The sequence below is a fragment of the Cohnella algarum genome, assembly GCF_016937515.1.
GTDB classification, from domain to species: Bacteria; Bacillota; Bacilli; order Paenibacillales; family Paenibacillaceae; genus Cohnella; species Cohnella algarum.
Window position 1 is genome coordinate 5,414,324 of sequence record NZ_JAFHKM010000002.1, and the last position, 55,499, is coordinate 5,469,822.

The following is a 55,499-nucleotide window of genomic DNA, read 5'->3' on the forward strand; positions in this document are numbered from 1 at the left end:
TGACGGGGACGACTTCCGAACCGAGCAACTGCATCCGGAATACGTTGAGCTGCTGGCGCTTCGTGTCTTCCTCGCCCATGAACACCTTGCACTCGAGACCGAGCAGCGCCGCGACGGTCGCAGAAGCGACTCCGTGCTGGCCGGCTCCGGTTTCGGCGATGATTTTTTTCTTGCCCATCCGTTTGGCCAGCAGCGCCTGTCCGATCGTATTGTTGATCTTATGGGCTCCGGTGTGGTTCAAATCCTCGCGTTTCAAATACACCTTCGCTCCGCCGAGATGCTGCGTCAGCCGTTCCGCATAATAGAGCGGGGTCGGGCGCCCGGAATACTGCTTCAGCAAATACCGAAGCTCCTCGAGAAACTCCGGATCGTCCTTGTAGCGATGATAGGCCTCTTCAAGCTCGAACAGCGCGTTCATCAGCGTTTCCGGCACGTAGCGTCCGCCGAACGAACCGAAACGTCCGGCGCTGTCCGGCACCTGCGTTTGCGTCATGATCTAAAGTTTCACCCTTTCCGCGAATGCGGCGATTTTGTCGTTGTCCTTCGCGCCGTCCGTCTCCACGCCGCTGGAAATATCCACGCCGTCGGGCAGACCGGCCGCAAGCAAATTCTTCACGTTATCGGGCGTGAGTCCGCCCGCGACAAACAGCTTCAGGCCGTTATCGGCCGCCTTCTTCCGATAGGCGGGAATAAGATCCCAACGGAACGGCCGCCCCGTGCCTCCTCCCGCCGTGTCGAGCAATACCGCGGATACGGCTCCGCGATAGGCGTCGAGCCGGTCCGGCCCCGCCGGCTCCGCGCCGCCGCGCCAGGCCTCGCCGGAGGCGGGAGCGGGAGCTCGGGCCGAGGCGCTTTCCTGGCCGCCGCCGGCACCCGCTTCCGCGCCGTCGCCCGGCTCGTCGACCGGGAGCGCGCGCCACACCTCGACGCCGAACCGCTCCGCCACCTCGCGGCACAGCTCGGGCGACTCCGAGCCGTGCAGCTGCACGACGTCGAGCCGCACTTCCGCCATGACGGCCGCGATTTCCTCCGGCGACGGATCGACGAACACGCCGGCGATTCGCGGCGGTTGACCTCCGGCCATGCGCGTGCGGCGGGCTTCCGCGGCGAGGCGCGCCGCCTGCGCGGCGGTCACCCGCCGCCGGCTCGGGCGAAGACGAACCCGATGTAATCGACGGGAAGTCCGTTCATCCCGCGCAGCGTCGCTTCTTCCCGGATGCCGCATATTTTGACGAGGGGCGCCGCCGCGGAAACGTCTTCGCGAACCGGGCCGCTCACTTGGCCGCGCCCCCGTTCGTCACGGGTCCCAGCAAGGCGAGCACGCCTTCGCCCGGATCTTCCTGCCTCATGAAATGCTCGCCGACAAGCACGGCCTGGGCGCCCGCCCCGCGAACGAACGCGATATCGTCCGGCGTTGAAATGGCGCTTTCGCTAACCGCGACGACGTTCGGCGGGAGCAGCGCGATGAGCCTCTCCGTCACGGCAAGATCCGTCTTGAACGTGCGCAAATCGCGGTTGTTCACGCCGATGAGCGTCGCCTTGCCGATGTCCAGCACCGTCTCCAGCTCTTCCCGGTCGTGCACTTCCACGAGCACGTCCAACCCGAGAGCGCGGGCGAGGTCGTGAAAATCGGCAAGCTGGCGTTTCGTCAATATTGCCGCGATCAGCAAAATCGCGTCGGCGCCAACGAGGCGCGCTTCGTATATTTGCCTCTCGTCGATCGTAAAGTCCTTGCGCAGCAGCGGCACGCTTACCGCTTCGCGCACCTGCGCCAAATAATCGTTCGAGCCTTGAAAATACTCGACGTCGGTAAGCACGGAGATGCAATCCGTCCCGGCCGTCTCGTACATGCGGGCCAGCTTCGCCGGATCGAAATCGGGGCGAATGAGCCCTTTGGAAGGACTTGCCTTCTTTACCTCGGCAATGAGGCCGACGGAACGGCGCCGATTCTCCGATCTTAACGCTTTTTCAAAGCCGCGGCAAGCGGGAAGTTCCGAAATGGCGCGTTCCGCGTCCGCCAGCGCGAGCGTTTCGCGCAGCCGTTCGACCTCGTTTTTTTTCGTTTCGACTATTCGATCAAGAAACATGGCTCACTTCTCCCGTCGTCGCAATCCATTGCTCCAGTTTCGCTTGGGCTTTGCCCGAATCGATCGTTTCCGCCGCCGCCCGAACGCCGTCCGCAAGCGTATCGGCGCGCCCCGCCACATAGATGCAGGCCCCCGCGTTGAGCAGCACGACATCGCGGTAGGCGCTTCGTTCCCCGCCGAGCACCCGGCGGATGATCGCGGCGTTTTCCCTCGCGTCTCCGCCCTTCACTTCGCTGAGCGGCACCGTCTTCAGACCCAGCTGCTCGGGGTAATATCGTACGTGGTCACGGTTCCGTCCTTCAGCTCGGATACTTGCGTCGGCGCCGAAATGCTGATTTCGTCGAGTCCGTCATGGCTTCCGACGACGAGCGCCCGAACGAGTCCGAGACGCTCCAGCACGCGGGCGACCGTTTCCGTGCGCGAGCGGTCGTACAAGCCCATCAGCTGCCGGTCCGCGCCGGCCGGATTGGCCAGCGGGCCGAGCATGTTGAAAATCGTCCGCACGCCCAGCTCCTTTCGCGGAACCGCGGCATGCTTGAGCGCCGGGTGGAACGCCTGCGCGAACATAAAGCAAATCCCCGTCCGTTCGAGGCACTCGGCGGCCTGCTCCGGCGTCAATCCGATCTGAACGCCGAGCGCCTCCAGCACGTCGGCGCTGCCGGCTTTGCCGGACATGGCGCGGTTGCCGTGCTTCGCCACGCGGACGCCGGCCGCCGCCGCAATGACGGCGGACGACGTGGAAATGTTGAATTTATGAATGCCGGAACCTCCCGTTCCGCACGTATCGAGCAAATCGCGGCTTTCCGCGCGGACCCGGCTGGCGAATGTGCGCATCGCTTCGGCAAAACCGGTAATTTCGTCGACCGTTTCGCCTTTCATCCTCAGCGCGACGACCAGACCGGCGATTTGAGCCGGCGTCGCTTCGCCTTTCATGATGAGGCTCATCACCTCGCGCGCTTCGCCAAGCGCCAAATCCCCGCCGCCCACGACCCGGGCGAGCGCGAGCGGCATCGAAATCGCTTGCGTGTTCGTCTCCATCTTTTCGCCCTCCAAGATTCAATCGTAGTCGAGATTGGTGCGGCGGTCGTACGCCGCGGCAGCCAGCTTCCGGGCCGGAGCCGGCGCGAACACCGCCTCCGCCGCGCGAATCGCCTTGAGCATGCCTTTCGCCTTGTTGACCGTCTCTTCGTATTCCTTCTCCGGCACGGAATCCCACACGATGCCCGCCCCGGCTTGGACGTAAGCTTTGCCATGCTTGAAAATGATCGTCCGGATCGTGATGCAGGTGTCGAGATTGCCCGAAAAGCCCAGGTAGCCGATCGCGCCGGCATAGGCTCCTCGCGCCTCGTTTTCCAGTTCGGCGATAATTTCCATCGCCCTCAGCTTCGGGGCGCCGGATACGGTACCGGCCGGCAGGCACGACAGGAAGGCGTCGAAAAAATCTTTATCCTTGGCAAGCTTGCCGGTCACGTTGGACACGATGTGCATGACATGGGAGTATCGCTCGATTTCCATGTAGGCGTCGCATTTGACGCTGCCGAATTCGGATACGCGGCCCAAATCGTTGCGGCCCAGATCGACGAGCATGACGTGTTCGGCCCGCTCCTTCTCGTCCGCGAGAAGCTCCCGCTCCAGCGCCTCGTCTTCCTCCGGCGTTTTGCCCCGCGGTCTCGTTCCGGCGATCGGGCGCGTCTCCACGCGGCCGCCGTCGACTTTGACGAGCAGCTCCGGCGACGTGCCGACGATGACCTCTTCGCCCAGCTTCAGCACGTACATGTACGGAGAAGGGTTCATCGTCCGCAGCATCCGGTATACCTGGAGCGGATCGACCACGGTTTCGATATGGAACCGCTGGGAGAGCACCGTCTGGAAAATATCGCCCGCGCGGATGTATTCCTTCGCTTTCTCGACGTTTGCGATAAACTGCTCCCGGGTCAAATTGGAGCGGATGTCGCCAAGCTCCGGATCGGACGGAGGCGTCCCGGTCGGGGCCGGCGACGAAAGCGCCGGCTGCCTTAAACGAGCGATCATCTCGTCGAGTCCCGCGCAAGCGTCGTCGTAAGCCGCCTCGATTTGCGCATCCGACGCCCCTTGGGGAACATGCACGTTGCCGATGACGAGCACCTGCTGCTTGAAATGATCGAACACGACGATCCGGTCGCAGAACATGAAGTGCATGTCGTCCATCTCCAGGTCGTCCACGCGATGCGAAGGCAGCCTGCGTTCGTAATACTGCAGCAAATCGTAGCCGAAGAAGCCGATCGCGCCTCCCGTAAACGGAGGCAGTTCGGGCAGCGCGGGAGAGCGGTACGCCCGCAGTCTCTCTCGCAGCAGCTGCAGCGGGTTATCGGTCGCAAACGATTCGGTCCGGCCGCCCTCCTCCAACGTAACCTTGTTTTTTTTCAGCTTCAGCGTCAAAAAAGGATCGGTTCCGATAAACGAATACCTCGCCCATTTAATGCCGCCCTCCACGCTTTCGAGCAAAAAAGCTCTGCGGTCCCGGCTCAATTGCTGAAAAACGCGAATCGGCGTTTCGGTATCGGCCAACAGGCGTCTGGCGACCGGAATGACGTTGTACTCGCTTGCGAGGCGAATGACCTGCTTCAGTTCCTGCGCGCGCTGCTCCATTTCTTTTCTCCCCTTTCCAAGCTTTCGTCCGGCAAAGCCGGCCGAAGCTCGCTAATGGCCGTTCGTCAAAGCGAGCATGAAAAAAGCATCTCCGCTTCGCAGAGATGCATCCGTAGACAAGGGTATATGAGGGCTTAAAATCCGCCATGCCCGGTTCCGGACATACGGCCGCCGCTCCTTGCCGACTACGAAGCGAAAATCGTTCGATTCCCGTTCGCCGGCAACTCCGCTCATCTCGTCTCTGCTCGTCGTTCATGGACTTTCGCGTAAGTTTTCGTCCCTGCGGCCGAAGGTTCCGCGCCAAGTCATACCATCACTATAGCATTGCGCGCCGCTTGCGTCAACGGATCAGCCCTTCGATTCGGCCAGATCCGGCCTGAGCGCCTGCGCCCTTCCCAAATAAACATGATGAATTTCCGACTGCGGAACGTCCGTATTGACGTGAACCATCAGCCGGATGCATTTTTCCAGGCCGCCCTTGACCGGAATTTCCACCGAGCACATGAGCGGAACGTATTCCCAGCCTTCCAGCATGCGGATCGCCTTCGCCGGAAACGCCGTATCCAAATCCTGCGTCACGGTGACGAAAATGCTGCAAATATCCTCGGGAGCCGTCCCGTTCGCCTCGACGATCGCTCTCAGCAGCTCAAGCGTGGCGTCCAAAATCGGCTGCGTTTCGTTCGTTTCGACCGTAATCGCGCCTCTGATTCCCCTTACGCTCATCTTCGTACGGATTCTCCTTTCAAGCTTTCCACGATTTCGCGGACCCAGACGGCCGGGACGTCGTTGCGGATTTCGACCGTTCCGATCGCCGTCGGCACGACGAACACCATGTTTCCTTCGCTGAACTTTTTGTCGTGCATCATCGCCGCCATGATCGCGTCGGTGTCGTAAGCTTCCGGAATCCGCACCGGCAGGCCGAACTTGCGCATGAGCGATTCCGTCTCCGTCTCGATGCTCGCCTCATATCCGAACTTTGCGGCAAGGCGGGCGGAACCGACCATGCCGATCGCGATCGCCTCGCCGTGCAGCAGCTCGCCATAACCCGCTACCGCTTCGAGCGCATGGCCGATCGTATGGCCGAGATTGAGAATGGCGCGCAAATCGTTTTCCCGCTCGTCCTTCGACACGACAATCGATTTGACGCGGCAGCCTTCGTAAAGCGCGCGTCCGAGCGCGTCCGGCTCCAGCCTCATCAAACGCTCGGCGTTGTCGCCGCACCAGCGCGCGAACTCCGCGTCCCAGATCAGCCCGTGCTTGACGACTTCCGCATAGCCGGCGCTCACTTCCCGCGCCGGAAGGCTGACGAGCGTGTCCAGATCGTACAGGACGAAATCCGGCTGATGGAAGGCTCCGATAATATTTTTCGCCAGGCGGTGATTGACCGCCACTTTTCCGCCGACGCTGCTGTCGTGCGCCAGAATCGTCGTCGGCATTTGCACGAAGCGGACCCCTCTCATATACGAGGCCGCAACGAACCCGGCAAGATCGCCGACGACCCCGCCCCCGAGCGCGACGACCGTCGACTTGCGGTCGAGTCCCGCTTCGAGAGCCGCCGTAATCAGATCGTCGAAAGCCGTCAGCGATTTGGACTTCTCGCCCGAAGGCACGACGGCTCTAGCGACCGCATACCCCGACTCGCGCAGCGATTGTTCCACCGTGCCGGCGTACAAATGTTCCACCGCGGCGTCGGTCACGAGCAAAATCGGCGATTTCGCCGGAAAGCCCCGCTCCTTGAACAACGTTCCGCATTGCCGGAGAAGCCCGCTTCCGATCAGGATCGGATACGATCTGTCGCCAAGCTCCACCTTCAGCTCCCGAATTCCCGTCTCCGCCATCAGTACTCCGCCACCTGTTCCAAGTAGCGGTCGTAATTCGCCCGGATTTCATCCATTGAATCGCCGCCGAATTTCTCGAGGAACGCTTTGGCGACTTCCCAGGCGACGACGCTTTCCATGACGACGCTCGCCGCCGGAACCGCGCACGCGTCCGAACGCTCGACCTGGGCCGTAAACGGTTCCTTCGTGTCGATATCGACGCTTTGCAGCGGCTTGTACAGCGTCGGAATCGGCTTCATGACGCCGCGCACGACGATCGGCTCCCCGTTCGTCATCCCGCCCTCGAAGCCGCCGAGCCGGTTGGAAGCCCGGTAATAGCCGCGCTCCGGCGAATACATGATTTCATCGTGCACCTGCGAGCCCGGAAGATTGGCTGCTTCGAAGCCGATGCCGAACTCCACGCCCTTGAACGCGTTGATGGAGACGACCGCTTGCGCGATCCGCCCGTCCAGCTTGCGGTCCCATTGCACGTGGCTGCCCAGGCCGACCGGAAGTCCCGCCACGATGCATTCGACGACGCCGCCGATCGAATCGCCGTCGGCCTTCGTTTTGTCGATAAGCTCGATCATCCGCTGCTCGGAATCCGCGTCCGCGACGCGAACCGGCGATTGCTCCGTCCGCTCGATCAGCTCGTCGATCGGCATTTCCGGCAGCGGGGCGCGGATGCCGCCGATGGAAACGACGCGGCCGGCGACCTTGATGCCGAATTGCGCGAGCAGCTGGCGCGCCACCGCGCCGACCGCGACGCGGGCCGCCGTCTCGCGCGCACTGGACCGCTCCAGCACGTTGCGCAGGTCTTTCAGATTGTATTTCAAACCGCCGTTCAAATCCGCATGCCCCGGACGCGGACGGTGAACCCGGCGCTTCGTTTCGTCGCTGCCTTCGATCGGCTCGATGTTCATGACAGCCGTCCAATGCTTCCAGTCGTTGTTCGCAACGACAAGCGCGACCGGCGCTCCGGTCGTTTTGCCGTGGCGGACGCCTCCTACGATTTGAGCTTCGTCCTTTTCGATTTGCATTCTCCGCCCGCGGCCGTGGCCCTTCTGCCGGCGCTGCAGTTGAAAATTAAGCGCTTCGAAATCCAGTTCCAAATTGCTGGGCAATCCTTCGATAATGGCGGTAAGCTGCGGACCGTGCGTTTCCCCCGCGGTCAAATAACGTAAACTCAACTGTAGTGACCTCCTAAAATTCAATCGAGCCGCACCCCGGTTCCTTGCACCGCCGGCAATCGCTCGTCAATGGCGTCCTGTAAACGTCTTTGCTCATTATAGTACAGCCCCGAAGAATTTGACAAGAAAACAGCCCGTCACGTGCGGACGGGCTGCTGCTTGGCGATATCGGGACGGCTCTGCGGCGTCTCGCGCAAAAAACCGATCAATGCCACGTTGTCGAGGCCGAGAATTTGCGCGCATTCCTGCGAAGATATCAAGCGGCGGCGATAAGCTTCGATCACTTTGCGCTTGTCCATGAATCCCTCCGGGACGTTAGGTTATCCATAGTATCGCGCGCCGCCCCCAAGCTCATACGGAACGGCGGTAGAAAAACGTCTCCGACGTTTCGAGCCCGTACTGCCCCGGGGAAAAAATTTGCTCGGTGCTCCCGACGAACAGCAGTCCTCCGGGCTTGAGCGCCTGAGCGAACCTCCTGTACAAATCCTGCTTCGCCTCTTCCGTAAAATAAATCATGACGTTGCGGCAGACGATCAGATCGTAATTGTCGCCGAACCGGTCGAGCAGCAGGTTCTGCTTCTGAAAGCGGACCGCCTTTTTCAGGCGGTCGCTCACGTGATAAGCCCCGTCCGCCTCCCGGAAATAGTTCCGGACGAATTCCGGAGGCACGTCCCTTAGCGACCGTTCCAAATAAACGCCGGCCTTCGCCTTCGCCAGCACCCCGTCGTCGATGTCCGTCGCCAGCACGCTGGACGCATCCAGCGCGCGAAGCGAATCGAGAATCATGGCGATCGTATACGGCTCTTCGCCGGTCGAACAAGCCGCGCTCCAAATACTCAAACGGGGATTGTTCTTCAGTATGGCCGGCAAAAACTTGTCCTTCAGCACCTGCCAGCGATTCGGATTGCGCCAAAACTCGGAAACGTTGATCGTCATCCGGTCCAAAAACTCGTTGTGAAGCCTGTTGTCGCTCATGAGCGCCTTGAAATAGGAAGCGAAGTCAAGAAAGCCGTGCTTGAGCCGCAGCGTCGTCAATCTCCTGCGCATTTGCGTCTCTTTGTATTGAGACAAATCGATCGATGTCGCTTTCCGGATGTCGGCCACAAAGCGGGCAAAATCTTCGTCCTCCGCAGACCGAGGCGCCTTGCTTGTCCCCCATTCAGTCATGCCCGTTTATACTCTCCCCGCGTGGATGCCGTCAAATCCAGATTTGAACGGCTTTCTCGTATGTAGCAAGCTCGCTTTCGGCGAAAAAAATGCCGATTTCCCGTTCCGCGCTCGCAACCGAATCGGAGCCGTGAACGAGATTGTAATTCGTATGTAAGGCAAAGTCCCCCCGAATCGTCCCCGGGGCCGCTTCCAGCCCGTTCGTCTTGCCGATCAGCTGCCTGGCGGCCGATACCGCCTGATCGCCTTCCCATACCATGGCGAACACCGGTCCCGAGGTGATAAACTCGATAAGCCGCGCGTAAAAATCTTTGCCCACGTGCTCCGCGTAATGGCGGGCCGCCAGCTCCGGCGTCACCTGCATCAGCTTGGCTCCGACGAGCTTCAATCCCTTTCTCTCCAAACGTCCGACGATTTCGCCGATGAGTCCTCGCTGCACGCCGTCGGGCTTGACCATCACATATGTCCGTTCCATGACGCTATTTCCCTCCCCGGAATCCGTCTTGAAAAGAGTTTACCATATTTTCAATATTTTCGCTCGGCCGCGAACTTCGCGATATCGGCCAGATTTTTTTTGGCCGGGATGTCCGGAATCGCCTCCAGCGCTTTTAACGCTTTGGCGATAAAGCGATCCGCAAGCCGCTCCGCTTCCCGGATGCCGCCGCTTGCGCGGACGAGCTTCACCGCTTGCTTCGAGTCGGCTTCGTTCTCGCTTTGCCGGATCCGTTCGATTTCCCGAAGCAAGGCCGGGCGGATGTCCGGTTCCTGCAGCGCGTACATGACCGGCAGCGTGATGTTTCCCTGACGCAAATCGCTTCCCGGCGGCTTGCCGATCGTTTTTTCCGTACCGCACAAATCCAGCAAATCGTCCGTAATCTGGTAAGCCATCCCCACCTGGTACCCGAAACGGTACAGGGCGCCGCTCACTTCCTTCGAAGCGCCCGCCGCGATCGCCCCCAACTGGCAGCTGATCGCGATGAGCAGCGCCGTCTTGCGGCGAATGCGGAGCAAGTAGTTGCGGACGGTTTGCTCCGTGTTGAAAAAATCGCGGATTTGCTCCATTTCCCCGATGCACATCTGCACGATCGCCGAAGATAAAATCTGGTGAATCCGCGGGTCGTTCAATTCGCTTGCCACGACGAGCGCCTTGCCGTTAATGTAATCGCCCGTGTACATCGCGATCCGGTTGTCCCATTTCGCTTTGACGGTCGGCTGCCCCCGCCTTGTCTCGGCGTCGTCGATGACATCGTCGTGCACGAGCGACGCCATATGGATCAATTCCAGCGAAGCCGCCACGTATTTCAGCCGGTCTAGCGAATAGTCGCCGAACTTCCCCCCGAGCAGGACGAAAACCGGACGCAGCCGCTTGCCGCCGGCCTTCAGCAGATGCTGGGCCGATTCGTTCAGAAGCGGCATCTCCGAGGCGACGCTTTGGGCGAGCGTGTCTTCGATCGCGTTCAGGTCTTTTCTCATCGCTGCGTACAGCTGCATTAATTTCATAAATTCACCCTTGGTATCGGATACCGGCCGCGTCGGCCGAAACGGATTCGGACCATTCGGACAGCGTCACCGCCTTGTCCATCAGGCCGAGCTCCTTCGCGTAACGAAAATAGAGCTGAAGTCCCGCCCGCTGCGAAGCGGAGAAATCATGGCTCAATCCGTCGAAATAACCTTTCCAGTACGTTTCGTCTCCGCCGATGCGGCGGACGGCCTCTGCGATCAGCGGCTCCGGCCGCCGCGCCGCGAGCTCCTTCGCACGAACGAATTCGCGGTAGATATCGCGAACGGCTTCCGGGTTGGCCGCCGCGGCATCCCGGCGGACCGCCCAAACCGCATACGTCATCCAATGGCCGGTCCGCTCCCGCCACTTTTCCCCCAAATCCATGACCTGGTAGCCATGGTTCTGCCACGAGGCGCGGATCGCGTGATCGCCGATGAGCAGCGCGGCGTCCGCCTTTTTCATCATTTCCTCAAGCGAAGGCTCCGCCGTTTCGTATGTCGGTCGGCCTCCGTAAAATTTCTCGACGATGATTTTCAACAAATTTACGGTCGTCGCCGAAGTCGTCGTCAGCGCGATCCTTCCGTTCAGCGCCTGGGCGAGAGGTTTCTTCAGGAACAACAGCAGCGATTGCACCCGGCCCAGGGAACTGACGGACAGATCGGGCAGCAGCCAGTAATCGTCGGCGGACAAGCCGAACGCGAACGAGGAAACGGCGGAAATATCGATCTCGCCCTCGCGCAGCTTCCGGTTCAGCTCCGCCGGCATGGCGCGCACCGTTTCGATTTCGCCATTCAGCCGCGCCGGATCGAAATAATGAAACACGGGCCACACGTTGGCGTAATCGATGCGGCCTACGCGAAGCGGGCGGCGGGCGTTATTCATCGGCCTCTCCCCACCTTTTGAACAGATGGTGCGGAATCCCCATGCCGTCCAGCACCTTGCCCACCATGAACCTGACCGCGTCCTCGAGCGTTTGCGGCCCGTAATAGAACGCCGGCATCGCCGGCACGATCCGCACCCCGAGACGCGCAAGCTTCAGCATGTTTTCCAGATGGATCGCGTGCAAAGGCGTCTCGCGGGGCACCAGGTGAAGCGGCCGCCCTTCCTTGAGCATGACGTCGGCGGCGCGAGCCAGCAAATTGTCCGACGACCCGTGCGCGATCGCCGACAGCGTCCCCATCGAGCACGGCACGACGACCATGCCTTCGACGCGGAACGAGCCGCTTGCGATCGAAGCCCCGATATCGGACGGGGGATGGAACGTCAGCCGCGGGTCGCCTTCTTCGACTCCGAGTCCCCGATATAGCGATTCTTTGCGCTTCGTCGCGTTCCAGCCGAGCTCTTCCTTGAGCACCCGCCACCCCGCCTCGGAAATGACGACGTGCAAATGATAGCCCGAAGCGAGAAGCTCGCGGCAAAGCGTCACCGCGTAAATCGCCCCGCTCGCTCCGGTAATCCCGACGACCCAGCGACGCGCGCCTTCCCCGCGTTCGGCCCTTACCATGCGCGCACCAATACGAGATCGACGAAGGTAAAGGCGAACATCACCATGCTGAGGACGCTGTTCATCGTGAAGAACGCCTTGTTAAGCTTGCTCAGGTCGTTCGGGCTGACGATGCGGTGCTCGTAGACGAGCAGCGCGCCGGCGACGACGATTCCGGCCAAGTACCACCAGCTCAAATCCGTCAGCGCGATCAGCGCCGCGAAGCCCGCGAACGTCAGAAGATGCAAAAAACGCGCGAACCGCAGCCCGCCGGCGATGCCGAAACGGGCGGGAATGGAGTGGAGCTTTTCCTTGCGGTCGAACTCCATGTCCTGGCAGGCGTAAATGATATCGAACCCCGCCGTCCAGCACGCCACGGACAAATACAGCACGATAGCCGGCAGCGAAATCGTTCCGGTCACCGCCACCCATCCGCCGAGCGGAGCCAGGCCGAGCGTCAAGCCGAGAAATAAATGGCAAGCCCAGGTGAATCGCTTCGTATAGGAGTAAAAAACGGTCATGAAGACGGCGATCGGCATAAGCTTGACCGCGAGGCTGTTGAGCTGGGAAGCGGCCCAGAACAGCAAGACGAACGAAATGACGATGAAAACGAGGACTTCGGCCGATTTCAGCAAGCCGGCCGGAATCGCCCGATTGGCCGTTCGCGGATTGCGCGCGTCGATCGCTTTGTCGATGACGCGGTTCAGCCCCATGGCGGCCGAACGAGCCCCCACCATCGCGAGCAGTATCCATCCGCATTGGGCCCACGTCGGCAGCGCGCCGTTTTCGGTGACGGCGCCGAGAATCGTTCCGATGTAAGCGAACGGAAGCACGAACAGCGTATGCTCGATTTTGATCATTTCAAGGAAGATGCGAATTTTGCGGATCATGGATGGTCGTTCCCTTTCGTGCCGATATGAAGCGCCGCGATGCCGAAGGTCAGCGGGTAAACGCGCACGTTGCGCGTGCCGGCTTCGCGGAACATCTCGGCAAGCGCCTGCATATCGGGAAATGTCGCGAGCGACTCGGGCAGCCAACGGTACTGCTCGTAGCGTTTCGCGATCCACTTGCCAAGCAGCGGAAGCAGCTTTTCGAAGTAGAAAAAATAAATGCCTTTGAACGGTTGCTTTTCGGGCTTCGACAGCTCCAGGCAGACGATTTTCCCGCCCGGCTTCACGACCCGCCTCATCTCTTTCAGGACTTGCATGTAATCGGGCACGTTCCGGAGGCCGAAGCCGATTGTCACGTAATCGAACGAATCGTCGGGAAAAGGAAGCGACATCGCGTTGCCCTGGATCAGCTCGATCTGCTTGTCCAGCCCGAGCTTCTTCACCTTCGCCCGCCCGATTTCCAGCATGTTGTTGCTGAAGTCGAGCCCGACGGTGCGGCCGGTGCCGCTCGCTTGCGCCAGCGCGATCGTCCAGTCGCACGTGCCGCAGCACAGATCGAGCGACGTCTCGCCGGGCTTCAGCGCGAGTTTGCGCATCGTGAACTTGCGCCACGATTTGTGCCTGCGGAAGCTCAATATATCGTTCATTCTATCGTACTGAGGCGCGATGCTCTCGAATACGGAATGGACATGGTTTTGTTTGGACTCGGCATCCATTCGGTTCACCCCAATTCGGTAGCTGCTGCGGATACGGGCGCCGCCGCCCGGAAAAACGGGGCGACCAGCGGAGCCAATTCCTGCGCGAGTTTGTCGGAAGGCATCCGCGCCAGCAGGCTCTGCAATTGCATCGCCGTTTGATGCAGCATGCCGGAAAGCTTTTCGGATACCGAATATTTGACCATGAGCTGGCGGAGAAGGCCGGCGTCCTCCCGCTTCTCCTCGAGCGCCCGTCTATCCTCGTCGGCGCCTTCCTCCAGCACGTGCCAAAACCCCCAGCTGCCGCTCAGGTCGGTCGGTTTCTCCAGCTTGCCAAGCTCCTGCAGAAGCAGCTCGCAGCGGCTGAACCGGTCCATGATTTCCGGCCACAGCCGTTCGTACAGGCCGGTCATCAGATGGTTAAACGACAAAAACAAGCCGGATTTCAATTCCGCCCCGTGAGTCAAATACTCTTCCGCGTTCAGCTTCATCTGTCTCATCTTCGCGTAGAACCCGATTTTGATCCGGTTCAGCTCGCAAATCGCATCCCCGATCCGGCGAATCATATCGACCTGGCCGGCCTGGGCGAGCAAATGGTAAAAGCGGCCGCTGAAATAATCGCCCGCAAGCACCTTAAGCTGCCTCGCGCGCATAACAAGCAATCCGCCGCGTTCCGCGGCGGATTCGTTCTCCACCAGATCGTGCGTGTCGAGTCCCATCTGCGCGAGCGAGGTGACGATCGCGAGCAGTTCCCTGTGCTGCGCGCTCTCCGCTTGGTACGCAAGCATCGCATGGAGCAAACGGATCCGCGCTTCCGGAAATTCCGGCAGCTCGGTATGGATCTGGATCATATCGTATTCCATATATTTCCCGGCCATTTGTGCCAATCGGTTACGTGTCATCGTTTATGCCTCCGAGCATCCGCAGCAAACCATTCGTTCTCTTAAATTTCATCTATTATAACATACCTGCCGTTCCCCCGCATAACTGCATGGCAGGTTTCATTCATTTGTAATATTTCCAGCCCAGCGTTTTCCATCCGTCGTCCAGGAAAGCCTCAGCTTCTCCGTCCAGGCGGGCGCGCGTTCCCCTGCCGCCTCGCGGTCCAGCCCGGCAAGATCCGAAGCGGTCCAGTCGCCGGCGCGCGAATCGGCGGATACGAGCAGCGTTCGGCCGCGTTCGTCTTCCCGGAAAAACCGGAGCAGCACCTGGCGAACATTCGGCATGCGCTCGAAAGACAAGCCGACGATTTGCCGGACGTCGTTCCACAGCCGCTCCGGCCGATCCGACTCCGGCGAAAGCGTCAAATCGACGGAAAGGATGCCGTTCTCCCAGATGACCCGAGTCAAACGGTTGGCAAACGGAAGCTTGATAAACGCATCCACGATCGTATCGTCCGACATTTTCGAGACGCGAATCGGCGTAAACACGGCCGCGCTTTCCCCGGCGTCCCGGGCCAAAGGCTCCCGCGCCGCGAATTGTCCAAGCGCGACCGCCAAAACGAATCCAAACGCGGCAAGTCCAAGCCACGCTCGCAGAAAGCTCAACGCCATCCCTCCCCTTGCCGCGATGTTGTCCCATTCTCATTGTACATCGCGAAAGGAGAAGCTATGACAGAGAGATCTGTCAAACGTCGGTTTCGACCACTCCGTACTTGGTCATGACCGTCGCTTTGCCGCGAATTTTGATCGCGGACGTATGATCGGTAAATTGCGCGATCAGCACTTCGCCGCGGTCCAGCTTTTCCGTATGATGGAACCGGGTATCCTGGCCTCGGGTAAGGCCGATCACGTTGACGCCGTTTTCCTTGGCTTTGACTACGATGTATTCTCCTTGAGCGGGAACAGACTCCATCTTCCCTTCCCCTCCCTCTTCTTTAGCTATTCTTTATCTTTCTATCATGTCCCATGATGAGGGATGCGTTTCTCTCTGTCAAACAAAAACTGCCTTTCCGCGAAGCCCGCGAAAAAGCAGTTCTGTGTAAGTATGTCATGGTCGGAGTAGCGGGATTTGAACCCACGACCTCACCCACCCCAAGGGTGCGCGCTACCAGTCTGCGCTATACCCCGAAAGAATACGAGAGTGATTATAGCACAGGACATCGGCTTTTCGCAACCCTGAAACCATCACAAAACTAAGCAAAAGCCGAATTTTTATTTGATGCCTTCTTTGAGCGCTTTCCCCGGCTTGAATGCGGGAATTTTTCCTGCCGGAATTTCGATTTCTACGCCGGTCTGCGGATTGCGCCCCTTGCGGGCGGAACGTTCGCGCACCTCAAAATTGCCAAAGCCGACGAGCTGGACCTTGTCTCCCTTTTGGAGCGCTTCCGAGATGACATCGAATACGGCGTCAACCGCTTGGGTTGCATCCTTCTTGGACAGATCGGCCAGTTCGGATACTTTGGCGATCAGTTCGGTTTTGTTCATGCTTTCACCTCCCCGGGCGGATACTGGCCTGTTAACTGTTTATCCGTTTCATCAGAAATTATACACACAACGGCGGCGAAGTTTCAAGCGGGACGCGAAGTTCGGCGTTCGGCGGCGTCGCGCCCCTTGCGCGGATCAGGATTTTCGCCGGGTCAGGTGAATGAAGGTGACGGCAAGCGCCAGCACGAGCACGCCGCCCTTGACGATGTCCGTCGCGTAATATTGCACGTTCAGCATCGTCAGGCCGTTGATCAAAATGCCGGTCAGCACCGCCCCGACAAACGTGCCGATGATATTGGGCCGGCCCGCGCCGAAAACGGAATAACCGACGAACACGGCGGCGACCGCCTCCATCAGCAGCGGGGCTCCGGCGTCGATCTGGCCGCTGCCGACGCGGGAGGCGAACAGGATGCCGCCGATCGCGGCGAACACGCCGGAGGCGACGTATGCCCACATCCGCACGCGTTTCACCTTGAGGCCGGACAGGCGCGCCGCCTCTTCGTTTCCGCCCGTCATGATCAGCTGCCTGCCCCAGCGGGTATATTTGAAAAACAGGTGCGCCGCCGCGACGGCAACGATCATGAGAATGACCGGAAACGGGACGCCGAGCAGCTTGCCTTGCCCGATCCACAAAAACGAGTCGTACATTTTGCCCGGGGCTTTCGAGCCGTCGGTCAACTGCATGTTGTTGTAAATGGAGTAGCCCTTCGTATACGTCCGGTGAAGACCGCTGATGATGTACATGACCGCGAGCGTCGCAAGCAAATCCGGAATCCGGATTTTGACGATGAGCAGCGAATTGAGCAGACCGACGGCCGCGCCGACGAGCAGCGGAATCACGATGACGAGCACGAGCGGCATTTCGTACCAGATCATGAGCGTGGCGGTGACGACCGTAGAAAGCGACACCGTCGAACCGACGGACAGGTCGAAGCCGTCCACCATAAGCGAAATCGTCACCCCGATGGCGACGAACGTGACGATCGAGATCGACCGGAGAATGTCGGTCAAATTCGAATAGGTGAAGAAATATTGATTGTAAAGCGAGAAAAACAGCAAAATGACGCCGATGAAAATAAGCGCCCCGTATTTGAACGAAAAATCCAGCACCTTGTTTTTCACTTTCATTCCTCCTGGCCGCCGCTGGCATAATAAAGCAAGTCTTCCTGAGTCGCCTCTCCGCGGGCGAATTGTTTCGCGATGCGCCCGTCGCACATGACGAGTATGCGGTCGGCAAGGCCGAGCGCTTCGGCAAATTCGCAGGTCAAGTACAGCACCCCTTTGCCCTGAAGAGCCAAATCGCCGATGATATTGAAAATGTCCCGCTTCGCGCCGACGTCCACCCCTTTCGTCGGCTCGTCCAGCACGAACAGCTCGGCATCGGTTTGAAGCCATTTGCCGATGACGACTTTTTGCTGATTGCCGCCGCTGAGCGTGCCCGTCAATTGGGACGGAGAGCTCGCCTTGATGCCGAGCCGTCCGATCAGGCCGTCGGCATAGTTCCGTTCGACCGCCGGGGAAAGGACGCCCAGACGGCTGATCGTACGCAGCACCGGAAGGCTCAGGTTGCGCAGCACCGACTCTTTCACGAGAATGCCTTCCTTGCGCCGCTCCTCCGGAACGAGAACGATGCCGTCCCGAAAGGCCGCGGCGGGCGAAGACAAGTCCACCGGCTTGCCGTTCATTTCGACGCGGCCTTCGTCGGCCGGATCGGCGCCGAACAGCAGGCGCGACAGTTCCGTCTTTCCGGCCCCGACGAGCCCGACGATCGCGACGATTTCGCCCCTGCGGACGTCGAAGTTCACGCCGCGCACCCTTCGCCCGGCCGCAAGCCCCTTGACCTCGAGCAGCCTTTCGCCGATGGCGGCTTCGCGCTTCGGATATTCCTCTTCGAAGCTTCGGCCGAGCATCGCCCGGATGACGTCGGGAGGCGCAAGCTTGTCCGTCTTCTCGGTGACGATCATCCGGCCGTCCCGCATGACCGAAATGCGGTCGCACATGCGGAACACTTCGGGCAGCCGGTGCGAAATGAAAATGACCGCGATCCCCGCGGACTTGAGCCGGTTCATGATGACGAACAGCCGCTCGGCCTCTTCGATGCTCAGCGGAGCGGTAGGCTCGTCCAAAATGACGACCTTCGCCTCCTCCACCAGCACCCGCGCGATCAGGACGAGTTGCTTCTCGGCGAGGCTGAGCTCGCCGGCCCGCTTGCGCGCGGGAATATCCAGCCCCAGCTGGCGCATCGTGCTCTCGGCAGCGTCGAACATGCCGCTCCATTTGACGAACGCTCCGCCGCGCGAGGAAGCCAGCCTGTCCAGGTAAATGTTTTCGGCCACCGTCATATGGGCAACGAGGGACGTATCGACCTCTTGGTAAACGCAGTGAATGCCCGCCGCTTTCGCATCGGCGGGGGATCCGACCGAAAGCTTCTCTCCGTTCAGCTCGATGCTGCCGTCATCCGCTTCGTACGCGCCGGACAGCACCTTCATCAGCGTGCTTTTGCCCGCGCCGTTCGCGCCGAGCAGCGCGTGAATTTCGCCGCCTTGCACGCTGAAATCGACCGATGCCAGCGCCGGAACGCCGGAAAACGATTTGGAGATGCGTTTCATTTCAAGCCCGCTTCGCTTAGACACTCGTAATTCCCCTCCTTCTCATGGTCCGGACAGCAGGAAACGGCGCGGAAAAATTCCGCGCCGGCTCCGAATGAGCAACTTCTGCAATTATGCGCCTACGGATTGCTCGAGCTGCTTCAGGTAATCCGTGTTCCCGGTTTCGGTTTGGCCCCATTCCGGGATATACTCGGAAAGCTCCGCCGTCGTCACCTGCTTGTCCTTCGGCAGCGCGTCGCGGCTCACGTATACCGGCTCCAGCTCGACGCGGGCATCGGTCGTGTCGCCGTGCAGCTTTTGATACAAGTAGCGGACTTGCACGACGCCGATCGAGCTCGGATCGACCGCCGCGCTGCCGACCCAAGCGCCGTCCTGGTCTTGGATCAGGGCCAGGTCCTCGTCCGTCAGGTCGATGCCGTACAGCTTGATTTCCGTGCGTCCCGCTTGCTTGATCGCCGTAGCCGCGCCCTTGGCGAATTCGTCCCAAGCGGCCCAGACGGCGGTGATGCTGCCTTTTTCCGGATTTTGCTTCAATACCGCTTCCATTTGCGTTTGCGCGTTCAATTGGGCGTTTTCGAATTGGCCGAAGCCGGAAATTTCCTTGATGTCCGGATTGGCGGCCAAAAATTCCGCGTATGCGGACTGACGGCGTTCCATCGGCGCGAAGCCGGCCACCCAAATTTTGACGATGTTGCCCTTGCCGCCCGCGTCCTTGGCGAGCTGTTCCAACGTTTTTTGCGCGAGCAGCTTGTCGTTCTGCGCGACGCTGGTGACGCCTTCGACTTCCAGGCCGGCGTCGAACTCCACGACCGGAATGCCTGCCGCAACCGCCTTCTGCACGCCGGCGCCGAGCGCCTCCGCATTGCCGTGGTCGATCAGGATGCCGTCGAACTTCTGGTTCACCGCGTTGTCCAGGTTGGAAGCCATGACGTTCAGATCGCCGTTTGCGTTGAATACGGTCAATTCGCCGCCGTATTTCGCGACTTGGCTTTTGACGCCGTCGACGTATTGAGCGGAAAACGTGCCTTGCATAAATTGCATGACGAGCGCGATTTTTTTGCCTTTCAGCGCTTCGACGTCGGCGGGCAGCGCTTCGGCCGAGCCGGACGGCGATGCGGATTCGGAAGGCGATGCCGCGGGCGAAGATGCCGAAGGGCTGGCGCCTCCGTTCGAGTTGCCTTGGCTGCCGCAAGCGGTCAGCGCCAGCACGAGCGCCATGGCCAGCGCAATCCATGCGCTATAACGAGTTTTGGTTTTCATTTCGTTTGTTCCTCCCCCAAGAAAGTCCGAGTACTCTAGTTTGCAATAGTTACTATATCCTCTATTACCAACTATGTCAATCGGTTTTATATAAATTATCGAATGACAACTAACAATATCCGATTTTATGAGAATTTTGTCGAAGTTTCAATAGTTTTGTCTAAAATCGCGAATTGCGCGGCTATCGGGGCGGCTGCCTTTCGCCCGTGATCGTCACCTTCAACTGCCTTCGCATTTTTCCCGTCCTCGCCACCTTCTTCTCGTGCCCCCTTCAACAGCCGTACTCGCCACCTTCTCCCGTCCCCGCCTTCCTCTTCCCCCGCCCGTAGATGAGCTCGATACGGCGTTCCCGGCACAGGGCACGCTTTTGCAATACTCTGCTATTAGACCCGCTCGAACCGAAACAACGGCTCTGCTGTCCGCAAGATTCCCGAAATGCCGCCTTCGCAATGCCCCCACTGCCTTGATTTATCCAGCTCAGGGTGCCTACAGTGGATTTTATCCAATCAAAACCGGCTTTTTCGTGAAACGTTTTGTCTACGTTGGATTTCGTCCAATCGGGGGAGCCGATTTCATTCATTTCCGGTCGAAATGGTCGTTTCTCGTTGGATAAAATCCACTGTAGATCGAATATACTTCGTTATTCGCTTCGCCGATTGGACAAAATCCAACATAGGTTTCAACGCGCAAGTTTCAACCGGCTTAATGGTTCCTGGTTTTCCGCTCCAGCGGCTTTCCATCCTTCGGCCGAGCGGAACCGGCGCGGCAAGCAAACCGTGTAATTTAAATGCGGTGAATTTGGCATAGACCGTTAGGATTACAGCGGCGTTCGTACGGAGGGCGGAGAGGAGTCATTTTGACTCAAGTACGTAAAGCCGGTTGCGGTTGGCGGGGCAAGTTGTGTCACCATGCCTCAACCGGGCCGCGGTAGGCAGGGCTGACTCCCGAAGCGGATGGGGGTGTTGCCGGAGAACGTTCCCGCAGCGCGAGCGGCGCGCGCCTGTGCCCGCAAGCTTGCCCGGGCGCTATCGCACGGTTGAGAATTGAATCAAAAAACCGCGCAAAGGTCTCCCTCCGCGCGGTTCAAAACATCGTATGGGGTTCGGTTTACAGAATAATGGCGATCAGGCCGCCCGAGCCTTCGTTGATGATCCTGCCGAGCGTCTCCTGCAGCTTGTAGCGCGCGTTGTCCGGCATCATCGCGATTTTGCCCTGAATGCCTTCGCGCACGATCGAGTGCAAGGAACGTCCGAACATGTCCGATTCCCATATTTTGATCGGATCCTTTTCGAAATCCTGAATGAGGTAGCGGACCAGCTCCTCGCTCTGCTTCTCGGTGCCGATGATCGGCGCGAATTCGGATTCGACGTCGACGCGGATCATGTGAATCGACGGCGCCGTCGCCTTCAGCCGGACGCCGAAGCGGGAGCCCTGGCGGATAAGCTCTGGCTCGTCGAGCGCCATTTCCGCCAGCGAAGGAGCCGCGATGCCGTAGCCGGTCGTCTTGACCATCTCGAGCGCTTCCGCGAAGCGGTCGTACTCCCGTTTGGCGTGCGCGAAGCTCATCATCAGCTGCAGCAAATGGTCTTTGCCGCGAATTTCGACGCCGACGACCTCCTGCAAAATTTTATCGTACAGCTCGTCGGGGGCGAACAGGTCGATCTCGGCTACCCCTTGGCCCATATTGATGCCGCTGAGCCCCGCCCGGCCGATAAAATCGTATTCCATAAACTGCGAGACGACGCGGTCGACGTCCCTCAGCCGGCGAATGTCCTTGACCGTCTCCCGAACGGAATTTTCGTAGCTGGCGCGCAGCCAGTGCTTCTCGTTCAGCACCATGACCCAGCTCGGCAGGTTGACGTTCACTTCGTGCACCGGGAATTCGTACAGCACTTCCCTCAGCACGCTCATGACCTCTTCCTCGCCCATCGTGGCGGCGCTGAGCGCGATGACCGGAATGTCGTATTTGATCGACAGCTCGCTGCGAAGGGACTGCACTTCCTCGCTGCGCGGCCGGGTCGAGTTGACCACCATGACGAATGGCTTGCCGACTTCCTTGAGCTCCTGGACGACCCGTTCCTCCGCTTCGATATAGGCGCTGCGGGGAATTTCCGCGACCGTTCCGTCGGTCGTCAGGACGACGCCGAGCGTGGAATGCTCCTGGATGACCTTGCGCGTCCCGATTTCGGCCGCTTCCTGAAACGGTATCGCGTCCTCGAACCAGGGCGTCGTAATCATCCGCGGGCCGTTTTCGTCTTCGAAGCCTTTCGCCCCTTCGACGGTATAGCCGACGCAATCCACGAGCCGGACGTTGACCTCCAGCCCTTCCGCCACTTTGATCTGAACGGCATTGTTCGGAACGAATTTCGGTTCCGTCGTCATAATCGTACGGCCCGCCGCGCTTTGCGGAAGCTCGTCGATCGCGCGGACGCGATCCGCTTCGTGCGTAATGTTAGGCAGCACCACGGTTTCCACAAACCGCTTGATGAAGGTCGATTTGCCTGTCCGGACGGCGCCGACGACCCCGAGGTAGATATCTCCGCCCGTGCGTTCGGCGATATCCTTGAAAATGTCCACTTTTTCCACTTCGATTCCCTCCCCTGCTTAATCGCGAAGCCTGCGTGAATCCGTCAGCGCGACGGAACTCGTACACGAACTTGGACTAGTAAAATAGTATGTGGGAAAATTCCGTTTATGACGGCTGAACAAAAAATTCGTGCGCAACGCAAACTCCTTAAGTCGCGCTCGTTCCCCCATGATTGTATGTATTCCGGGCAACGCGTATGTCGCCGTACGCAAAAAAACGCCCTCCGAAAAATCGGAGAGCGGCAAGCTTCGTTTTGCTAGACTTGTTCGCGCGTCGCCTGAGGCGCGCCTTCCACCCATTTGTAGACGGGGGATTTGACCGGGACGTAATAAGAGGCTTCCGCCAGCAAGCGGCGAAGATCGTCGTACGTACCGGGATCGGTTTCCGATTTGGCGGCGGCGGTCGCGATGTCGGCTCCGTAGTCGAGGTACACCGTCCCTTGTTCGTCCGTCAGGAAGGCGAGGCTTTGCCCGGAAAACATGCTGCGAATATCCGGCTCGCCGGTCCCGAGCTTGGCAAAATCCAGCACGTAAAACCCGGGATACAGCTGTTCGCCCAGCGGGACCTCTCCGCCGCGCTTGCTGACGTATTCGTCTACTTTTTTCTGTACGTCCGACGCGCTCTGGTAAACGGTCAAATCGAGCAGCTTGACGGTCGGATCGGTTTCTTCGTCGATAAGGAGAAACTGGTCCTTGCCGCCGTTTTCGAAGGCGACCCGAGGAATGCTTCCCAAATAGTCCATTCGCTGCAGCTTGGCCAAATCCACTTTGTATTTCTCGTAGATCGGCACCGTCTCGTCCGCCGTCACGATCGGCAGCAGGCCGGTCGAAGCCTGATACCGGTCCACCGCGTCCTGCACCGCATTCACCGCTTCGCGGGCCGAAGCGCTGCCGCCAGGCGTGTGGTCGTCCGGATACAAACATCCCCCGAGCGACAGCAGAACAAGGGCTGCCAATCCGCAGGCTGCCGCGCGCCGCAAGAGCCCGATCCGTTTCCCAAACGAAATCCTCATCGTCTTCCCCCTACGTTTCACCACAAATCTTCCTCCGCCTGTTCGGCCAATTTTTTGCGTACGGCCGCCTTGAGCGGATCCTCGGGCACCTGCACGACGGCATCCCGGAGCAGTCTGGCCTGGCAGGCCAAACGCGTTCCCTGCTCTGCAAGCGGTCCCAATTTCCGCAGCTCCGCCGCCGTCGGCTCGCTCAAACCGGACCGGTTCGCTTCGTCGACGGAAACCTTGCACATCAAACAGCCGGCCACGCCGCCGCAGCGGGTCCGAACGTTCGCCCGCGCCTTGCGCGCCGCTTCCAGGACCGTCGTGCCGGCACGGACTTTGACCGATTGGCCGTCGGGCAGAAACACGGCGTTAACGAATTCGCGGCGCGTCATCGGCGCGATCCCCCTTCTCGCCGATTCCGGCCAATCGCCGCGCTTCCTCGGCGACGTCGGAGGCCAACCGGTTGCGTTCGAGCAAACGGCGAAGCCCCGCGAGATGCGCCTCCGGATTCGCGCGGATAAGCCCCGCGACCGTCTCCACCCGATCGTAGCGCTCCCGCAGCAAATTAAAGAGCAGCTCGTGCCCGAGCGGAGCGAGCGCCAGTTCTCCCGCCGCAAGCCGCACCCGATCGCTCATCGGATACAAAATGGCGGCGACTTCCGTATTGTAAACCGAGTTTCTCGAGCCGACGCGAAACGCTCCGACCAGCTCCACCGTCGTTCCCATCAGATCGTAATGGGACAGGACGGAACGGTAGCGGCCCGTCCGATCCTCGGTCGGACGGTCGAGCGCCGCCTCGCTCAGACGGCGATGCAAAACGGGAATATCCTGCGCGTCCGCGTAAATATCCAAATCTCTCGGCGGACGTCCCAATTCCGCCCCGCGCATCGCAAGCGCCGCGCTGCCGCCCACAATCCAGCGTACGCCGCAGTCTCTCGTCAATTCGGCCAACCGTTCCGCGGCGAATTCCAGATTCGGCGTTAGCAAGGCATTCCCTTCTTTCCGGATGCGAAATTCAAAAATAAGTCCGATTCACCGCCGCGATCGTGCCGGCGCGTTCGATGACGGCCTGGCACCCGAGGCGGTAGCCTTCCTCCAGCTCTTCCGGATCCAAACGGTTCCATTCCGCGTCGTTCGGCTCGGCAAGCAACTCCCGGCCTTCCTTGACGAGACAGCGGCAGCGCGCGCACGTTCCTCGCGAACAATTGAATTGCCAATCGACGCCGAGCTTGACGGCGGCTTCGAGCAGCGTCGAGCCGACCGGCGGCTCGGCCGTTCGGGTGAGGGTTCGTCCGGTTAACGTCAGCATGCATGACCCTCCAATTCTCAAAAAACATTTTAAATGATGGAAAAGAGTCCGAAAATCATCCCCAGCATCAACACCGCGAAGGAAACAAGAGACAGGACGAAACGGATAATGCCCTTCGTTTTGGCGCGGGCGAACATAATGAGAATGGCCGAGACGATCATCAGGCCGATTCCGACAAACGATACCCACATTTTCGTCATTGGATCCATGTGCGCCGTTCCTTTCCGATTAACCCTACAAAACGGTAAATATTATAACATTTTAACGAGGAAAAATAAAACCGGGCCTTAGCACGAAAAAAGCCAACCGGATCGGAAACCCGACCGGCTGGCCCGTTCATTCGCGGACGATCGTCACTTGAACACTTTCACGCGCTGCTCGAGCGGCTGGAATTCTTTTTCCCCGGGGGCTGCCAGCGGCTTCCCGAACGGCATTTGCGCAATGAGCTTCCAGCTGTCCGGAAGGTTCCACGTCCGTTTCACTTCGTCGTCGATAATCGGGTTGTAGTGCTGCAAAGACGCCCCGAGCCCTTCGGCTTCCAGGCTTGTCCAAACGACAAACTGGTGCATCGCGGAAGCGTGCTCGGACCAAACCGGAAAATTGTCCTTGTACAGGGCAAATTGCTGCTGAAGCTGCCTGACGACCTCCTGGTCCTCGAAAAACAGCACCGTTCCGTGTCCGTTGCGAAAAGAGTCCATCTTTTCCTTCGTCGACTGGAATTTGCTCTCGTCGCCGACGATGCCCCGCAAGACGTTCTCCGTCATGTCCCACAATTTGTCATGCTGCGCCCCGAGCAGCAGCACGATCCGGGTGCTCTGGGAGTTGAATGCCGAAGGCGTATGCTTGACCGCTTCTTCGATCAGCTGATGGATCCGCTCGTCGGAAACGGGCGATTCCTTGCCGATCGCGTAATAGGAGCGCCTCGCCTTGACGGCCGTCAAAAAATCGGCTGCCGTTGCCGTATGGGACATAAGATCCGCTACCTCCTGTCGGTTGAATGACCGTCATCGGCCCGCGATCCGTTCCCGGGCCGATCGATTTCATTTTTCCCGCCGATGCGGGCGCTATTCGGAAAAAAAAGAACCTCGTTCTTCCAAGGAAGAGGAGGTTCCCGCAGCGGCCGGGCGACTACTTTTTCATCATCATTTTCATGAGGCTTTCCAGATTATCCAATTTCATTCCGCTTTTTTTGACGGCGGAAATAATTTCGCGGGTCGTTTCTTCCGAAACCGGCACGCCGGCCATCGCCGAAACCTGCTTGACGAGCTGCCGGATCTGCGCCTCGCTTTGCAGCGTATTCGGCGTTACGTGGCTTGCGATTTTTTTGATCGACGATTCGGAAATCGCTTTGCCGGTTTTTTTGTTGACAGTATTCAAAATATCTTTGGAAATTTTCTTGTCCATCGTTTCCCTCCTCCGGATCTTCTGCAATGTATCCTATGAGGAGAGGAGGAAAACGGTGAGGGCTTGGGGCGCCAGCCTTCTATGCATCCGCTAATTGCGTTGTTCGTCCCCTTCGGATGCCGACAGGGCGCCCGGCTCGATTTCGTGCGTGCGGACCCGGCCCATCAAGGCGCCGACAGCCTCTTCGGGCGCCTTCCCCTCGAACAGCACCTTGTACAGTTCGCGCGTAATCGGCATCTCCACGCCGTAACGCTGCGCCAGCCGGAATGCCGCCTTCGTCGTTCGCACGCCTTCGACGACCATTCCCATGCGCTCCAGCACCTCTTCCAGCCGAAGGCCTTGCGCGAGCATCGAACCGGCCCGCCAATTGCGGCTGTGCTTGCTCGTGCAGGTGACGATCAAATCGCCGACGCCGGCCAGGCCGGCAAACGTGAGCGCCTTTGCGCCCATCGCCTCGCCGAGCCGGCCGATTTCGGCGAGTCCGCGGGTAATGAGCGCCGCCTTGGCGTTGTCGCCGAAGCCGAGTCCGTCGGAAAGCCCCGCCCCGAGCGCGATGATGTTTTTGATGGCGCCGGCCGTCTCCACGCCGACGATATCCGGATTCGTATAGACGCGGAAATAGTTGTCGTTCATGAACAAATCCTGGGCTTGCTCCGCGCGCTCCTTCGAGCGGGAGGCGACGACCACCGTCGTCGGATGGCGCTCGATCACTTCCTCCGCGTGGCTCGGTCCCGACAGCACGACGATTTGTTCCTCCGGACGGCCAAGCTCTTCGGCGATGACGGTCGACATGCGCTTGAGCGTTTCCCCTTCGAAGCCCTTCGTCGCATGGACGACAAGCGCGTCCGGTCGAATATGTAAAGCGGCATCGGCCGCTACCTGGCGCATCGCGGCCGAGGGCGCGACGAACAAAACCGCTTCCGCGTCCTTCAGCGCTATCGCCATGTCCGAGGTTGCCGTCATCGATTCGGGCAGCTGCGCCTCCGGCAAATACTTGCGGTTGCGGTGCGATTCGCGAATTTCGGCGGCTTGCTCCTCGCTCCTCGTCCATAGCGTAACGGAGCGGCCGTTGTCGGCCAGCACGCGGGCCAGCGCCGTCCCCCAACTGCCGGCAACCAGCACGGCAACCGATTTAGGCGCCATGGGGCTCCTCCTTTTTGCTTCCGAGCTTGTTTTCCGTGCCGTTCAGCAGCTTGACGATGTTTTTGCGGTGGCGGAAGATCGCCAGCACCGCCACGATGACCGCCCCCCAGACGACGGACCGGTCGAATCCGCCGATCGCGGCGATGATCGGCAGCAACGCCGCGAACAGCATCGAGCCAAGCGAGACGTAGCGAGTGGCGGCGATCACGGCGATCGCGACCGCTCCCGCGATCAGCGACGGCACGAGGGCGAGCGTCGCCATCGCGCCGATCGTCGTCGCGATTCCTTTGCCGCCTTTGAACTTGAAAAACACGGGCCAATTGTGACCGGCAATGGCGGCCAGGCCGCTCGCGACCGGCAGCCAGCCGTACTCGTCCCCCATCAGCGCGCGGCCGATGAACACGGCGGCGACGCCCTTGGCGATATCGAGAACGAACACCGCGATGCCGGGTCCTTTGCCGAGAACCCGCAGCGTATTGGTGGCGCCGGCATTGCCGCTTCCGTGGTCGCGGATATCGATTTTGCGCAGCCATTTCGCCACGAGAATGCTGAACGAAATCGATCCTAACAAGTAACTGACGACTATCGCTGCGATTACACCCGACACTTCCGTCTCCCCTATTCCTGATCGGACTTGCGGCGAGTGTAGATCCTAAGCGGGGTCCCCTCGAACTCGAATGCAGCCCGAATTTTGTTTTCCAAATACCGCTCGTAAGAAAAATGCATCAATTCCGGATCGTTCACGAACACGAGCAGCGTCGGCGGCTTGACCGACACCTGCGTCGCATAGTTGACGCGAAGGCGGCGGCCCTTGTCGGTCGGCGGCGGCGTTACCGCGACGGCATCCGCGACGATGTCGTTCAAGACGTGCGTCGGAATCCGCATCGCATGCTGTTCGGCGACGCGGTCGATGACCGGAAACAGGCGATGCAAGCGCTGCTTGGTAAGCGCCGACAAAAAGACGATCGGCGCGTAATGCATGAAAAGAAAATGATCGCGCAGCGCGTTCGTGAACTGCTGCATCGTTTTGTCGTCTTTTTCCACCGCGTCCCACTTGTTGACGACGAACACGGAGGCTTTGCCGAGTTCGTGCGCATATCCTGCGATATGCTTGTCCTGCTCGATGATGCCTTCCTCGGCATTGATGACGATAAGCGCGACGTCCGCCCGCTCGATCGCCTTCATCGAGCGCATGACGCTGTATTTCTCCGTCGTTTCGTACACTTTGCCGCGCTTGCGCATGCCGGCGGTGTCGATCAGGACGTACTTCTGGCCGTCCTTCTCGAACGGCGTATCGATCGCGTCCCGGGTCGTTCCCGCCACGTCGCTGACGATGACTCTTTCTTCTCCCAAAATCGCGTTGACGAGCGACGACTTGCCTACGTTCGGCCGTCCGATCAGCGCGACCTTGATGACGTCGTCGTCGTAATGCTCGTCCTCCTTCGCCGGCAGCTTGGACACCGCCGCATCGAGCAAATCGCCGATGCCGATGCCGTGAGCGCCGGATACCGCCACCGGATCTCCGAAGCCTAGCGCGTAAAATTCGTATATATCGTCCATGCGCTGAAAATTGTCCACTTTGTTAACCGCGATCACGACGGGCTTGCCCGATCGAAACAGCATTTGGGCCACATCTTCGTCGGCATTGGTCAGCCCGGACTTGGCATCGACCATAAAGACGATCACGTCGGCTTCTTCGATCGCAAGTTCCGCCTGCATGCGGATCAGCCTCAGCAGGCCGTCTTCGCCGTCGATTTCGATACCGCCCGTATCGATGACGCTGAAAGCGACGCCGTTCCATTCGGCCGTTCCGTATATCCGGTCGCGCGTTACTCCCGGTTTGTCTTCCACTATTGCCAGCCGGTCGCCGATTATCCGGTTGAAAATCGTCGATTTGCCTACGTTCGGCCGACCCACGATGGCGATGACGGGTCTTGCCATTCAAGTTCACTCCTCAAAATTGGTAACCTCGATACACTCAGCCTACATCATAACAAAAATATTTCGCCTTGGCTAACGGTTATTCCGCGCCAAGCCCGTCAATTTCGGTCCACGATAATGATCAAATCCTCATGAAGCTGATGGGCCGCGCAATCGAGCACCTTTTCGAGCAAATTGGCCAGTGTCTGCAGCTTCTCGCGGTCCGGCGTCCAGAAGATCGGAGCGCCTCCCGCCGTTTCCTCCTTCCGCGTCGTGACGATCGCGCTGATTCTAGCCATGCTGCACGCTCCCTTTTCGGCGATTCGCTTCCGTCGGCATCCGGACGGCCGCTTCGAGCAGCGGCACTCCGGTCACGGCCTTCATCGCTTTCTCCGGATCGCGCTCCCTCGGCAAAACGAGGAGTCCGAGCTGGCCCGTCGGCAGCCTGAGCTTCGCGAGCGGCAGCAAAGCCGGATCCCCGTCGTCCCTGTAGACGCCGAGCCGGGTCGACACATCGTGCAAAATCGCCTGCCGCTGTCCCAAATTCGCGAGCGTCACCTTCGCATCGTCCGATTTCGGCGATATGAGAAAGCCGATGCCTTGCTCCGCGATAATCCGGCGATTGTCCTCAAGGCCGACGTTCATCATATACACTTCCCCACATACAGGTTCGGTCCGTCCAGCTTGATGTCGGCAAGCTCGATGTCGGCGACATCCTTGAGCGTCTTCCCGTTCCGAAACCGGAGCATGAGCGCCAAATAGAGCAAACCGACGATAATGCCGGTCCACCATGCCGCAACGTTTACCGCCAAACTCGTCAAAAAAGCGGCCAAAATCGACAAATAGTTTCTTCCTTCGAACACGACGGCTATGCCTTCGATATAAGCCGCGCCCCGGGGCACGAGCTCCAGCTCGTCAATCGCCGTCAGCGTGTTCCGCTCCATATTCCGCACTTCCCGGAACTGCTGGGCGGCAAGCGCCAAAAACGTTATCGCGGTATAGTCTTTGTCGAGCAGGGCCGGCACCGCGACCGCTCCCAGCGCGCCGGCAATAAGTCCGAGCGCCGAATGAATGATGCGTCCGTGCGGGTAGGCCGGATATTGGCGGTAATCGCTTCGGAGCATAACAAACCGGGACAACACGCCGAACAAGGTGCCCAAACCGACTCCGAACAACGCGATATTATCGCGGATCCAATGCAACATCAAACCTTTTCTCCTCCTTCGTCCCAACCGTCCGGGTTTTCCCGCCCGCCGAAGCGGTTCGATAAAAACCTTAAAACGAGCGAGAGCGATCTTGCCGCAAAAACGGATAGCCACCACGGGTGAATCCCGACCGATCCGGCCGCGTCCGAATGCTGAAACCACGTTTGCCCGAACAAACCCGACATGGCGAGCGAAGCGGCCAGGCAGCCCAGGAATACCGCCGCAAGCTGCTCGACGGCGGTACCGAGCATCGTCGCGGCGACAATCCCGGCGGCGACGGCCGCAAGCGAAAACGCGTCGAATTTCTCCCCCTTCGACATCGACGCCAAGCTGAAGAGAAACAGCACGGCCGCCGCGATAAACATCGCCGCCGCAAGGCTCATCCACCTCTGATCCGCATCCATCAGGCCAAATAAAGCGAGCGCAAACATGACCGTCCACCCAAACGAGCCGTTCAACGAAAATCCGTCAGGGACCATCCATGCCGCCGCGCAGGCGAACGGCCAGCCGGCCAAATACAGGCCGGCCCAGCGGCCGGGCACCCCTTCCGCCAATTCGTTCCGCCAGCCGCTCCACCATAAAACCGATGCGATGAGCCAGCCGATTCCCGCCGCAAACCAAACAGGCATATGGAAAACTCCTTCCCCCTTTTCCTGCCGTTAGTATGCTCTGAAAATAACGGCGAGCCTTCGCCTTTCGGACCCGAAAGACAAAAAACCGCCCCGAGGCAGTTTCCTGCTTCGGGACGGTTATGGATTGGGGACAACTTCTTATTTGAATTTGCTCAGCTTGTCGCCGAACTTCTCGCCGAGCGTAAAGCTCATGCTTTCCGGAGCCGGGAGGTTCGACTCTTGCTTCGGAGCGCGGGGAGCGCGCTCTTCGCGAGGCGGCGCTTCTTCCGTTTCCTTGATGGAAAGGGAGACGCGTTTCTCGGCAGGGTTGAAGTCCAGCACTTTCGCTTGCACTTCCTGGCCTTCTTTCAGCACTTCGAACGGAGTCGCGATATGGCGGTGCGCGATTTGCGAGATGTGCACGAGGCCTTCGACTCCCGGCGCGATTTCGACGAACGCGCCGAAGCTGACAAGGCGCTTGACGACGCCGGTTACGATGTCGCCGGTGTTGAATTTGCCGGCGGCGCTTTCCCACGGACCCGGTTGGGCGGCCTTGATGCTCAGGCTGATTTTGCCGATCGACGGATCGACTTTAAGCACTTTGACTTTGACCGATTGGCCTTCGGAAACGACGTCGGCCGGATGGGCGACGTGCGTCCAGGCGATCTCGGATACGTGAACGAGGCCGTCGATGCCGCCGATATCCACGAACGCGCCGAACGGCGTCAGGCGTTGAACGGTTCCTTCGATCACTTGGCCCGGTTCGAGGGAAGCCATGATTTGCTGCTTCTTTTCCTCGTATTCCGCTTCCAGAACGTCCTTCTGGGACAAGATGACCTTGTTGTTTTCGCGGTCCAGCTCCTTCACTTTGACGCGAAGGGCGCGGCCTTTGTATCCGCTGAAATCTTCGACGAAGTGACGCTCGACCATCGAAGCCGGGATGAAGCCGCGAACGCCCACGTCGGCGACAAGGCCGCCCTTGACGACGTCGGCGACCGTCACTTCGAACGCTTCGCCGCTATCGAATTTGGCTTGCAGTTCGTCCCATGCGCGGGCGCTGTCGATTTGGCGTTTGGAGAGGACCAGCTTCTCCTTGTCGTCGTCGATGCTGACGACTTTCGCCTCGACTTCCTGGCCGATTTGCACGGCGTCGGATGCGTTATCCAATTGAACGGAAGACAGTTCCCGCAGCGGAATGACTCCGTCGTATTTATATCCAAGGCTTACGAAAGCTTGGTTATCATCGATTTTAACGACGGTTCCTTTCACGGTATCGCCTTTTTTCAAGGATACGATGTTCTCAAGCGCATCCTGGCTGACCGTTTCGGCGGCCGCCGTTTCCTGGACATTCAGTTCTTCAGACATGAAAATACCTCCTCAGTTCTACCACAGCTTTATTTAAACCCGCAGGTTTGGCGGTGTTTAAATCGATCCCATCTTTAATCTTAAACCAAATGACGGCTGTAAAAAAGGGCGTTCGAAAGATAATCGATAGAAGTGCCGGCAAATCGTCTTGCTTGCCCGTTATCGCGGCCGTCCGGTCGAAGCCATTTCGCGGATTCGCGACATCATGTCCTCCGTGGCGGCTTCCATGTCCACGCCCGCTGCCGCCGACGCTTTCAAGTCGATCGGAGTCCCGTAGACGGCGATCATCTTCCGGAACAGGCGATAATTGCCGATGAGGGCGACGGGAACGATTTTCGCGTCGGACCGAAGCGCCATTGTCACGGCTCCCCGCTTGCCCATCCCGATATCTTCGTTGCGGGTTCCTTGCGGGAAAATGGCCATGACCCGGCCGTCCTGCAGCAAATCGATCGCGTTCCGGATCGCTTCCTTGCTCACGCCGCCGCGTTTGACGGGAAATGCGCCCAGCTTGCGAATGAGCCCTCCGAACAGCGGAATCCCGAACAGCTCCGACTTCGCCATAAAATGGATCTGTCTCGGAACCGCGATCCCGAGCGCGATCGGATCCATGACGCTCTTGTGGTTGCTCGCCAGAATGACGGGACCTTCGAGCGGAACGTTGCCGATCCCCCGCGCTTCGAAACGGTAAAGCGCCGCGAACAGAACTCGAAGCAACGCCCGACTGAACCGGTATAACATCCTTTACTTCTCCCCCGCGGAAATGGTTCTTGAAGCCTTAAGCCCCCATTCGACGATCTCGTCCACGACTTCCTCGATCGATCGCCCGGTGGAATCTATGTACCTGGCGTCGAGCGCCTGAACGAGCGGAGCGAATTCGCGTTCGCGGTCCATTCGGTCGCGTTCGGAAATTTCATGCTCCAGTTGGTCCAAGGTGACTAGCGGAGCTTCGCCCATCTCGCGGTAACGCCTGATCGCCCGCTCTCTCGGAGAAGCGGTGAGAAACACTTTAAGCTCCGCATCGGGCAGCACATGCGTGCCGATATCCCTTCCATCCATGACAACGCCTTTGGATTTGGCCATTTGCCGCTGAAGATCCGCCATTCGAAGCCGGACCGCCTCGATGGCCGAAACCCGCGAAACGTTGCGGTTGACCTCCAGGGAGCGGATTTGCGAGGTGATGTCCTCTCCGTCGGCCAAAACCCGCTGTCCTTCGTCGTCGGGAAGCAGTACGATATCCAAACGCTCCGCGAGCTCCCCGATCCGCTTCGAATCGTCAGGCGAGAGCCCCTGTCGCAAGGCGATATAGGTAACCGCTCTGTACATGGCTCCGGTGTCCACATAAATATATCGCATCCGGTCGGCGACCAGCCTGGCAACCGTGCTCTTGCCGGCGCCGGCGGGACCGTCTATCGCGATGTTGATGGGAAACGTCGAATGTGGATTCATGGGGTATGAAAGGTCCTCCTACTCAACACAACCGTAAGAAAAAAGCAGCAGGCGCGGCCTGCTTGCATTCGAGAAAATTATACCACACCCCTTTGGCAGATGCAAAAAAAGCATGCCGCAAAAAGGCGTCAACGGGTATGGTAAACGATTCCTTCATACGATTCCGCTCCCGAGAGAAAGTGCCGGACGGAAGGGATTTGCAGCAGGAGCTGGGCGACCAGCAGCGCCGCGGCCAGCGCGGCCGCCGTCCTCAGCAAGCCCCGCTCGATGCGGCTCGTCCACCGGATAAAAGCCGTTTTTTCGTTCGGGCGTTCGTTCATGAGATCATTCCTTGCGAAAATCCAGCTGCCTTTCGAAACAGTAGCGGATGATTTTCTGCCGTTCCGAATCCTGGATATCGTTGAATTTGACCATCGCTTTCAGATGGTTCGGCTCCTCCGGCACGACGCGCACGACTTCGGCTTCGAAGCTGGCGTGCGAAACCGTTCCGGAACGGTACGGGATCAGCAGCCAGCCCGTGAGCTTCATTTCCGGCGTGAGCGGAAATTTCCGTTCGCAACGAAAGGACAATCCGCCGCCTCCGACGTCTTCCGTCAGCGCGGTGAACCGGATTTTGTCGCCGATGCGGATGGCGGTTTCCAATTGGGCATCGACCCGGAGAAAGCTTCGGCGCTGATCTTTGGAAATTTCCTGCGGGTCGGGCTTGCGGATCGCGACGAGCATGACGGCGTCCTTGCGAAAGCCGGTCACCTTCGAAACGAACTGATGCCTGACCCCTTCGGCCGTAAAGTAGAACAGCCGCAGCTCCTCGCCGATTTCCGCCCGGTACAGCTTTCTCGTCTCTTCCACGAGCGGAATTTCGATAAACAGCGCCCGTTCGTCGGCATCGGCGAGCCGGGAGCGCAGGGTAACGGTTCCGCTTTCGGCGCCTTCGGCCGACGCAGGATGAATGAATATCGTCTGGTTGATTTTCGGGAGCACCCTGACCCCTCCATGGGCGATTTGATGAAAGGCGAAATATACCTTTCGATTATACCACGCCGCGGAAGATTAGGTACGCCTCCTCGCGAAAAAAGCCGCCTGCCGCGCGCGTCGCGGCAGACAGCTTCCCGAACCGGAGCCGATTATTTCAAAATCGCTTTTGCCGAATCGGGCAACATTTCGATTTCCTCTTCGATACCAGTATCGGCATTCATGTAAATCCGATACCTGCTTCCGTTGATTTTGCCCGTAAATTCGTGGCAGAGCACTTGCTTTTCTTCTTCGTTCTCGATGACGGCCAAATGATGGTCCTGAACCTCGAAGTCCGGGTGAAGCCCTTTTCGCGCTTCCTCCATCTTCATCTTCGGCTTGCTCGCGGAGAGCGTCTTGCCGGCGAATACGTGGTCCGCGGCCTGCAACCCTACCGTCTCGCCGTTGTCGAGAGCCACCCGCACCGTGACCTTGTCCGGGTAGACGCGGACGCCGTCCTTTTCGCCTACGAACGTGAACACCGCCACATGATCGTACTCGTCGTAAGTGACCGGGGTCATGCCTTCGTAGCCGTGGCTTTCCAAAAACTTGGCGGCCTGCGCCTTGGCCCCGGCCGTGTCGAGATTGCGCTCCTTGACGGTTCGCGTGTTCATGAACCAGAGCAGCTCGCCGCCCTTGCGGGTATAATCCAGTTCGACGTTACCGCCTTCCGCGGTTTTCATGCGCACCGAATACGTCTGCATATCGGTGTTTTTGCCGTTTTCCGTAACGGTCATCTCATGCCCGCCCCCCGATTGAACGGTCATTCCGGCAAACTCCAGCGCTTTTTGCCTGATTTGCTCTTCGCTGGCGTCGGGCTTTCCGGACAGCGCCGCCATCGTCTTCTTCCGGTCGGCGGACATCGACGACGGTCCCCAGTCGTTTTCCGGGTACGCGGCGATTTTTTTGTCGACCGCCTTGAAGCCGTCGATAATCGTATTGTCGTGAGGCTCGTCCTTGCTCGCCATCGCGACTTCCACGTCCATCCACCGCAGGCGGTCCGTCAAGACGGCCTCCCTCATTTTGCCGAGGTCGTTATTGATGTCTTCCGCTTTCGCATAAAGGGACTTCATCGTCTTCATTTCATCGTCGGAAAGCGGCTGCTTGGCCAAATCCCGGACGGCGGTCCGATAGGCGAAATCGGAAATTCGCGAAAGAAATTGTTCGGCTTTGTTGAACGGCAGCAGCGCGAGCGGAAGCTGATTGATTTCGTTTTGCGCCTCGCTCGTCAGACGCCAGACGTTCACGAGGCTTTTTCGCTGTATTCCTTGCGATGCGGACGATACGGCCAGCGATTGCCCGAGCTCGTCGTGCAGCTTTCCCATATGATTGGTCAAGTCGTGAAACGCGCGTTGGTACTGGTTTTCCGCTTTGATTAAAACCGCGTTTTTTTCCTGATGTTCCTGATATCCCCACAACAGCGCCCCGACGAACAAAAGCGCGGCGATCGGAAACAGGACGGAGCTAAGTCGAGCATACATGCAAAAGCCGACCCCTTTCTTTCCCAGACTACTTAGTGGCGTTAGTGTGGGACAAAGAGATCGGCTTTATGCACGGAATTTGCTTGCGGGCGCTTAAAGCGCCGCCTATTCCTCGGAAATGTCGAAATCGTTCGCGTTGTTGCATATGCATTGCTTGAAGCCGGTATCGACGCGGCCCCGTTCCCTGCGCCCTCTCAGGACGAATTTTTCGCCGCATTGCTTGCAGCGGATGACTACTTTGACCCGTACCGCCGTCATGAACCTCGCGTCCACTCCTCATCTGATATTGTCATTCAGAGTATGGACGGGTCGAGAACGTTTTAACCTCGTCGTCCCGTTTCAGGATGCCGAACGGCGAGCGGGCGTTGGCCCGATTGACGCTGCGGATGCCGCCGAACCACAAAATGAACATGAACGGCGCGAAAATCCAGATCCACGAACGGGACACGGTCAGCATCAAAAAGTCGTAAAGCCCGTGCAAAAACCAGGGCAGCAAAAACGCCATCCACAGATGAAGCCGGGTTCGGGCCCCGTGGGAAAATTTGGCTCGGCCGAGCGAATAGCCCATGAACACCCCGAACAAGGCGTGACCGGACACGGGCAGCAGCGCGCGCACGAGCAGCGTGCCGAACGTCACCGGCTCGAGGAAGGCGTAGAGCACGTTTTCCAGCGTCGCGAAGCCGAGCGACACGGCGGTCGAGTATACGATGCCGTCGTAAGGCTCGTCAAACTCGGTATGATTGTAAATGATATGGTACAAAACGAACCATTTGAAAAACTCTTCGACGGCCGAAGTGACGATGAAAGAGAACGTAAAAGGCGATTCTCCCAGCCAGATCATGAGCGCGCGCTGCACGATCATGATCGGCAGCACGATCAGGATGCCGGTCAGAAACAGCTTGAGCACCATCGATAACGGTTCCGAATCGTAGCGGTCTTTCCAGTAAAAATAGGCAAGCAAAGCGATTCCTGGCGCGACAGCCGCGGCGACCAGCGAGAAAATCGTCACCTTACGTCCTCCCTCCCTTCGTTGTAACCATTATACAACGTCCTTCGGATTCAAGCACCCGCTTGGGAAAAGGTTCCGAAATATTTAATCGAAATTTAAACAAAAAAGGATATTGTCCAAATAACGTAGCCGTCATTCGGGCAATATCCGTCATTTTCCGCATGCAACGATTTGCAAAGCAAGACAAGGGACTTCATGTTTAGGCAAAATGCTCCGCCAACGTCTTGACCGCTTCGGAAGCGATGACCAGTTGGCCGTATTCCTCGAGCACCGCCGGCGTAACCGTGGACGCTTCTCCGTATTCAGCCAGCACGGCGATCAAGGCTTGGTAGGCGCCGTTCTCCCAGCCGGCAGGGTCGAAGCAAAGCACCCAGTCCTTCTGGTAACGGTACATCCGGCCTTCGTCGGTCAGCCGTCCGCTGAGCGTTTTGGCGGCATCGATGACGTGCTCGATGTCGCGGAAACGATATATGATGGCTTCGCTCTGTTCGAGCGTCACTTCCATTTCGTAAACGTCTTCGTCCAATTCTTCCTCGGGGGACGAATCCGCATCCCGATCGAGCTTTCCGCGGGTGACGATGACGACCATGCCTTGAGCCGGCATCGCGAACACTTCGACCGCCAGCGGTCCCGAAGCGTCGAATCCAAGCTCGTTGTACGCCTGATCCATCATCTCGCTGAATAGTTCGTGCACTTTCGGAATTTCTCGCCACATATCTTCCTTTTGAATTCCGCGTTCGGTCAAATCGTCAAACGTAAGGAAAATCCTAATCTTGTCTTGGCTTAGCCGCTCCATCCTCATGACAGGATCCTCCTTCCCCCACCGATGGGTGATAACAGCGTATGTTGTGGCATATAATGTGTGCTTGAAATGCGTTTTACAACATGTTATCACTTCTTCACATGAAATGCACTAGGAAAAAGCACCGAAACGCAAAAAAAACGGCGCTTTTCTCCCGCTTCGGAAGAGAAAGCGCCGCTCTCGTTTCGAGGTTGCGTCAATTGGGATGCTTGGCGTTTTCTTCGAGGATTTTATCGACTTGCCGCTTGACCTCCGAGTCTTGGGACGCCAGCTTCGCGACATGGCCGAGACCCTCGTTTTCCCCGCGCTCACGGGATTGGTCTTTGCCGCTCCAGCCGCGCTCGCCGCCCGTCCCCATCGAAAACAGCCGTCCGAGCGCCTCGCCCTTCATTTCGCCCGCCCTGCGCTTCAGGCTTTCGCCGGCCGTTCCGGCCATCGCCATCATGCGTCCGTTGCGCTGCATCAGCATGACGACCGCCGCTCCGGCCAAACCTCCGACAATGAAAGAACCGATTTTCACATTATTCCCTCCTGATGCCCTATTTGCTGCCCGTTTATCGGGTATTGACGGGTATAGTGTGGCTCGCGGCGCCCCGGGTCATGCTCCATCAAAATCAGGAAGCGAAAGGCCTCGTCATTCTCCGTAATATTGCCTCCCCATCCAAAACATAAAAACGACCAGGCCCGTAAAAAGAACGACGAGCGCCCGGTAAAACCAGCGCGAGTAGCCCCTCGAAGCCCGTTCGTGAATGCCGGCGCGCGGCGGCAATCCCGTCTCCGGAATGCCGGACAGCTCGGCCGTTCTGGCGATCGCCGCTTCCAGTTCTTCGAGCGTCCGCGGCTCTTCGTTCTCCGGTTTCTCTTCCTCCGTCTCAAGCGCGATCCGCTTGGCTTCTTTGTAGCGCGTCCATACCGAAGAATGGTCGCTTTCTTTCATTTCTGCTCTTCCTTCCGAAAACGAATGATCAACCCCATGACGAAGTCAAAAAGGAAATGCGTCGCGATCGGCGCCCAAAGCGTGCCGGTAAAATCGTACAGCAATCCGATGCCGTAGCTGATCCCGAAAACCATGCCGGTCGGAATCCAGTGCCGCAAATACCGAACGTGAATGGCCGCGAACAAGATGCTGGTCCAATAGGGCCCGATCGAATGCTGGATCGCTCCCCGAAACAGCAGCTCCTCGCATACGGCAACGATAAACGAGATGAGGGCGATGTGCCAGACCGCGCGCTTTCGGAAAATTTTTTCGTTTACGCCCCCGTCGTCCATCGCCTCCTCCGGAACCCAGCGCGAGATGCCGATGTCGAAGGCGACGATGACGGCCGCAAGCCCGGCCGCCCAGCCGGCGAATTCGAAACTGTCAGGAATTGCAAATAAATTAATCGCGTTTCTGCCCTGCAAAATCACCCATATGAAACCGATAATAAGAGTAAGAAGTTGGGTCAAGTACAAATTGACGAGCAGCATGTTGTCGTCGAGCTCGTCGACGGTCACCTTGCGTATTTTAATGTTGCGAATGTCGAATTTTTTCATAATACCTCTAAGGTTATCGAATTGGGATATGTTCAAGCGCCGTTTATTTTTTTATACTTGACCTACGCGGCTTGCGCCGACTCAAATTTTGCTAAAACATGTCGTTAAAGGAGTATCCGATGGAGAAACGTCTAACTCGCACCGACCTCATGCTTGCACTTGGATTTATCTTTTTGCTTATCGTCGCGGTAGGAGCGTTCTTCTACGGGGTAAAGATCGGCACCGAGCGAACCGAAGCGCGTTTCGAAAGCGGCGGCGAAACCGCGTCCGTCCGGCAGGTTTCCGCCAACGCATACCAACAGCAAGACCTCGTATCCTTTTATCATACCGTATTTTTGCCTTATCGTGAATTCATAACGGAGTGGACGACGGCCAAGCAGAAGTGGCTGTCCGATCCGACGGCGGATCGTTCCGCGTCCCTGAAGGAACTGGCAAAATCCGCCAACCAAAAATACGACGCGGCGAAAGTCGCCTATATCCCGCCGGTATCGCCGCTTTTGCAGGATGCTCAAGTCGCCTACCTCAAAAGCCTCAAGCTGTTCGCGACCGGCTTTGAGGCGAAGGCCTCCGAAGCGAACGAAGGGCCCGCCACCGCCCTGCTGAACGCTCTCGCATCCGACGCGTACTATACGCAAGCGCTCGAGCAAGGCTTGTCCGCCCAGGAAAACTATTACGAATCCATGCTCCGCTGGGCGGCCACCGTCGATCCCGACATCGACGCCGAAAGCGAGCTCGATACGATGGTGGATTTGGCGCGATGGCAGACGCTGCCGCTCGTCCGCCGCAACTTGTTGACCGCGGAATTTCTGGCCGATCAGCGCGAGCTCAGCGACTATATGCCGCACGATTTGACCGCGCGAATCGACGCGTTCATCGCCTCCGGCCAAGCCGGCAAAATGAAGCTGAAATCGATGGGTGCCGTCGGCGAGCTGCTGACGCAAACCGACGCCGTTCGCGACGGCGACTTTCTCCAGTTGAAGAACCGCTTCTACGGCGGGCAATTGCTTCCGCAGCTGCCCTTCTTTTTCCCGGACAAGTAGATTTACGTTCCCTTTCACCTTTTTGTTTCAGTTTGACCGTTGCATTTGGCTGTCCGATTGCTTTAAAATAAGAAAGGCTTTTCGAAGTGACCTTGCGGAGTTCACCCTCATCGCACCGTTCGGCCGCTTGCACGCGGGCGGAGGACTGATTGAGGGTGTTTTCAATATTGCAAACAACGAACCTAGGGGGATTCACATGTTTAAAGTGTTGGTATCGGACCCGATCAGCGACTTGGGCATCTCGCAACTGGTCGAGGCTGTCGACATCGCCGTCGACAAGAAGACCGGACTTAGCGAAGACGAGCTTGCCGCGATTATCGGCGAGTACGACGCCCTCCTCGTCCGCAGCCAAACCCGCGTCACCGAACGCATTATGACCGCCGGCAAAAGGCTGAAAGTCATCGGCCGCGCGGGCGTAGGCGTCGACAATATCGATCTGGAAGCCGCCACCAAACGCGGCATTATCGTCATTAACGCGCCGGACGGCAACACGATCACGACGTGCGAGCACACGTTCGCCATGATGATGGCCCTGGCCCGCCATATTCCTCAAGCTTATTTGAAAACGGTCGGCGGCGTATGGGACCGCAAATCGTTCGTCGGCGTGGAATTGCGCAACAAGGTGCTCGGCGTGCTCGGCATGGGCCGCATCGGCAGCGAAGTGGCCGCGCGGGCGAAAGCGTTCGGCATGACCGTTCTCGGCTACGATCCGTTCCTGACCGAAGAACGCGCCCAAAAAATGGGCGTCAAGCTGGCTTCCGTCGACGAAGTGATCAAAAACGCCGATTTCATTACCGTTCATACGCCGCTGACGCCGGAAACCCGCCATATGATCGGCAAAGCGCAGTTCGCGGTCATGAAGCCGGGCATGCGGATCGTCAACTGCGCGCGCGGCGGCATTATCGACGAAGCCGCGCTCGTGGAGGCGATCGACGCCGGGATCGTCGCCGGGGCGGCGTTCGACGTCTTCGAAGAAGAACCGCCGAAGCCGGAGCATCCTTTCCTGTCCCATCCGAAAATTATCGTCACGCCGCATCTCGGCGCTTCGACCGTCGAAGCCCAGGAGAACGTGGCGATCGACGTTTCGGAGCAGCTCCTGCACATTTTGCGGGGCGAACCGTACAAAAACGCCGTCAACATGCCTCCGGTTCCCGCCGACGTCCTGGCGAAGCTGGAGCCGTATTTCTCGCTCGGCCGCAAGCTCGGCAGCTTTGCCGCTCAAATGACCGAAGGCCCGGTGAAGGAAATTGTCGTCGGCTACGCGGGCGAGCTCGCCGACGTCGATACGCAGCAGCTTACCCGGTATATCGTGCAGGGCGTATTGTCCTACCACCTCGGAGCCGAGCAAGTAAATGCGGTCAACGCGATGCATCTCGCCAAAAAGCGCGAAGTCAACATCGTCGTCAACCAATCGTCGGCCAGCAAAGGCTTTACGAATCTCGTCACCGTTACGCTGCGTTCGGCCAAGGAAGAGCGCATGGTCGCCGGCGCCCTGCTGAACGGATTCGGCGCCCGAATCACGCAAATCGACAAATATCCGGTGGACGTCGAGCCGCAAGGCCACCATGTCCTGATATCGCACCATGACAAGCCGGGCATTATCGGCCGGGTAGGCACGCTTCTCGGGACGAACGACATCAACATCGCCACGATGCAGGTCGGCCGGAAAGACGTCGGCGGCGCCGCGATCATGGTGCTCGGCGTCGACAAAGCCGTGCCGAAAGAAGTGCTCGCGCAATTGGAAAGCTTGCCGGATCTCGTCAAAGCGAAAGAAGTGCAATTGCTCTAATCGACGGAACGAAGGGGCCGTCCCGAAAGGTCGACATGGACCTGAGGGACGACCCCTTTTCGTTCAAGGAGCGCGATTCGCCGGCCGGTTATCCCTTTTCGGCCGCCTGCCGCCGGCGTTCTGCCGCAACGGCGTTGCCCGCAGGCCGCTCCGCCCGTCCGGCCACCAGAAAGACGATGCCGAATTGCAAAATCGACGACGCGACCAGGACGACGGGCAGCGCGGCCGATTCCGGGTTGTCGGCGAACGAGATCAGCCCGAAAATGGAGATGACGCGTCCGATGTTGAGGAACAATTCGCGAATGACGACCGATTCGATCCGGAACTGTCCTTTGAGCGGCAAAAAGTCCATAAGCCGGTAATAATAGACGTTCAAGGAATTGACGGTCAGCGGATTGAAGACGGAAAACACGATCATAAAGATCAGCACCGTCCACCAGCTGATGTCGATCAGCAGAACGCACGCGGCTCCGGCGGACATCAAAGTGGACCAGAACACGTCCTGTCTCGCGCGGTCGTGCGATTTTCGGCGGGAGACGAAGAATGCGGTTCCAATCGTAATGAGAGCGAAAAACACCGTCAGCAGACCGACCCGATCCTCCCGGCCGTAGGTTTGATAAAGCAAGATGTTCGGAAGGAAAAGCATGATGCCTTGAAACAGGCCGAGGATGAAATAGCCGAACAACGAGTTCAGCCACAGCCGGTTCCGCTTCATCATTTCGCCGGCGTAATTCAAATAATACGTGCGGTGGCGCATTTTCAGCGCTCCGATCTTCAAACTGAACATCGAAGCCAGGGCGAACATGACGAACGCGATCGCGAACGTGACGATGTAGCCCTGCAGTCCTTCGAATTGGCCGATCAGGTATCCGGCCAGCGCCGGCCCCGCGAGGCCGGCCGTATTGAACACGATCAGGTTCAAGCCGAGAAAGCGTCCCCGATTCCGCTCGCTCGTCACGTCGTACATCAGGACAAGGTACCCGACCCAATAAAACCCGAGAGCGGTGCCGTTGAACAGCGCGAACAGAGGATAATAGGCCGCTACCTGCTCCCGCGCGAAAATGACGCCCAAATAAAAGACGGCAATGAGCATAATGCCGATCCGGTACGTCACCATCCGGTCTTTTTTCTTGGCGATGTAGCCGCCGGCCGCGAATGCGAGCGGAGTAATCCCGTAGACGAGCACGTTGAACATGCCGTTTACCCATAAATCCTCCGTCAGCCGCCACAAGTACAAGTTCAAGAAAAGCCCCGACATGGACGCGCCGAATTGGAAGCAGCCATGAATAAACAAGGTGACGAACGCTTCCGGCGCAAGCGTATGCGCTCCGCCCGTTCTCGAGCCTTTCAGACGTTCTTTCCACTCCCGAAGAAGTCCCACCGAAAGTTCCCCCATCGTCTGCGAGCTGCGTCGCCAGTTCGCCGTTTATGGACGTGCCGTTTTTCCCGCCGTTTTGGAAGCGCCGCCGATCGGCAGCGTGATCGTAAACGTCGTCCCGCTCCCCGGCTTGCTTTGGGCGCGAATTTTTCCATGATGCGCTTCGACCAGCGTTTTGACGATGAACAGTCCCAGGCCGGTGCCGCCGCTCGATTCGCGTTTGCGAGCCTTGTCGGCTTTGTAAAACCTCTCGAAAATATACGGCAAATCGTCGGAGTGTATGCCCTCTCCTTCATCCTGCACGACAAGCTCGAGCTGGGGACCGCCCTGCGTTTCCAGCTTTCTGGCCGTCAGCCGGATTTCGGCCCCTTCGGGCGTATGCCGGATCGCGTTGTCGAGCAAATTGGTCAGTACCTGCTCCAGCCGGTCCCGATCCGCCGACTCCAGCACGAGGGGCTCATCATCCGTCGATTTCGTCAGGGCAATCCCTTTCTCCTTCGCCAGGACGGCAAATTTGCGGTATACCCTGCCCAGCAGCTCGCCCATGTCGAGCCGCTCGAAATGCAAGTCCATATGGCCGGCTTCCATGCGGGCAAGATCGAGCAAGTCTTTCACGAGCCGTCCCATGCGGAGCGATTCGTCATGAATGACTTGCGTCATCTCGCGGCGTTCCTCCGGCGAACCTGCAATGTCGTCGAGCAGCGCTTCGCTATAGCCTTGAACCATCGACAACGGCGTGCGAATTTCGTGGGAGACGTTGGCGACGAAATCGTTGCGGAATTTTTCCAGCCGATGTTCCTCGGTCACGTTGCGCAGCACCGCCACCACGCCGCGGACGCCGCTGGTCGAAGCAAGCGGCGTCATCGCCACCGACCAGACCTCGTTTTGGACGTTCAGCTTCGCCGTCGTCTCCTTGCCGCTGGAAATGACTTCGCGGTACGCTTCGAGCAGCGGCTCGGGAACGCGCCCCGGCTTCGGCAGGTCGTCTTCCTCCCACCCGTAGGCGTTCCATTCCTCGAGCAGGCTTTGGCCCTGGGGATTGGTCAAAATGACGCCGCCGTCCGCGTTGAAGGAAATGACCGCGTCGGTCATGCTGCGCAGCACGCTGCTCAGATGATCCCGCTCGTGCTCCAGGATGCGGATGAGCGAGTCGATCTCGGAGGCCATTTGATTAAACGTATTGGCCAAATCCCCGATTTCGTCCGTCGAACGGATGGCGACCCGAACGGTGTAATCCCCTTGCGCGATCTGGTCGGCGGCTTCTTTCATTTCGCGAAGCGGCTGCGTGATTTTCGTCAGGAGAAAAAAAGCGAAAAAGGTTGTCAGCAAAAAACCGACAGCCCCCGCCGCTACGAACAAATGCTTTACTTTTACCGAATTTTCGAACGTCAAATCGATATATTGAAGAAGGAACAATCCGATGGTGCTGATGACGACGGCGACAAGCCCCATCATCGTCAGCCACAATTTTCCGACTACCGTTCTCCATATCGCCATCGTCTACTTGGAAACCTCCAGTTTGTAGCCGACGCCCCAAACCGTCGTGATCATCGCCGCCGCTTCGGTCGACACCCGGTTCAGCTTTTCGCGGAGACGCTTCACGTGCGTGTCCACCGTCCGCAAATCGCCGAAGAAATCGTAATTCCACACATCCTTCAGCAGTTCCTCGCGCGAGAACACTTTATCGGGAGAACTGGCCAAATAATGCAGCAGTTCGTATTCCTTGGGCGTCAAATTGACTTCCTGGCCCCCCGCCGTCACCCGGTGCGCGTCATGCTCGATGACGAGGTGGGGGAACACGATATTGTTGCTGGCGTTCAGTTCCTTGGACAAAAACGCCGTCGCGGAAGAACGGCGCAAAATCGCCTTGATGCGGAAAATGACTTCGCGCGGGCTGAACGGCTTCACGACGTAATCGTCCGCGCCGACCTCAAACCCCTGCACCCGGTTGACTTCCTCCCCTTTGGCCGTCAGCATGACGACCGGGGTCGCCTTGCTTTGACGCAGGCGGGTGCATACTTCGATGCCGTCGATGCCGGGCAGCATCAAGTCCAGCACGATTAGATCGTAATTATCCTGAAGCGCTTTGCGCAAAGCCGTTTCCCCGTCTTCCGCTTCGTCCACGGAGTACCCTTCTTTTTCCAAATACATTTTGAGCAAACGGCGAATCCGTTCCTCATCGTCTACGACCAAAATCCGGTTGCCGGCTTGGTTTGCCATATGCAATCCCCTCCATTCTTAGGATGTCCCTCGGCCTTCTCTTACACGCCCGCGTAGGAGTGCAAGCCGGCGATGACGAGATTGACGCCAATCAGCGTAAAGAGGACGACGATAAAACCGATCACCGCCAGCCACGCCGAACGCGTTCCCTGCCAGCCGCGCGAAAGACGCAGGTGAAGATAGGCGCTGTAGAACAGCCAAGTAATCAAGGCCCATACTTCTTTCGGATCCCAGCCCCAGAACCGGGACCAGGCGATCTGCGCCCAGATCATCGCAAAGATGAGCGCCCCGAGCGTAAATACCGGGAAGCCGATCGCGATCGCCCGGTACGCGATTTCGTCGAGGTCGTCCGGATCGATCCCTTCCAAATGCGGCCGGATGACGGCCGCGATCGGCTTGCGGGCGATCAGTCGAATCAGGGCGTACAAGATCAGCCCGCTGAGGATCGACCAGATGATCGTGTTCAGCTTGCGGCCGGCGTTCACGCCGTTCATCCACGACGGAGCCTCGAACAACGGCTTGTCCATGCCGATGAAGCTGTCCATTTCCAGCGTTTCGCTATTGTACGGGGCGACGATCGGCGGGAGCGTATACTCGACCCTTTCCACCGTCGTCTGTTCCTGGCCCGCATCGTCGATCCGGAACTTTTCCTGGCTGAACTGGGCTTCGTACCCCGCCGCGCGGAAGCCGAATACCGAGACGAGGAAGCCGATCACGATGACGATAAAAACGAGCACCAGCTCGGTCCACTTCTGCGAGCGGCGAGCCGCCTTGTCGGTGCGCGAATAGTCGAGCACGCGGATCAAATGCACGAGGGCGGCCGCGAAGCCGACCGCGAAAAACGCTTCGCCCAGCGCCGCCGTCGTCACGTGGATCGACAGCCAGATCGAATTCAGCGCCGGGATGAGCGGCTGTACCTCGGAAGGGAACACCGAAGCGTAAGCGATAATGATGACGACAAGCGGAAGCGCGAAAGCCCCCAGCATAACTTTGCGGTAAATCAAATATACAATAATGAAGGCAAGCATGATTGCCATGCCGAGGAAGGTCATGAACTCGTACATATTGCTCGTCGGAATGTGCCCCGCGCCCTTCCAGCGCGTAAAGAAAAAGGCGAGGTGGGCGATCCAGCCGACGACGGCCAGAATAAATCCGATCTTCCCCCAACGCTTCACGTGGGCTTCCGGATCGCGGTTGCTCCATTTTTTTCCGGCTACCGCCACCGCATAGACGATAAATGAGGCGCAGTACAGAAAAAAGGCGGCCAAAAAGGCATTTTCACTAAAAGCAAGCCATTGGTTCAACGTTAATTCCTCCTGTTATCCAGCGCTTTCGGATCGACCTTGATGCCGGTTTTGCCGAGCGCGGCGGCCACTTCCGCCCGGATGCCGTACGTGTTTTTGTTCGTGTGCGCGCCGATCGTAAGCTTGTCGCCGTCGTCGATCCGGAGCCAGATCCGGCGGTGCTGCCAGTAGAAGCCCATAACGAGCCCGATCATCGAAATGGCGGCCCCTACCCAAATAAACGGCATCGCGCGATCCACGCGCACGTTCAGGGTCGAATTGTACAGCGAAAACTCGACGTTTTGCATGTCGCCCACTTCGAACGAAAAACGGCCGGTATTGGTGCCGAGCTTTCGGAAGCTTTCGTTCAGCTGGCTTTGCAGCGTCTTGTTGTCCGCCGACGGCAGCGGGAAATACATATACATTTCGCCGTCCGCTGCGATGCCGGGTCCCGTCACGACAAACACGAAGGCGGGATTGATCGTTTCGCGCGATTTCGTCATCGGGCGGTTGTACTCGTCCAGGCCGAAATCGGGAAAAAGATTGCTCAACTTCAGCGTATAGGGCCCGGCCTCGTAAGTCAACGGAGGATTGGTCATCGGAAGCTCGAACGGGCCGTACGTTTCGCCGGTTTGCGTGTCGATCAGCTTCGGCTTGACCGAAAGGAGCCGGATCCGCTCGTCGTAGTTGTACTGGTACAGCTTCAACCCTTCGTAAGATAGCGGGCTGTTCACCTGGATGTCGTGCTGCGCCACCTGCGTCAGCACCGGCTCTTTGACCGGATCGTCGCAGTCCGCCGTGCATTCGTACAGCGTCGCCTTCGTTTCGTACAGCTTCGCCCTTAGCGTGCCCTTCAGCCTTTCGGGAAGCTCGTCGTCCGTGTAGTACTCGACCGTGAATTTCTCGTTCTTGACGTAGTATTGCGTGTTCGGAATTTGCTTGATCTGCCCTTCGTCGAGCGAGACGTACGCGTCCATATGCCAGGCCGGAACGGCCCGTCCCAGCACCGCCAGCAAAAACACGATAAGGCCGATATGGTTGATGTAAGGCCCCCAGCGGCTGAACCGGTTCTTCTCGGCGAGCAGCGCCGTTCCGTCGTTCGGATCCACCCAAACCCGGTAGCGCTTTCGCTTCAGTTCCCTCTGAAACCTCTGCATCCACTCGCCGGCGTCGATCTCGAGCGTCGTTTCGAATGCGGTCTGCTGGCGCTTCAGAAACGTCATATGCTTGCGCACCTGCTGCTTGGACAGCGCCTTGTAAAGCGGAAGGACGCGGTCGAGGCTGCAAACGACGAGCGACGTGCCGATCATGACGAGCAGGCCGATGAACCACCACGATTCATACGTTCGGGACAATCCGAGAAATTGATAAATCGCGCCCCACGTTCCGTATGTATCCTTATAATACTGCGCCGGATCGTACAGATTGACGAACGAGCTTTCCTGCGGATAAATCGTGCCCAGCGCCGCGCCGATCAGCGTAATGACGATCAGCCAGACGGCGATTTTGACGGAGGAAAAAAAGTTCCAGATCCGGTCGATCCAGGACGGGTTCGACTTTTGCGAGCGGCGGGCGACGCCGTCGTACCGCATCTCCAGCGGACTGTCCAGCGGCAAGTCTTCGACAAGCGGCTTGCCGCAAGCTTCGCAAAGCACCGTTCCCGTCGGATTTTGATGTCCGCATTCGCATTTCGTATTTTGAAACAATGAAGCTTATGCCTCCTTGCAGGGAGCCTGCGGCTAGAACAGCCGTTCGACCCTCTCTTCGATAAATGCTTCGCTCATCGGCCCGCCGATGGCGATTTCTTCGATGGTGCCGTCCGATCCGATAAAAAACGTGGTCGGATATTCCCGCAAGCCGTACAGTCGTTCGATTTTGCGATTTTTGTCGAGCAGGATGGGAAAATTCACGCCGACGCTTTGCGCGAAGCTGCGAACGCTCACCCTGTCTTCGCTCAGGTTGATGCCGACGACCTGGAGCCCCTGGTCCTGCCACTTTTCGTACACCTTCTGCAGGTCGGGCATTTCGTTGCGGCACGGAGGACAAAACGTTCCCCAGAAATTCAGCACGAGCGGCTTGCCTTTATAATCGTCCAAGGAATGCGTCTCCCCGGACAGATCCGCGAGCGTAAATTCGGGCGCCCCTTGGCCGGTTTCGAGCACTTCGGACGTTTTGAAAAAAGATTGCCCGATCGCGTATCCGCCGATCGCGACGACGAAGGCGAGGATGATATACTGGATGGGCTTCCGGTAACGCTTCAATGATTTCACCGCCGTATTTCCGTTTTTTTTCGCGTAAAACCTTCGACTTGATTATAACGAAAATACCGGGGCCGCAGGCAAGCGCCCGGACCTCCGGTTATGAACATTGTGTGACGTAAATCACTCCGCCCGGTTCGCGTCTTCCGCCCCGTCCGCGGCCTCCGTCAGCAGCCGGACTTCGTCGCCGGACAGCTTGCGGTATTTGCCCCGCTGCAAATTGTCGAGCGCAAGTCCCCCGAACGAAATGCGCTTGAGCCGGATGACGGGGTGATGGATCGCCTCGAACATCCGCCGCACCTGCCGGTTGCGCCCCTCGCGGATCGTAATGCGGATGGTGGCCTGCTTTTTGTCGGGGTCCACGTCGTGGTATTCGACGTCGGCCGGCGCGGTCATCCCGTCCTCCAGCTTGATGCCCCGCTTCAGCTTGTCCAGCGCGTCGCCGTGCGGCACCCGCTCCACGGTGGCCAAATACGTCTTCGGGACGTGGTGCCGCGGGTGCATCAGCTTATGCGCCAGCTCGCCGTCGTTCGTGAGCAGGAGCAGGCCCTCCGTATCGAAATCGAGCCGTCCCACCGGATAGACCCGCTCGTTGACGCCTTTCAGGTAGTCCGTCACGACGGGGCGCCCTTTCGGATCGTTGACGCTCGTGATGACGCCTTTGGGCTTGTTGAACATCAAATAAATCTTTCGTTCGGAGCGGATCCGCTTTCCGTTCACCGCGATATCGTCCTTGGCGGGGTCGGCTTTCACGCCGAGCTCGGTCACGACTTCCCCGTTGACCGTCACTTTCCCCTCTTTTATCAGTTCCTCGCATTTGCGCCTCGAGGCGACGCCGGCATTCGCGAGTACTTTTTGCAATCGTTCCAATGATGTTCACCTCATCCTTCATCATACATGGACGAAAGGTTTAAAACAACAACAAGCATGCGGCGACGGCGGCGAAAAAACCGACGACGTCCGAAAACAGGCCGACCTTGAGGGCGTAGCCGGAACGCCGGATGCCGATGGCGCCGAAGTAGACGGTCAGCACGTAAAGCGTCGTATCGGTGCTCCCTTGAATGGTCGACGCGATGCGGGCGATCATCGAATCCGGGCCGAACTCCTTGATCAGGTCGGTCGTGTAGGCAAGGGCGCCCGCTCCGGTAATCGGCCGCAGCAGACCGAGCGGCAGCACGTCGCCGGGGACGCCGATCCGTTCGAAAAACGGGCGGACGAGGCCGACGAGGGCGTCAAGCGCTCCCGAAGCGCGGAACATGCTGATCGCAGTCAGCATGCCGACCAGATGGGGGATGATGCCGATCGCGGTTTGAAAGCCGTCCTTCGCCCCGTCGACGAACGTCTCGTAAACGGGCACTTTCCGAAACGCGGCATAGAGCGGAATGAAGACGATGAGCATCGGAATCGCCCAGGCGGACAAAGCGTGAAGAAAGGAGAGCATCGATCACCCTCCTTTCGTTTCCGCCTCGGCCGGACCCAAGCGAAGCGGCGGCGCTTTTCGGTTGCGGCTCCGGTACCATCGGTCGGCGGCGATCGCAGCCCCGGTCGAGACGATCGTGGCAAGCAGCGTCGACGAGATAATGTCCGCGGGATGAGCGGAGCCGAAATTCATCCGGATCGCGATCAGCGTCGTCGGCACGAGCGTGATGCTGGCCGTATTGAGGGCAAGCAGCGTGCACATCGCGGGCGTGGCCGTGTCGGGACGGGGATTGAGCTTCTGCAGCTCCTGCATCGCCCGAATCCCCATCGGCGTTGCGGCATTGCCGAGTCCGAGCAGGTTAGCGCTCATATTCGAAAGGATAAAGCCGAAGGCGGGGTGGTTGTTGGGCACGTCCGGAAACAGCCAGCGCACGGCAGGAGCGACCGCTCGCGAAAGCAGGCCGACCAGCCCGGCCGATTCGGCGATGCGCATCATGCCGAGCCAGAACACCATGATGCTGATCAGCCCGAAGCAAACGGTAACGCCCGTCTGCGCTCCCGCGAATACCGCCTCCGTCACCTGCTGAACGCGGCCGTTGACGGCGGCGTAGCCGACGCTGAACACGATCATCCCGAGCCAAATCCCGTTGACCAATTGAACCGCCCTCCCCCAAAATCAAAAATCATTCATGGCTTGCCTCTGTCAGGCCGATCGTTCCGATCGTCCGGTCGCCGATCCGGAAGATCAGCTTGCCGCGATACCCGAACGCATAATCCAGGCTTGTCGAAGCGGCCGGCGCGAAATGCGCTTTTAGCTGCTCCCGCTCTCCCTGCGCGAGAGGGTAAGCGAATTCGGTCATCGCGATATAAGGATAGCCCGCGAAAGGTTCTCCCTTCCCTATAATTCGCTGCAGCGGATAACGGGCGAATCCGTAATCGAGCATGTTTCGATGGTCGAGCCAATCGTCCCGATCGTTCAGCGTTACCGCGACGAGCTGCTGGCCGTTTTTCGTGGCGGAACTGACGAGGCAGCGCAGCGCTTTTTTCGTATAGCCCGTTTTGACGCCGTCCGCGCCTTCGTACTGAAACAGCATTTTATTTTTGTTGACCCACTTGTAATCCCATGGATCGTACGGATTCGGAGCCGTCTTGACCTTCGTTCTGACGATTTCCCGAAACAAATCGTTATGCAGCGCGTAAGCGGCAAGCTTGGCCAAATCGTTTGCGGTCGAATAATGGCCGTCCTGGTCCAGCCCGCTCGGATTCGCGAAACGGGTGCGGTCCAGCCCGAGCTCTTCCGCTTTGCGATTCATCAAAAAAACGAACCCTTCCACGCTTCCGCCCACATGCTCGGCAATCGCCATGGCCGCGTCGTTGCCGGACCGAAGCATGAGGCCGTATAGCATATCGGCCAGCTTCATTTTTTCCCCGGCTTTCAGATAGATGGAGGAACCTTCTTTGCCGGCGGCGCGTTTGCTCACGGTGACGACGCCGCTCGGATCTCCATGCTCGATCGCGACGATCGCGGTCATGATTTTCGTCAGGCTCGCGATTCGCATTGGCTCGTCGCCGCGGTGATCGTACAACAGGCGCCCGGATCGGACGTCGATCAGCGCCGCCGCTTGGGCGTGCGTCGACGGGCGGCCGACGGCTCCCGGGCCGTGCGGCTGCGAGGACGAGGCGTACGCGCGGGAAACGTGAAACGCGGGCGGAACGAGCGCGAGGCATCCGCCGAACAAGGCGATTATCGCGTAGCGGGTTATGGATGCTACGGCGTGCTTCATGTTGTGCCTCCTGATTCAAAATATGTCGGCATGTCCAAAAGTATGTCCGCTCTCATGCGAAATGAAAAACCGGCCAAATCGGCCGGTTTCCCTCTTGCTGCCATAGGCCAGTTCGTTTCGGGCTACATCAGATCCGGAGACGGAGAGCGAATGGCGATATTTTCGTTCCCTTCGCGTTGCGGACCCGTTTTGATCAAGCCCTGGAGTTTTTCGACCCAGGCCGGTGCCGCATCGATCAGCCTTTCGAGCAGATGGGTCTGATTGTCCAGGGGAACGATTTTGACTCCTTGCACGCCGACGACCAGAAACGCGATCGGCGTGATCGAAACGCCGCCGCCGCTGCCCCCGCCGAACGGAAGCGCGACGGACGCGCGGTGCGCGTCGGACGGGCTGCCGCCGGCGCCCGCGCTATCGGTTTCGTCGGCCGCCTGAAATTCGCTGCCCCCGGCCGCGAATCCGAACCCGACTTTGGAAATCGGCATAATGACGCTGCCGTCCGGCGTTTGGACCGGCTCGCCGACGATGGTGTTGACGTCCACCATTTCCTTGATATTTTCCATTGCCGTTTGCATAAGGCCTTTAATCGGATGCTCGGACATCGTGACACTCCTTTTCTTTTTCGCATTCTACGCGGTTTCATTTTGCTACAACGCCGAGCTTTTTATTCGCCGGCCGTCGGCTGGCCGGACGCTAAGAACCGGGAGCCGCGCGCCACGATCGCACCGTCTTCGCGATTCGCAGGGCGCCGGTTCCGAATTTGGCCAACTCGACGAACGCATCGCCGAATCGGAGACGAAAATCCGCTTCCCAGACGATCGAAAGTTCCTCGCCGGAATAATTGGGCTTCACGCTGCCGTGGGGATGGGTTTTAAGCGCGACGAAATGACCCGTCAGGGCGGCCGCGCAACCGAGAACCGACCAGGCAAGCCCGGCTGCGGTCCCGGTCAGCGCCGCGTCGCCCAGCCCGATCTCGATGTCGAGACGCCACCTCGTGCATTCCACCTTGCGCAGCAATTTTCGAACCCTTTTTTTGAAATGGAAAACGTTGCCGAGCAATGTTCGGTACCTTTTCATAAACCGAGAAGCGCCGCGCATGCCGATCCGCTTGGTCGTTCGTTTCTTGCGCCGGATCAGGCCTGCTTCCTCTTTTCCCCTTTGCCGATAGACGATATCGAAATCTTTGATCATGATCGAAGGAATGGCCGTCTGGATCCGGACAAGCCCGAACAACGCTCTCGCGATGACGACCAGCTGGTCGAAATGGCCGCTGCGCGAATAACGGATCCGAATTCTGATGGACGAAGCCCATACGGCAATCGCCAATGCCAACACGCATCCGATCGCCAAGAAATGCCAAAAAGCCATACGTTCCCCGCCGCCTTTCGTGTGGGAATAGTATGGCCTTTTCCGGTTTCGGTTCATACGGCTGGAACCGATTCAATTCGTTTCCAATGCCCGGTTCAGATCGTCCATCGTCAGCTGGCGGCCTTCGATCCGGTCGAACAACAGCTTCGTGCGCTCCTCCAGCTCGTCGTCTCCCTCGGCTACGAGCGGGTCGGGAAGATGCTGGAGATCCGGCAGTCCGAAATAGTCGAGAAAAGCTTTGGTCGTGCCGTACAGGATCGGCCTTCCGATCGCGTCGGCGCGCCCGACTTCCTCGATCAAGTCCTTCGCGACGAGCGTATGGATCGGCCGATCGGATTTGACCCCGCGGATTTCCTCGATTTCGACGCGGGTGATCGGCTGGCGGTAGGCCACGATGGACAGCGTCTCCAAAGCGGCCTGGGACAGGGCGGTCCTGGCGGGCGAGTAGGCCAGCTTTTCGAGATACGGCGCGTGCTCCGGAGCCGTCGTAAGCCTGAATCCTCCCGCCACCTCGGCAATGCGCAGTCCGCGATTGTGGCGAACGTAATCGCTTTGCAGGTCGCGAAGAACGTCAAGCACGACGTCCGCGTTCATTTCGACGACTTCCGCCATCGCTTTGGCGCTGAGGCCGTCTTCTCCCGCTACGAACAGGAGCCCCTCAAGTACCGACCTCAATGTCGAATAGTCCATCGTCGCCCTCCCTTCCCGTCCAACTGACGACAATATCGTCAAACAGCTTGTTCTGATGGCAAAGCACCCAGCGACGTTTCATCAATTCCAGAATCGCGAGAAAAGTCGCCACGATTTCATTGCGGTCGAACCGGTCTCCGATCAGTTGGGAAAACAGCACTTTGCCTTCCCCTTCGGCCGCTTTGCGCTTGAGCGCGTCCATGATATCGCGGATCCGGTCCTTGACGGAAATTTCGTCGCGGGCAATCGAGGCGACGCGATTGCGGCCGGCCTCCCTCCGCAGCGCCCTGCGGAAGGCCCGGACGAGATCGTCCACGTGCAAGCCTTCCACGGGATTGATTTGAACGTCGCGAACGTACGGGGACAAATCGGCCGGCTCGCGCGTGAATACCCGGCTTCGCTCCAGTTCGTGCTCGCGAAGCTGGCTCGCGGCCGCTTTGAATTTCCGGTATTCCAGCAGCTTGCGGATCAGTTCCTCGCGGGGATCTTCCCCGTCGTCGTCCATCGTGACCCAAGGCTCTTCCGTCGCCGGAGGCTTGGGCAACAGCTGTCTGCTCTTCATGGAGAGCAGGGTGGCGGCCATGACCAGAAACTCGCTGGTCACGTCCAGCTCCAGCTCCTGCATCGCTTCCAAATATTCGATATATTGATCCGTTATTTCGCTGATGGAAATGTCCTGAATGTCGATTTCCGCTTT

The 55,499-nt window shown here is 58.8% G+C and carries 64 protein-coding genes, 1 tRNA gene and 2 pseudogenes (2 of these 67 running past the window's edge); 2 read left to right on the forward strand and 65 right to left on the reverse strand.

Translation table 11 applies throughout. The features are described 5' to 3' along the window. The 51 genes and pseudogenes from trpB to JW799_RS24680 form a co-directional block, all read right to left on the reverse strand. Positions 1–493, reverse strand: partial view of a tryptophan synthase subunit beta gene (trpB, locus tag JW799_RS24435; protein WP_080838715.1) — the 5' portion only. The gene continues 710 nt to the left of window position 1, outside the view; only the first 493 of its 1,203 coding nucleotides appear in the window; its start codon is at positions 491–493; its stop codon lies beyond the left edge, outside the window. A 3-nt stretch (positions 494–496) separates the two neighbouring features. Then, complete coding sequence (locus JW799_RS24440) at positions 497–1,135, reverse strand: phosphoribosylanthranilate isomerase (protein ID WP_338026323.1); 639 nt, start codon at positions 1,133–1,135, stop codon at positions 497–499. Further along, positions 1,132–1,278 carry a hypothetical protein gene (locus JW799_RS29815; RefSeq protein ID WP_338026324.1) on the reverse strand — a complete coding sequence of 49 codons (147 nt, stop codon included), beginning with the start codon at positions 1,276–1,278 and terminating at the stop codon, positions 1,132–1,134. Before JW799_RS29815 ends, JW799_RS24440 begins: the two co-directional genes overlap by 4 nt. After that, positions 1,275–2,087 (reverse strand): indole-3-glycerol phosphate synthase TrpC, encoded by an 813-nt coding sequence (trpC, locus tag JW799_RS24445; RefSeq protein WP_205432092.1) that lies wholly within the window; start codon positions 2,085–2,087, stop codon positions 1,275–1,277. Before trpC ends, JW799_RS29815 begins: the two co-directional genes overlap by 4 nt. Next, positions 2,077–3,125 (reverse strand): annotated as a pseudogene (gene trpD / locus JW799_RS24450) (anthranilate phosphoribosyltransferase). Before trpD ends, trpC begins: the two are co-directional and overlap by 11 nt. Before the next feature lie 18 nt (positions 3,126–3,143). Continuing rightward, the gene (gene trpE, locus JW799_RS24455; RefSeq protein WP_205432093.1) at positions 3,144–4,715 is read right to left on the reverse strand and encodes an anthranilate synthase component I; all 1,572 of its coding nucleotides are present in this window, start codon (positions 4,713–4,715) and stop codon (positions 3,144–3,146) included. A gap of 348 nt (positions 4,716–5,063) precedes the next feature. Then, on the reverse strand, positions 5,064–5,438 hold the full coding sequence (gene aroH, locus JW799_RS24460; RefSeq protein WP_080838706.1) for a chorismate mutase: 375 nt from the start codon (positions 5,436–5,438) through the stop codon (positions 5,064–5,066). Then, positions 5,435–6,553 carry a 3-dehydroquinate synthase gene (gene aroB, locus JW799_RS24465; protein WP_205432094.1) on the reverse strand — a complete coding sequence of 373 codons (1,119 nt, stop codon included), beginning with the start codon at positions 6,551–6,553 and terminating at the stop codon, positions 5,435–5,437. Before aroB ends, aroH begins: the two co-directional genes overlap by 4 nt. Next, entirely contained in the window at positions 6,553–7,722 is a 1,170-nt protein-coding gene (gene aroC, locus JW799_RS24470; RefSeq protein WP_205432108.1) for a chorismate synthase, read from the reverse strand. The genes aroB and aroC overlap by 1 nt, the downstream gene beginning before the upstream one ends. A 137-nt stretch (positions 7,723–7,859) precedes the next feature. Then, positions 7,860–8,021: a hypothetical protein gene (locus tag JW799_RS24475; protein ID WP_176220846.1), complete on the reverse strand. Its 162-nt coding sequence runs from the start codon at positions 8,019–8,021 to the stop codon at positions 7,860–7,862. Between the two features lie 52 nt (positions 8,022–8,073). After that, a complete protein-coding gene (locus tag JW799_RS24480) occupies positions 8,074–8,889 on the reverse strand; it encodes a CheR family methyltransferase (protein ID WP_205432111.1) in 816 nt (271 codons plus the stop codon). Positions 8,890–8,920: 31 nt separating this feature from the next. After that, positions 8,921–9,364 (reverse strand): nucleoside-diphosphate kinase, encoded by a 444-nt coding sequence (ndk, locus tag JW799_RS24485; RefSeq protein WP_080838700.1) that lies wholly within the window; start codon positions 9,362–9,364, stop codon positions 8,921–8,923. Positions 9,365–9,414: 50 nt separating this feature from the next. Further along, positions 9,415–10,389 (reverse strand): polyprenyl synthetase family protein, encoded by a 975-nt coding sequence (locus JW799_RS24490; protein ID WP_080838698.1) that lies wholly within the window; start codon positions 10,387–10,389, stop codon positions 9,415–9,417. 4 nt (positions 10,390–10,393) lie between these two features. Further along, a complete protein-coding gene (locus JW799_RS24495) occupies positions 10,394–11,272 on the reverse strand; it encodes a menaquinone biosynthesis protein (RefSeq protein WP_205432113.1) in 879 nt (292 codons plus the stop codon). Then, positions 11,265–11,894: a UbiX family flavin prenyltransferase gene (locus JW799_RS24500; RefSeq protein WP_205432115.1), complete on the reverse strand. Its 630-nt coding sequence runs from the start codon at positions 11,892–11,894 to the stop codon at positions 11,265–11,267. The genes JW799_RS24495 and JW799_RS24500 overlap by 8 nt, the downstream gene beginning before the upstream one ends. Further along, the gene (locus tag JW799_RS24505) at positions 11,888–12,763 is read right to left on the reverse strand and encodes a UbiA-like polyprenyltransferase (protein WP_205432116.1); all 876 of its coding nucleotides are present in this window, start codon (positions 12,761–12,763) and stop codon (positions 11,888–11,890) included. The genes JW799_RS24500 and JW799_RS24505 overlap by 7 nt, the downstream gene beginning before the upstream one ends. Further along, positions 12,760–13,479: a demethylmenaquinone methyltransferase gene (locus tag JW799_RS24510; RefSeq protein ID WP_205432117.1), complete on the reverse strand. Its 720-nt coding sequence runs from the start codon at positions 13,477–13,479 to the stop codon at positions 12,760–12,762. Before JW799_RS24510 ends, JW799_RS24505 begins: the two co-directional genes overlap by 4 nt. Positions 13,480–13,484: 5 nt before the next feature. Next, on the reverse strand, positions 13,485–14,360 hold the full coding sequence (locus JW799_RS24515; RefSeq protein WP_205432118.1) for a heptaprenyl diphosphate synthase component 1: 876 nt from the start codon (positions 14,358–14,360) through the stop codon (positions 13,485–13,487). 99 nt (positions 14,361–14,459) lie between these two features. Next, entirely contained in the window at positions 14,460–15,005 is a 546-nt protein-coding gene (locus tag JW799_RS24520; RefSeq protein WP_139787274.1) for a hypothetical protein, read from the reverse strand. 79 nt (positions 15,006–15,084) lie between these two features. Next, the gene (mtrB, locus tag JW799_RS24525) at positions 15,085–15,312 is read right to left on the reverse strand and encodes a trp RNA-binding attenuation protein MtrB (protein ID WP_080838682.1); all 228 of its coding nucleotides are present in this window, start codon (positions 15,310–15,312) and stop codon (positions 15,085–15,087) included. Positions 15,313–15,450: 138 nt separating this feature from the next. After that, positions 15,451–15,527: transfer RNA gene (locus JW799_RS24530), tRNA-Pro, on the reverse strand. A gap of 84 nt (positions 15,528–15,611) precedes the next feature. After that, entirely contained in the window at positions 15,612–15,884 is a 273-nt protein-coding gene (locus JW799_RS24535) for an HU family DNA-binding protein (protein WP_080838679.1), read from the reverse strand. 135 nt (positions 15,885–16,019) lie between these two features. Then, positions 16,020–17,006 (reverse strand): ABC transporter permease, encoded by a 987-nt coding sequence (locus JW799_RS24540; RefSeq protein WP_176220845.1) that lies wholly within the window; start codon positions 17,004–17,006, stop codon positions 16,020–16,022. A 2-nt stretch (positions 17,007–17,008) separates the two neighbouring features. Continuing rightward, positions 17,009–18,493 (reverse strand): sugar ABC transporter ATP-binding protein, encoded by a 1,485-nt coding sequence (locus JW799_RS24545; RefSeq protein WP_080838672.1) that lies wholly within the window; start codon positions 18,491–18,493, stop codon positions 17,009–17,011. Positions 18,494–18,604: 111 nt separating this feature from the next. Then, positions 18,605–19,753 (reverse strand): sugar ABC transporter substrate-binding protein, encoded by a 1,149-nt coding sequence (locus JW799_RS24550; protein ID WP_080838670.1) that lies wholly within the window; start codon positions 19,751–19,753, stop codon positions 18,605–18,607. A 1,107-nt stretch (positions 19,754–20,860) separates the two neighbouring features. Next, positions 20,861–22,339, reverse strand: a complete 1,479-nt coding sequence (gene spoIVA, locus JW799_RS24555) for a stage IV sporulation protein A (protein WP_080838661.1) — start codon at positions 22,337–22,339, stop codon at positions 20,861–20,863. Positions 22,340–22,596: 257 nt separating this feature from the next. Next, positions 22,597–23,352 (reverse strand): DUF3939 domain-containing protein, encoded by a 756-nt coding sequence (locus tag JW799_RS24560; protein WP_080838660.1) that lies wholly within the window; start codon positions 23,350–23,352, stop codon positions 22,597–22,599. A gap of 17 nt (positions 23,353–23,369) precedes the next feature. After that, positions 23,370–23,729, reverse strand: coding sequence for a 2Fe-2S iron-sulfur cluster-binding protein (locus tag JW799_RS24565; protein ID WP_205432119.1), 360 nt, complete (start codon positions 23,727–23,729; stop codon positions 23,370–23,372). Further along, complete coding sequence (locus JW799_RS24570; protein ID WP_205432122.1) at positions 23,707–24,324, reverse strand: nucleotidyltransferase domain-containing protein; 618 nt, start codon at positions 24,322–24,324, stop codon at positions 23,707–23,709. The genes JW799_RS24565 and JW799_RS24570 overlap by 23 nt, the downstream gene beginning before the upstream one ends. 28 nt (positions 24,325–24,352) lie before the next feature. Further along, complete coding sequence (locus JW799_RS24575) at positions 24,353–24,646, reverse strand: 2Fe-2S iron-sulfur cluster-binding protein (protein ID WP_080838653.1); 294 nt, start codon at positions 24,644–24,646, stop codon at positions 24,353–24,355. Positions 24,647–24,675: 29 nt separating this feature from the next. Further along, complete coding sequence (locus JW799_RS24580; protein ID WP_080838651.1) at positions 24,676–24,855, reverse strand: DUF2768 family protein; 180 nt, start codon at positions 24,853–24,855, stop codon at positions 24,676–24,678. Between the two features lie 144 nt (positions 24,856–24,999). Then, a complete protein-coding gene (locus JW799_RS24585; RefSeq protein WP_080838649.1) occupies positions 25,000–25,617 on the reverse strand; it encodes a nitroreductase family protein in 618 nt (205 codons plus the stop codon). A 157-nt stretch (positions 25,618–25,774) separates the two neighbouring features. Continuing rightward, on the reverse strand, positions 25,775–26,050 hold the full coding sequence (locus JW799_RS24590) for a stage VI sporulation protein F (RefSeq protein WP_080838647.1): 276 nt from the start codon (positions 26,048–26,050) through the stop codon (positions 25,775–25,777). Between the two features lie 90 nt (positions 26,051–26,140). Then, positions 26,141–27,193, reverse strand: coding sequence for an NAD(P)H-dependent glycerol-3-phosphate dehydrogenase (locus JW799_RS24595; protein WP_205432125.1), 1,053 nt, complete (start codon positions 27,191–27,193; stop codon positions 26,141–26,143). Further along, on the reverse strand, positions 27,183–27,800 hold the full coding sequence (gene plsY, locus JW799_RS24600) for a glycerol-3-phosphate 1-O-acyltransferase PlsY (RefSeq protein WP_080838644.1): 618 nt from the start codon (positions 27,798–27,800) through the stop codon (positions 27,183–27,185). The genes JW799_RS24595 and plsY overlap by 11 nt, the downstream gene beginning before the upstream one ends. A gap of 11 nt (positions 27,801–27,811) precedes the next feature. Then, positions 27,812–29,134 carry a ribosome biogenesis GTPase Der gene (gene der / locus JW799_RS24605; protein WP_080838641.1) on the reverse strand — a complete coding sequence of 441 codons (1,323 nt, stop codon included), beginning with the start codon at positions 29,132–29,134 and terminating at the stop codon, positions 27,812–27,814. A gap of 98 nt (positions 29,135–29,232) precedes the next feature. Continuing rightward, the gene (locus JW799_RS24610) at positions 29,233–29,412 is read right to left on the reverse strand and encodes a capping complex subunit for YIEGIA (RefSeq protein ID WP_080838638.1); all 180 of its coding nucleotides are present in this window, start codon (positions 29,410–29,412) and stop codon (positions 29,233–29,235) included. After that, a pseudogene (locus JW799_RS24615) lies at positions 29,405–30,318 on the reverse strand (YIEGIA family protein). Before JW799_RS24615 ends, JW799_RS24610 begins: the two are co-directional and overlap by 8 nt. Next, entirely contained in the window at positions 30,318–30,947 is a 630-nt protein-coding gene (locus tag JW799_RS24620; protein ID WP_080838632.1) for a hypothetical protein, read from the reverse strand. The pseudogene JW799_RS24615 and the gene JW799_RS24620 overlap by 1 nt, the downstream one beginning before the upstream one ends. Before the next feature lie 141 nt (positions 30,948–31,088). Then, positions 31,089–32,294, reverse strand: a complete 1,206-nt coding sequence (gene rpsA / locus JW799_RS24625; RefSeq protein WP_080838629.1) for a 30S ribosomal protein S1 — start codon at positions 32,292–32,294, stop codon at positions 31,089–31,091. A gap of 159 nt (positions 32,295–32,453) precedes the next feature. Next, positions 32,454–33,032 (reverse strand): lysophospholipid acyltransferase family protein, encoded by a 579-nt coding sequence (locus JW799_RS24630; RefSeq protein ID WP_080838626.1) that lies wholly within the window; start codon positions 33,030–33,032, stop codon positions 32,454–32,456. Between the two features lie 3 nt (positions 33,033–33,035). Continuing rightward, positions 33,036–33,740 (reverse strand): (d)CMP kinase, encoded by a 705-nt coding sequence (gene cmk, locus JW799_RS24635; protein ID WP_205432127.1) that lies wholly within the window; start codon positions 33,738–33,740, stop codon positions 33,036–33,038. Between the two features lie 128 nt (positions 33,741–33,868). After that, positions 33,869–34,060 (reverse strand): hypothetical protein, encoded by a 192-nt coding sequence (locus JW799_RS24640; RefSeq protein ID WP_205432129.1) that lies wholly within the window; start codon positions 34,058–34,060, stop codon positions 33,869–33,871. Between the two features lie 4 nt (positions 34,061–34,064). Further along, positions 34,065–34,721 carry a PilZ domain-containing protein gene (locus JW799_RS29820; protein WP_205432142.1) on the reverse strand — a complete coding sequence of 219 codons (657 nt, stop codon included), beginning with the start codon at positions 34,719–34,721 and terminating at the stop codon, positions 34,065–34,067. 143 nt (positions 34,722–34,864) lie between these two features. Continuing rightward, on the reverse strand, positions 34,865–36,232 hold the full coding sequence (ypeB, locus tag JW799_RS24650; RefSeq protein ID WP_080838612.1) for a germination protein YpeB: 1,368 nt from the start codon (positions 36,230–36,232) through the stop codon (positions 34,865–34,867). Positions 36,233–36,337: 105 nt separating this feature from the next. Beyond that, positions 36,338–36,490 (reverse strand): hypothetical protein, encoded by a 153-nt coding sequence (locus JW799_RS24655; protein ID WP_176220844.1) that lies wholly within the window; start codon positions 36,488–36,490, stop codon positions 36,338–36,340. Between the two features lie 31 nt (positions 36,491–36,521). Further along, complete coding sequence (gene prsW, locus JW799_RS24660) at positions 36,522–37,241, reverse strand: glutamic-type intramembrane protease PrsW (protein ID WP_080838610.1); 720 nt, start codon at positions 37,239–37,241, stop codon at positions 36,522–36,524. 199 nt (positions 37,242–37,440) lie between these two features. Next, positions 37,441–38,043, reverse strand: a complete 603-nt coding sequence (locus JW799_RS24665) for a genetic competence negative regulator (RefSeq protein WP_080838606.1) — start codon at positions 38,041–38,043, stop codon at positions 37,441–37,443. Positions 38,044–38,239: 196 nt separating this feature from the next. Further along, positions 38,240–38,563 carry a hypothetical protein gene (locus JW799_RS24670; RefSeq protein ID WP_080838605.1) on the reverse strand — a complete coding sequence of 108 codons (324 nt, stop codon included), beginning with the start codon at positions 38,561–38,563 and terminating at the stop codon, positions 38,240–38,242. A 114-nt stretch (positions 38,564–38,677) separates the two neighbouring features. Next, positions 38,678–38,980: a hypothetical protein gene (locus tag JW799_RS24675; RefSeq protein ID WP_205432143.1), complete on the reverse strand. Its 303-nt coding sequence runs from the start codon at positions 38,978–38,980 to the stop codon at positions 38,678–38,680. After that, positions 38,977–39,576 (reverse strand): CPBP family intramembrane glutamic endopeptidase, encoded by a 600-nt coding sequence (locus JW799_RS24680; protein ID WP_205432144.1) that lies wholly within the window; start codon positions 39,574–39,576, stop codon positions 38,977–38,979. Before JW799_RS24680 ends, JW799_RS24675 begins: the two co-directional genes overlap by 4 nt. A gap of 119 nt (positions 39,577–39,695) precedes the next feature. Between JW799_RS24680 and JW799_RS24685 the strand changes: the two genes are divergently transcribed. Both JW799_RS24685 and serA read left to right on the forward strand, forming a co-directional pair. Then, complete coding sequence (locus JW799_RS24685; RefSeq protein WP_205432145.1) at positions 39,696–40,616, forward strand: hypothetical protein; 921 nt, start codon at positions 39,696–39,698, stop codon at positions 40,614–40,616. A 196-nt stretch (positions 40,617–40,812) separates the two neighbouring features. Continuing rightward, on the forward strand, positions 40,813–42,405 hold the full coding sequence (serA, locus tag JW799_RS24690; protein WP_080838593.1) for a phosphoglycerate dehydrogenase: 1,593 nt from the start codon (positions 40,813–40,815) through the stop codon (positions 42,403–42,405). A gap of 88 nt (positions 42,406–42,493) precedes the next feature. Here serA and JW799_RS24695 read toward each other — a convergent pair whose 3' ends face one another. From JW799_RS24695 to JW799_RS24760, 14 genes are all read right to left on the reverse strand, one after another. Continuing rightward, positions 42,494–43,786 carry an MFS transporter gene (locus tag JW799_RS24695; protein ID WP_338026325.1) on the reverse strand — a complete coding sequence of 431 codons (1,293 nt, stop codon included), beginning with the start codon at positions 43,784–43,786 and terminating at the stop codon, positions 42,494–42,496. 45 nt (positions 43,787–43,831) lie between these two features. Continuing rightward, on the reverse strand, positions 43,832–45,280 hold the full coding sequence (locus tag JW799_RS24700; RefSeq protein WP_080838588.1) for a HAMP domain-containing sensor histidine kinase: 1,449 nt from the start codon (positions 45,278–45,280) through the stop codon (positions 43,832–43,834). 3 nt (positions 45,281–45,283) lie between these two features. Further along, positions 45,284–46,003 carry a response regulator transcription factor gene (locus JW799_RS24705; RefSeq protein WP_080838585.1) on the reverse strand — a complete coding sequence of 240 codons (720 nt, stop codon included), beginning with the start codon at positions 46,001–46,003 and terminating at the stop codon, positions 45,284–45,286. 41 nt (positions 46,004–46,044) lie between these two features. Next, positions 46,045–47,307, reverse strand: coding sequence for a cytochrome c biogenesis protein CcsA (gene ccsA / locus JW799_RS24710; RefSeq protein WP_205432149.1), 1,263 nt, complete (start codon positions 47,305–47,307; stop codon positions 46,045–46,047). 2 nt (positions 47,308–47,309) lie between these two features. Then, positions 47,310–48,992: a cytochrome c biogenesis protein ResB gene (resB, locus tag JW799_RS24715; protein WP_205432150.1), complete on the reverse strand. Its 1,683-nt coding sequence runs from the start codon at positions 48,990–48,992 to the stop codon at positions 47,310–47,312. A gap of 33 nt (positions 48,993–49,025) precedes the next feature. Continuing rightward, on the reverse strand, positions 49,026–49,556 hold the full coding sequence (locus tag JW799_RS24720; protein ID WP_245809784.1) for a redoxin domain-containing protein: 531 nt from the start codon (positions 49,554–49,556) through the stop codon (positions 49,026–49,028). Positions 49,557–49,667: 111 nt separating this feature from the next. Further along, positions 49,668–50,414, reverse strand: a complete 747-nt coding sequence (locus JW799_RS24725) for a pseudouridine synthase (protein WP_205432151.1) — start codon at positions 50,412–50,414, stop codon at positions 49,668–49,670. A 40-nt stretch (positions 50,415–50,454) separates the two neighbouring features. Further along, complete coding sequence (locus tag JW799_RS24730; protein ID WP_080838572.1) at positions 50,455–50,985, reverse strand: spore maturation protein; 531 nt, start codon at positions 50,983–50,985, stop codon at positions 50,455–50,457. A 3-nt stretch (positions 50,986–50,988) separates the two neighbouring features. Further along, complete coding sequence (locus JW799_RS24735; RefSeq protein WP_205432152.1) at positions 50,989–51,618, reverse strand: nucleoside recognition domain-containing protein; 630 nt, start codon at positions 51,616–51,618, stop codon at positions 50,989–50,991. Between the two features lie 28 nt (positions 51,619–51,646). Continuing rightward, entirely contained in the window at positions 51,647–52,747 is a 1,101-nt protein-coding gene (locus JW799_RS24740) for a D-alanyl-D-alanine carboxypeptidase family protein (protein WP_205432153.1), read from the reverse strand. Between the two features lie 122 nt (positions 52,748–52,869). Further along, entirely contained in the window at positions 52,870–53,346 is a 477-nt protein-coding gene (ytfJ, locus tag JW799_RS24745) for a GerW family sporulation protein (protein WP_080838564.1), read from the reverse strand. A 91-nt stretch (positions 53,347–53,437) separates the two neighbouring features. Next, positions 53,438–54,112, reverse strand: a complete 675-nt coding sequence (locus tag JW799_RS24750) for a DUF2953 domain-containing protein (RefSeq protein ID WP_205432154.1) — start codon at positions 54,110–54,112, stop codon at positions 53,438–53,440. Positions 54,113–54,184: 72 nt separating this feature from the next. After that, positions 54,185–54,802, reverse strand: coding sequence for an SMC-Scp complex subunit ScpB (gene scpB / locus JW799_RS24755; RefSeq protein WP_205432161.1), 618 nt, complete (start codon positions 54,800–54,802; stop codon positions 54,185–54,187). Then, a protein-coding gene (locus tag JW799_RS24760) for a segregation/condensation protein A (RefSeq protein ID WP_205432163.1) crosses the window boundary here: on the reverse strand, positions 54,771–55,499 show its 3' portion. The gene runs 66 nt beyond the window's last position; the window shows 729 of its 795 coding nt (coding positions 67–795); its start codon lies off the right edge, out of view; the stop codon is at positions 54,771–54,773. The genes scpB and JW799_RS24760 overlap by 32 nt, the downstream gene beginning before the upstream one ends.

Bases quoted from the DNA above. Each gene is read 5' to 3' on its own strand.
- JW799_RS24640 (WP_205432129.1), bottom strand. From the start codon at position 34,060: ATGAACGAACGCCCGAACGAAAAAACGGCTTTTATCCGGTGGACGAGC.
- JW799_RS24740 (WP_205432153.1), bottom strand. From the start codon at position 52,747: ATGAAGCACGCCGTAGCATCCATAACCCGCTACGCGATAATCGCCTTG.
- JW799_RS24510 (WP_205432117.1), bottom strand. From the start codon at position 13,479: ATGGATGCCGAGTCCAAACAAAACCATGTCCATTCCGTATTCGAGAGC.
- JW799_RS24610 (WP_080838638.1), bottom strand. From the start codon at position 29,412: ATGGCTAGAATCAGCGCGATCGTCACGACGCGGAAGGAGGAAACGGCG.
- JW799_RS24700 (WP_080838588.1), bottom strand. From the start codon at position 45,280: ATGGCGATATGGAGAACGGTAGTCGGAAAATTGTGGCTGACGATGATG.
- ypeB (WP_080838612.1), bottom strand. From the start codon at position 36,232: ATGTATGCTCGACTTAGCTCCGTCCTGTTTCCGATCGCCGCGCTTTTG.
- JW799_RS24565 (WP_205432119.1), bottom strand. From the start codon at position 23,729: ATGACGCGCCGCGAATTCGTTAACGCCGTGTTTCTGCCCGACGGCCAA.
- trpC (WP_205432092.1), bottom strand. From the start codon at position 2,087: ATGTTTCTTGATCGAATAGTCGAAACGAAAAAAAACGAGGTCGAACGG.
- JW799_RS24585 (WP_080838649.1), bottom strand. From the start codon at position 25,617: ATGTCCCATACGGCAACGGCAGCCGATTTTTTGACGGCCGTCAAGGCG.
- serA (WP_080838593.1), top strand. From the start codon at position 40,813: ATGTTTAAAGTGTTGGTATCGGACCCGATCAGCGACTTGGGCATCTCG.
- JW799_RS24630 (WP_080838626.1), bottom strand. From the start codon at position 33,032: ATGTTATACCGGTTCAGTCGGGCGTTGCTTCGAGTTCTGTTCGCGGCG.
- scpB (WP_205432161.1), bottom strand. From the start codon at position 54,802: ATGGACTATTCGACATTGAGGTCGGTACTTGAGGGGCTCCTGTTCGTA.
- JW799_RS24535 (WP_080838679.1), bottom strand. From the start codon at position 15,884: ATGAACAAAACCGAACTGATCGCCAAAGTATCCGAACTGGCCGATCTG.
- JW799_RS24490 (WP_080838698.1), bottom strand. From the start codon at position 10,389: ATGAAATTAATGCAGCTGTACGCAGCGATGAGAAAAGACCTGAACGCG.
- cmk (WP_205432127.1), bottom strand. From the start codon at position 33,740: ATGAATCCACATTCGACGTTTCCCATCAACATCGCGATAGACGGTCCC.
- der (WP_080838641.1), bottom strand. From the start codon at position 29,134: ATGGCAAGACCCGTCATCGCCATCGTGGGTCGGCCGAACGTAGGCAAA.
- JW799_RS24475 (WP_176220846.1), bottom strand. From the start codon at position 8,021: ATGGACAAGCGCAAAGTGATCGAAGCTTATCGCCGCCGCTTGATATCT.
- ndk (WP_080838700.1), bottom strand. From the start codon at position 9,364: ATGGAACGGACATATGTGATGGTCAAGCCCGACGGCGTGCAGCGAGGA.
- trpE (WP_205432093.1), bottom strand. From the start codon at position 4,715: ATGGAGCAGCGCGCGCAGGAACTGAAGCAGGTCATTCGCCTCGCAAGC.
- JW799_RS24730 (WP_080838572.1), bottom strand. From the start codon at position 50,985: ATGCTCTCCTTTCTTCACGCTTTGTCCGCCTGGGCGATTCCGATGCTC.
- JW799_RS24665 (WP_080838606.1), bottom strand. From the start codon at position 38,043: ATGAGGATGGAGCGGCTAAGCCAAGACAAGATTAGGATTTTCCTTACG.
- JW799_RS24655 (WP_176220844.1), bottom strand. From the start codon at position 36,490: ATGACGGCGGTACGGGTCAAAGTAGTCATCCGCTGCAAGCAATGCGGC.
- JW799_RS24685 (WP_205432145.1), top strand. From the start codon at position 39,696: ATGGAGAAACGTCTAACTCGCACCGACCTCATGCTTGCACTTGGATTT.
- JW799_RS24500 (WP_205432115.1), bottom strand. From the start codon at position 11,894: ATGGTAAGGGCCGAACGCGGGGAAGGCGCGCGTCGCTGGGTCGTCGGG.
- JW799_RS24580 (WP_080838651.1), bottom strand. From the start codon at position 24,855: ATGGATCCAATGACGAAAATGTGGGTATCGTTTGTCGGAATCGGCCTG.
- JW799_RS24705 (WP_080838585.1), bottom strand. From the start codon at position 46,003: ATGGCAAACCAAGCCGGCAACCGGATTTTGGTCGTAGACGATGAGGAA.
- JW799_RS24560 (WP_080838660.1), bottom strand. From the start codon at position 23,352: ATGAGGATTTCGTTTGGGAAACGGATCGGGCTCTTGCGGCGCGCGGCA.
- JW799_RS24680 (WP_205432144.1), bottom strand. From the start codon at position 39,576: ATGAAAAAATTCGACATTCGCAACATTAAAATACGCAAGGTGACCGTC.
- JW799_RS24550 (WP_080838670.1), bottom strand. From the start codon at position 19,753: ATGAAAACCAAAACTCGTTATAGCGCATGGATTGCGCTGGCCATGGCG.
- aroB (WP_205432094.1), bottom strand. From the start codon at position 6,553: ATGGCGGAGACGGGAATTCGGGAGCTGAAGGTGGAGCTTGGCGACAGA.
- rpsA (WP_080838629.1), bottom strand. From the start codon at position 32,294: ATGTCTGAAGAACTGAATGTCCAGGAAACGGCGGCCGCCGAAACGGTC.
- JW799_RS24495 (WP_205432113.1), bottom strand. From the start codon at position 11,272: ATGAATAACGCCCGCCGCCCGCTTCGCGTAGGCCGCATCGATTACGCC.
- aroH (WP_080838706.1), bottom strand. From the start codon at position 5,438: ATGAGCGTAAGGGGAATCAGAGGCGCGATTACGGTCGAAACGAACGAA.
- JW799_RS24595 (WP_205432125.1), bottom strand. From the start codon at position 27,193: ATGGCGCCTAAATCGGTTGCCGTGCTGGTTGCCGGCAGTTGGGGGACG.
- JW799_RS24575 (WP_080838653.1), bottom strand. From the start codon at position 24,646: ATGCTGACGTTAACCGGACGAACCCTCACCCGAACGGCCGAGCCGCCG.
- JW799_RS24505 (WP_205432116.1), bottom strand. From the start codon at position 12,763: ATGATCCGCAAAATTCGCATCTTCCTTGAAATGATCAAAATCGAGCAT.
- JW799_RS24515 (WP_205432118.1), bottom strand. From the start codon at position 14,360: ATGACACGTAACCGATTGGCACAAATGGCCGGGAAATATATGGAATAC.
- JW799_RS24620 (WP_080838632.1), bottom strand. From the start codon at position 30,947: ATGCCTGTTTGGTTTGCGGCGGGAATCGGCTGGCTCATCGCATCGGTT.
- JW799_RS24480 (WP_205432111.1), bottom strand. From the start codon at position 8,889: ATGACTGAATGGGGGACAAGCAAGGCGCCTCGGTCTGCGGAGGACGAA.
- JW799_RS24545 (WP_080838672.1), bottom strand. From the start codon at position 18,493: ATGAAACGCATCTCCAAATCGTTTTCCGGCGTTCCGGCGCTGGCATCG.
- JW799_RS24675 (WP_205432143.1), bottom strand. From the start codon at position 38,980: ATGAAAGAAAGCGACCATTCTTCGGTATGGACGCGCTACAAAGAAGCC.
- JW799_RS24750 (WP_205432154.1), bottom strand. From the start codon at position 54,112: ATGGCTTTTTGGCATTTCTTGGCGATCGGATGCGTGTTGGCATTGGCG.
- ytfJ (WP_080838564.1), bottom strand. From the start codon at position 53,346: ATGTCCGAGCATCCGATTAAAGGCCTTATGCAAACGGCAATGGAAAAT.
- JW799_RS24590 (WP_080838647.1), bottom strand. From the start codon at position 26,050: ATGGACAAGAAAATTTCCAAAGATATTTTGAATACTGTCAACAAAAAA.
- mtrB (WP_080838682.1), bottom strand. From the start codon at position 15,312: ATGGAGTCTGTTCCCGCTCAAGGAGAATACATCGTAGTCAAAGCCAAG.